47 protein-coding genes and 2 pseudogenes are annotated in these 56048 nt (G+C 44.4%); 33 read left to right on the top strand and 16 right to left on the bottom strand.

The features are described from left to right. The 7 genes from ADU23_RS31650 to catA all read left to right on the top strand — a co-directional run. On the top strand, positions 1–951 hold a 951-nt coding region (locus ADU23_RS31650; RefSeq protein WP_053377940.1), incomplete at its 5' end, for an IS30 family transposase. Positions 952–1169: 218 nt separating this feature from the next. Continuing rightward, entirely contained in the window at positions 1170–1472 is a 303-nt protein-coding gene (locus ADU23_RS31645; RefSeq protein WP_053377393.1) for a Ger(x)C family spore germination C-terminal domain-containing protein, read from the top strand. Positions 1473–1547: 75 nt separating this feature from the next. Then, complete coding sequence (locus tag ADU23_RS31640; RefSeq protein WP_053377392.1) at positions 1548–1919, top strand: iron chaperone; 372 nt, start codon at positions 1548–1550, stop codon at positions 1917–1919. Between the two features lie 222 nt (positions 1920–2141). Next, positions 2142–2606 carry a hypothetical protein gene (locus ADU23_RS31635; protein WP_053377391.1) on the top strand — a complete coding sequence of 155 codons (465 nt, stop codon included), beginning with the start codon at positions 2142–2144 and terminating at the stop codon, positions 2604–2606. A gap of 965 nt (positions 2607–3571) precedes the next feature. Further along, a complete protein-coding gene (locus ADU23_RS31630; protein ID WP_053377390.1) occupies positions 3572–4555 on the top strand; it encodes an SLAC1 anion channel family protein in 984 nt (327 codons plus the stop codon). A gap of 126 nt (positions 4556–4681) precedes the next feature. After that, complete coding sequence (locus ADU23_RS31625) at positions 4682–5230, top strand: GrpB family protein (protein WP_053377389.1); 549 nt, start codon at positions 4682–4684, stop codon at positions 5228–5230. Between the two features lie 140 nt (positions 5231–5370). Continuing rightward, complete coding sequence (catA, locus tag ADU23_RS31620; protein ID WP_053377388.1) at positions 5371–6033, top strand: type A chloramphenicol O-acetyltransferase; 663 nt, start codon at positions 5371–5373, stop codon at positions 6031–6033. 78 nt (positions 6034–6111) lie between these two features. On the opposite strand, the gene ADU23_RS31615 is transcribed toward catA, so the two are convergent. From ADU23_RS31615 to ADU23_RS31605, 3 genes are all read right to left on the bottom strand, one after another. Continuing rightward, entirely contained in the window at positions 6112–7173 is a 1062-nt protein-coding gene (locus ADU23_RS31615; RefSeq protein WP_053377387.1) for an NAD(P)-dependent alcohol dehydrogenase, read from the bottom strand. A gap of 149 nt (positions 7174–7322) precedes the next feature. After that, the gene (locus tag ADU23_RS31610) at positions 7323–7703 is read right to left on the bottom strand and encodes a MerR family transcriptional regulator (protein ID WP_053377386.1); all 381 of its coding nucleotides are present in this window, start codon (positions 7701–7703) and stop codon (positions 7323–7325) included. A 242-nt stretch (positions 7704–7945) separates the two neighbouring features. Continuing rightward, positions 7946–8857: a helix-turn-helix transcriptional regulator gene (locus ADU23_RS31605; RefSeq protein ID WP_053377385.1), complete on the bottom strand. Its 912-nt coding sequence runs from the start codon at positions 8855–8857 to the stop codon at positions 7946–7948. A gap of 173 nt (positions 8858–9030) precedes the next feature. Here ADU23_RS31605 and ADU23_RS31600 point away from each other — a divergent pair, with 173 nt between their 5' ends. Further along, positions 9031–9495 (top strand): VOC family protein, encoded by a 465-nt coding sequence (locus tag ADU23_RS31600; RefSeq protein WP_053377384.1) that lies wholly within the window; start codon positions 9031–9033, stop codon positions 9493–9495. Between the two features lie 163 nt (positions 9496–9658). Further along, positions 9659–9946, top strand: coding sequence for an S-layer homology domain-containing protein (locus ADU23_RS31595; RefSeq protein ID WP_053377383.1), 288 nt, complete (start codon positions 9659–9661; stop codon positions 9944–9946). 400 nt (positions 9947–10346) lie between these two features. On the opposite strand, the gene ADU23_RS31590 is transcribed toward ADU23_RS31595, so the two are convergent. Continuing rightward, complete coding sequence (locus tag ADU23_RS31590) at positions 10347–11765, bottom strand: HAMP domain-containing sensor histidine kinase (RefSeq protein WP_053377382.1); 1419 nt, start codon at positions 11763–11765, stop codon at positions 10347–10349. Next, positions 11762–12478: a response regulator transcription factor gene (locus tag ADU23_RS31585; RefSeq protein ID WP_053377381.1), complete on the bottom strand. Its 717-nt coding sequence runs from the start codon at positions 12476–12478 to the stop codon at positions 11762–11764. The genes ADU23_RS31590 and ADU23_RS31585 overlap by 4 nt, the downstream gene beginning before the upstream one ends. Before the next feature lie 143 nt (positions 12479–12621). On the opposite strand from ADU23_RS31585, the gene ADU23_RS31580 reads away from it, so the two are divergent. The 5 genes from ADU23_RS31580 (at position 12622) to ADU23_RS31555 (ending at position 20397) form a co-directional block, all read left to right on the top strand. Then, positions 12622–14052 (top strand): alpha/beta hydrolase family protein, encoded by a 1431-nt coding sequence (locus ADU23_RS31580; RefSeq protein ID WP_053377380.1) that lies wholly within the window; start codon positions 12622–12624, stop codon positions 14050–14052. Between the two features lie 195 nt (positions 14053–14247). Next, the gene (locus ADU23_RS31575; protein WP_053377379.1) at positions 14248–14853 is read left to right on the top strand and encodes a DUF3267 domain-containing protein; all 606 of its coding nucleotides are present in this window, start codon (positions 14248–14250) and stop codon (positions 14851–14853) included. 518 nt (positions 14854–15371) lie between these two features. Beyond that, positions 15372–16262: a copper amine oxidase N-terminal domain-containing protein gene (locus ADU23_RS31565; RefSeq protein WP_053377377.1), complete on the top strand. Its 891-nt coding sequence runs from the start codon at positions 15372–15374 to the stop codon at positions 16260–16262. A 227-nt stretch (positions 16263–16489) separates the two neighbouring features. After that, positions 16490–16960 (top strand): GNAT family N-acetyltransferase, encoded by a 471-nt coding sequence (locus ADU23_RS31560; RefSeq protein WP_053377376.1) that lies wholly within the window; start codon positions 16490–16492, stop codon positions 16958–16960. 320 nt (positions 16961–17280) lie between these two features. After that, positions 17281–20397, top strand: coding sequence for a hybrid sensor histidine kinase/response regulator (locus ADU23_RS31555; protein WP_053377375.1), 3117 nt, complete (start codon positions 17281–17283; stop codon positions 20395–20397). A 161-nt stretch (positions 20398–20558) separates the two neighbouring features. Here ADU23_RS31555 and ADU23_RS31550 read toward each other — a convergent pair. Further along, positions 20559–21811, bottom strand: a pseudogene (locus tag ADU23_RS31550) (SpoVR family protein). Between the two features lie 167 nt (positions 21812–21978). On the opposite strand from ADU23_RS31550, the gene ADU23_RS31545 reads away from it, so the two are divergent. Together ADU23_RS31545 and ADU23_RS33395 are read left to right on the top strand one after the other, a co-directional pair. Beyond that, positions 21979–22578: a Uma2 family endonuclease gene (locus ADU23_RS31545; protein WP_053377374.1), complete on the top strand. Its 600-nt coding sequence runs from the start codon at positions 21979–21981 to the stop codon at positions 22576–22578. A 188-nt stretch (positions 22579–22766) separates the two neighbouring features. Continuing rightward, positions 22767–23108, top strand: coding sequence for a hypothetical protein (locus ADU23_RS33395; protein ID WP_197286126.1), 342 nt, complete (start codon positions 22767–22769; stop codon positions 23106–23108). A gap of 57 nt (positions 23109–23165) precedes the next feature. Here the strand turns inward: ADU23_RS33395 and ADU23_RS33390 are convergent, their stop codons facing one another. Further along, the gene (locus ADU23_RS33390) at positions 23166–23555 is read right to left on the bottom strand and encodes a GNAT family N-acetyltransferase (protein ID WP_197286125.1); all 390 of its coding nucleotides are present in this window, start codon (positions 23553–23555) and stop codon (positions 23166–23168) included. A gap of 404 nt (positions 23556–23959) precedes the next feature. Here ADU23_RS33390 and ADU23_RS31535 point away from each other — a divergent pair, with 404 nt between their 5' ends. The 3 genes from ADU23_RS31535 (at position 23960) to ADU23_RS31525 (ending at position 25459) form a co-directional block, all read left to right on the top strand. After that, on the top strand, positions 23960–24598 hold the full coding sequence (locus ADU23_RS31535) for a DUF4183 domain-containing protein (protein WP_053377373.1): 639 nt from the start codon (positions 23960–23962) through the stop codon (positions 24596–24598). A gap of 78 nt (positions 24599–24676) precedes the next feature. Next, positions 24677–24961 carry a DUF4183 domain-containing protein gene (locus tag ADU23_RS31530; protein WP_053377372.1) on the top strand — a complete coding sequence of 95 codons (285 nt, stop codon included), beginning with the start codon at positions 24677–24679 and terminating at the stop codon, positions 24959–24961. Positions 24962–24994: 33 nt separating this feature from the next. After that, the gene (locus ADU23_RS31525; RefSeq protein WP_231637568.1) at positions 24995–25459 is read left to right on the top strand and encodes a hypothetical protein; all 465 of its coding nucleotides are present in this window, start codon (positions 24995–24997) and stop codon (positions 25457–25459) included. On the opposite strand, the pseudogene ADU23_RS32575 reads toward ADU23_RS31525, so the two are convergent. The 5 genes and pseudogenes from ADU23_RS32575 to ADU23_RS31505 form a co-directional block, all read right to left on the bottom strand. Then, positions 25436–25746, bottom strand: a pseudogene (locus tag ADU23_RS32575) (manganese catalase family protein); the annotation flags it as partial. The gene ADU23_RS31525 and the pseudogene ADU23_RS32575 sit on opposite strands and share 24 nt — an antisense overlap. Further along, positions 25725–25931 carry a hypothetical protein gene (locus ADU23_RS31520; protein ID WP_053377371.1) on the bottom strand — a complete coding sequence of 69 codons (207 nt, stop codon included), beginning with the start codon at positions 25929–25931 and terminating at the stop codon, positions 25725–25727. The gene ADU23_RS31520 and the pseudogene ADU23_RS32575, both read right to left, overlap by 22 nt. 516 nt (positions 25932–26447) lie before the next feature. Then, positions 26448–28007 carry an IS1182 family transposase gene (locus tag ADU23_RS31515; protein ID WP_053377370.1) on the bottom strand — a complete coding sequence of 520 codons (1560 nt, stop codon included), beginning with the start codon at positions 28005–28007 and terminating at the stop codon, positions 26448–26450. 119 nt (positions 28008–28126) lie between these two features. Beyond that, entirely contained in the window at positions 28127–28645 is a 519-nt protein-coding gene (locus tag ADU23_RS31510) for a DUF3231 family protein (protein WP_053377369.1), read from the bottom strand. A gap of 177 nt (positions 28646–28822) precedes the next feature. Next, positions 28823–29059 carry a WGxxGxxG family protein gene (locus tag ADU23_RS31505; protein ID WP_053377368.1) on the bottom strand — a complete coding sequence of 79 codons (237 nt, stop codon included), beginning with the start codon at positions 29057–29059 and terminating at the stop codon, positions 28823–28825. Positions 29060–29890: 831 nt separating this feature from the next. Here ADU23_RS31505 and ADU23_RS31500 point away from each other — a divergent pair. Continuing rightward, positions 29891–30853: a Gfo/Idh/MocA family protein gene (locus ADU23_RS31500; RefSeq protein ID WP_053377367.1), complete on the top strand. Its 963-nt coding sequence runs from the start codon at positions 29891–29893 to the stop codon at positions 30851–30853. On the opposite strand, the gene ADU23_RS31495 is transcribed toward ADU23_RS31500, so the two are convergent. Further along, complete coding sequence (locus ADU23_RS31495) at positions 30850–31764, bottom strand: AraC family transcriptional regulator (RefSeq protein WP_053377366.1); 915 nt, start codon at positions 31762–31764, stop codon at positions 30850–30852. The genes ADU23_RS31500 and ADU23_RS31495 overlap by 4 nt on opposite strands. A 116-nt stretch (positions 31765–31880) precedes the next feature. Between ADU23_RS31495 and ADU23_RS31490 the strand changes: the two genes are divergently transcribed. The 7 genes from ADU23_RS31490 to ADU23_RS31455 all read left to right on the top strand — a co-directional run bounded on the left by ADU23_RS31490 (position 31881) and on the right by ADU23_RS31455 (position 44203). Then, positions 31881–33173: a neutral/alkaline non-lysosomal ceramidase N-terminal domain-containing protein gene (locus tag ADU23_RS31490; RefSeq protein WP_053377365.1), complete on the top strand. Its 1293-nt coding sequence runs from the start codon at positions 31881–31883 to the stop codon at positions 33171–33173. Between the two features lie 13 nt (positions 33174–33186). Beyond that, a complete protein-coding gene (locus ADU23_RS31485; protein WP_053377364.1) occupies positions 33187–34383 on the top strand; it encodes a DegT/DnrJ/EryC1/StrS family aminotransferase in 1197 nt (398 codons plus the stop codon). 150 nt (positions 34384–34533) lie between these two features. Continuing rightward, positions 34534–36141, top strand: a complete 1608-nt coding sequence (locus ADU23_RS31480) for an extracellular solute-binding protein (protein ID WP_053377363.1) — start codon at positions 34534–34536, stop codon at positions 36139–36141. Positions 36142–36250: 109 nt separating this feature from the next. Continuing rightward, a complete protein-coding gene (locus ADU23_RS31475; protein WP_053377938.1) occupies positions 36251–37150 on the top strand; it encodes an ABC transporter permease in 900 nt (299 codons plus the stop codon). Positions 37151–37166: 16 nt separating this feature from the next. Then, on the top strand, positions 37167–38033 hold the full coding sequence (locus tag ADU23_RS31470; RefSeq protein WP_053377362.1) for a carbohydrate ABC transporter permease: 867 nt from the start codon (positions 37167–37169) through the stop codon (positions 38031–38033). 15 nt (positions 38034–38048) lie between these two features. After that, positions 38049–42344: a family 43 glycosylhydrolase gene (locus ADU23_RS32570; RefSeq protein WP_082311263.1), complete on the top strand. Its 4296-nt coding sequence runs from the start codon at positions 38049–38051 to the stop codon at positions 42342–42344. A gap of 299 nt (positions 42345–42643) precedes the next feature. Then, complete coding sequence (locus ADU23_RS31455; RefSeq protein WP_053377360.1) at positions 42644–44203, top strand: IS1182 family transposase; 1560 nt, start codon at positions 42644–42646, stop codon at positions 44201–44203. A 146-nt stretch (positions 44204–44349) separates the two neighbouring features. Here the strand turns inward: ADU23_RS31455 and ADU23_RS31450 are convergent, their stop codons facing one another. After that, positions 44350–45801: a SpoVR family protein gene (locus tag ADU23_RS31450; RefSeq protein WP_053377359.1), complete on the bottom strand. Its 1452-nt coding sequence runs from the start codon at positions 45799–45801 to the stop codon at positions 44350–44352. Positions 45802–46156: 355 nt separating this feature from the next. On the opposite strand from ADU23_RS31450, the gene ADU23_RS32565 reads away from it, so the two are divergent. Beyond that, positions 46157–46345 (top strand): ATP-binding protein, encoded by a 189-nt coding sequence (locus ADU23_RS32565; protein WP_442950668.1) that lies wholly within the window; start codon positions 46157–46159, stop codon positions 46343–46345. A 92-nt stretch (positions 46346–46437) separates the two neighbouring features. Here ADU23_RS32565 and ADU23_RS31445 read toward each other — a convergent pair whose 3' ends face one another. Further along, the gene (locus tag ADU23_RS31445; protein ID WP_053377358.1) at positions 46438–47346 is read right to left on the bottom strand and encodes a sensor domain-containing diguanylate cyclase; all 909 of its coding nucleotides are present in this window, start codon (positions 47344–47346) and stop codon (positions 46438–46440) included. Between the two features lie 321 nt (positions 47347–47667). Between ADU23_RS31445 and arfA the strand changes: the two genes are divergently transcribed. The 5 genes from arfA (at position 47668) to ADU23_RS31420 (ending at position 54576) form a co-directional block, all read left to right on the top strand. Next, positions 47668–49176 (top strand): arabinosylfuranosidase ArfA, encoded by a 1509-nt coding sequence (gene arfA, locus ADU23_RS31440; protein WP_442950640.1) that lies wholly within the window; start codon positions 47668–47670, stop codon positions 49174–49176. An 88-nt stretch (positions 49177–49264) separates the two neighbouring features. Further along, positions 49265–50185, top strand: coding sequence for an ArsR/SmtB family transcription factor (locus ADU23_RS31435; RefSeq protein WP_053377356.1), 921 nt, complete (start codon positions 49265–49267; stop codon positions 50183–50185). A gap of 163 nt (positions 50186–50348) precedes the next feature. Then, positions 50349–52079 carry an ABC transporter ATP-binding protein gene (locus tag ADU23_RS31430; RefSeq protein WP_053377355.1) on the top strand — a complete coding sequence of 577 codons (1731 nt, stop codon included), beginning with the start codon at positions 50349–50351 and terminating at the stop codon, positions 52077–52079. After that, the gene (locus tag ADU23_RS31425; protein ID WP_053377354.1) at positions 52072–53925 is read left to right on the top strand and encodes an ABC transporter ATP-binding protein; all 1854 of its coding nucleotides are present in this window, start codon (positions 52072–52074) and stop codon (positions 53923–53925) included. The genes ADU23_RS31430 and ADU23_RS31425 overlap by 8 nt, the downstream gene beginning before the upstream one ends. Before the next feature lie 87 nt (positions 53926–54012). Then, positions 54013–54576, top strand: coding sequence for a YkvA family protein (locus ADU23_RS31420; protein WP_231637567.1), 564 nt, complete (start codon positions 54013–54015; stop codon positions 54574–54576). A gap of 64 nt (positions 54577–54640) precedes the next feature. On the opposite strand, the gene glsA is transcribed toward ADU23_RS31420, so the two are convergent. Further along, complete coding sequence (glsA, locus tag ADU23_RS31415; protein WP_053377353.1) at positions 54641–55582, bottom strand: glutaminase A; 942 nt, start codon at positions 55580–55582, stop codon at positions 54641–54643. Between the last annotated feature and the right edge of the window lie 466 nt (positions 55583–56048).

Below are 56048 nucleotides of genomic sequence, written 5' to 3'. Positions count from 1 at the left end.
TCCCATCTTAACATAATTGAACGAGGACAACTAGAAGCGCTGCATCGATTGGGCTGGTCATGCCGCAAGATTGGGCATGAGCTAGGTCGACATCCTTCTACTATCGCACGAGAACTGGCACGTAGCGGCAGTAAGAAGAACGGGACTTATGCGGCTAGCTCTGCCCAAGAAGCGTCATATGAGCGGAGAGCATCTAGCGTGCCTGTCGGTAAATATACCAAGGTACTTGCTGAAGAACTCAAACTGAAGCTGCATGAGACCTGGTCCCCTGAGCAGATCGCCGAGAAGCGTCGTACCGAAGGGAAACCTTTCGTGTGCTTCAAGACGATCTACAGATGGCTATACGGGGGGCGCCTCGCAGCGGGAGCCAACGTACTACGACATAAGGGCAAGCGTCAAAAGCCGATGGAAACACGTGGTCGCTTCCTCGTCGGTACGCCGATCAGCAAGCGACCGAAAGAAGTCCGTAAGCGTACGACGTTCGGTCATTGGGAGCTTGATACCGTGGTTTCCAGCCGTGGCAAAAGCAAGGCCTGCGCCGCTACCTTCATCGAACGAAAGACGCGACTGTACATTGCACTGAAGATGCCTGATCGAACGGCCCACTCGATGGAGGTCGCCTTCGGTGTCGTGCTCAGCCAATACCCACACGGCACTTGCCAGACGGCGACAACTGATCGTGGCAAAGAGTTTGCCTGCTACGCGAGCCTAGAAGCTGTGTATAACGTGAAGGTCTACTTCGCCGATCCCTATTCTTCTTGGCAGAGAGGCTCTAACGAGAACGCAAACGGTYTCCTTCGGGAATTCTTCCCTAAAGGGCATGACTTCGCTTCCGTTACCGATGACCAACTCGCCGATGCAATTCGTTTGATTAACAACCGCCCTCGTAAATGTCTCGGGTGGAGGTCGGCTCACGAAGCCTTCATGGAAGAAGTGTCGCACTTAGCTTGACAATTCATCATGTATAAAATATTAAGCGATGTTAAAAATAGGAGATAAAACAAATGTTGAGGAGTAGTTGAATGGGTGATTCAGTACAGGAAATGAAGTCAGTCAACTTGCCTTAACTGAAATTTCGCTTCAAGCCATCCATTCGTTAAAAAAGAACAGAGTCGTGCTTTATTTAGTCCAGTGTCTGTTAACCCCGAAGCATTAAGCTGGACTTCGCCTTGTTTGTCGCAGAAAGCAGAGAAGGCATTCCTCTATCACCCTTACTTGAAAAGATTACGATGGTTGTATTAGTTGATCTAATCTTAGAAGCGATTGATAGCCAGATACAAAAAGAACTCGAAAAACGTATAGAAAATCGGTTTTACCAAGTGTTTGAGCAATCCCAAAAAAGCCGTACGGATTTTTTGGGATTTGGCCAATATTTTCGCCATCAGATTCCTTATCCAGAACTAAAAGACTGGCGAGAAGTATATTATCCTAAATTAATTGTGGATTTTCAGGTCAATGCAAATATAGAATAGGGGGAGACGTCAGCCCTCAAGATGGTCTGAGGGATTTCTCTAAACGACATCTTTGTTATTCTAGGAGGGAACAAGATGGAAGTTTTTGCGGCTTTTTTAGCACATATTGATAACCCGCAGCATCGGGACCGAACAGAAGAGGTTTTGACTTGGGTAACGAAGAAGTTTCCTGATTTAGTGCCAAAAGTGGCTTGGAATCAGCCTATGTTTACCGATCACGACACATTTATTATTGGCTTTAGCGTATCTAAACAACATTTGGCAGTTGCCCCTGAAAGGGCAGGGATTAATCATTTTTCTGACGACATTGTGAAGGCAGGCTATGATCATACGAAAGAGCTGGTACGTATCAAATGGAATAGTCCGGTTGATTTCACTTTACTTGAGAAAATGATCGAGTTTAATAGGATGGATAAGGTAGATTGTTCGACTTTTTGGCGGAAATAGAAAAGCTAGGATAGGCATCGGGGCACGATTTGTCAGATTGTTTTTGTGAATACCAGTCAATGTGAACACCCTTTAACAAACTCGCTATTCAAAATGTTCTCTTGCATCATTTTTGCGATAATATGGGGTAGGTAAAAGAATGAATTTGAAGTTTGGCTTCGTATTTGGTGAAATGCGGAATTTTGTTGCTCGGAAATAAAAACAGAAAAGGAATGGGTAGAAATGTCGTATATCGTTGATTTTAATAATGTGTCTACGGTTGGTTTAGAGTCTTCCCCTGTAGTAGAAGCGCTTGCTGGTTTACGTGCGAATGAAGCCCGTTACTTTATGAACAAATACAAGCATGAATTTACGGTTGTACCAGCTAGCGAAAGCCAGGAGAGCCTTGATTATGTAATTCGGATTTTGAAAGAAGAACGTGATATTGAGTTTGCGGCCAAACCTTTGGAAACGTCGCGTTTTGAATTGGAAAATATCAAATTTACCTACGTGTTTTATGAGGATGGTCTTGCGGTCAATGTCATGTATACGGTTGATGACCCTAAGAAGCGGGCCGTTGGCTTTAAGCTTTCTGAGGGGATGGAGGTACCAAAGGAGTTGGAACAGAAGTTTAAGTTTGCTAGGCAGAAGTCTAAACTTGCTGGAACGATTCGGGGCTCGTTTTTTGTCATTAAAGGACAATATTAAAGCAAACAAAAGCGCAATTGGAGGCTTATCTGATTGCAGCCATGAGAACAGCGCGGTAATAACGAAACGGAAGTATTTTTAAGCTAGCTTAGTTTAAGAGCTACATACCCGAAGTGGGAATGAAGCTCTTTTTGCAAGTTTAGGTTTCTATTATTTTCCAAATATCGTTTTATCATTCTTGCGTGTTCTAAAACGGCGCGAATCAGTAAGATTGCTGTTGCAATCCATCCGGCCATTACTTTATTTTAATGACTACCTTTCCTTTAACCCTTCCGCTTTCAAGGTAATGAAGGGAAGCAGCTGATTATGGAAGGCCACAAAATCGCCGCACAGCTTGGTTATAAGGGCTCCGTTGTTTTGGGACATTTCAGATTTCCATGGCGTTGTAAAATATGCTAAAGAATTTTTTGGAAAGTAGATTATAAACTTGAAATAATGGTTTTACAAGATGAAGGCTTAAGTATACCCGGATCATGAGGTATTATTTCAAAAGTCAGGCTTGGCGAAAATATGATCATGGATGAGCAGGCGCTGCGGTGCCTGCTCATTTTATTATGCTGACGGACAGCATAACGTAACCAAATAAGAAAATTGCCTCATGAAATTAAAATTAATTATAGTTGAAATTATTGGGCATTATAAGGAAAAAAAACGTGTAAGCCTCTATATTCTCCAGTCGTTGATATTGATTTCATCCATACTGCCGGGTGACAACGAGCGACCCCGCTTGCCTTGAATCATAGAACCCTTCTATCGTTTTTATAGAAAAAATGATATTGATCTATAAATGTGAATCTCATAGAATGAGGCAACAGGAGAGAGTGGAGGTAATCGATAGGAGGACGAGACGTTTACAAGCATGACGAATCAGGCTTAGTTTGGTAAACCGTTTGTCTTCGACAACTTAACTCGATTGCACTTTGCATTAGAAAAACAATAATGGATATAGAAAGTGGTGACGATCCATGCAAACCATGGCTGCCGTACAGAAACAAAAAAGGATCGGTTCTGTTCAATTTTTACCCGTTAATCTATTTGCGTCGGTTATGGGAATTTCAGGTCTCTCATTGGCTTGGAGACAAGCAAGCAAGCTATTCGGCACTTCCCCCGCCATCGCTGATATCATTGGAGTTGTTGCAGTTCTGGTATTTGTTGCGTTAAGCATAGGTTATGTTTCAAAATGGGTTCTTTATCCACAAAAAGTAAAAGAAGAATTTGCGCATCCGATTTTAGGGAATTTTTTCGGTACGATTACGATTTCCATTTTATTGCTTTCCTCCGTGATAGGCACCTATAGTCAAATATCGGGGCAAGTGATTTGGATCATCGGAACTGTCCTTACTTTAGCGCTTAGTTTCGTCATCATTTCACGCTTGTTGAACGGGAATCATGATCCAGGTAACGCGGTTCCAGCCTTGCTGATTCCTGTGGTAGGGACCATTAATATTGCTGTTACCGGCGGGACAATGCCTTTCTCTTGGGCGCATGAAATTAATCTGTTGTCCCTCGCGATCGGAGGATTTATTGCTATTGTTTTCGTTTCCTTGATATTATCGAGAATGATTCATCAAGCACCACTGCCGGAAGGATTAACGCCTTCCATGCTTATCTTGATTGCTCCGTTTGAGGTTGGTTTTCTTGGCTACACGAACTTCGAGCAGCGGATTGATCCCTTCGCTTCCATCTTGTTTTACTTTGGTCTGTTCTTGTTCATTATCTTGTTCTTCAAAGTATTCAAAAAGTCCATCCCGTTTGGAGCTTCCTGGTGGACTGTAGGCTTTCCAATGGCTGCTCTCAGCAATGCGTCTATCAAATACGCGATGTTTGTGCATTCCTGGCTGCTAATCGCCATTTCCGCGGCCATTCTGGCTTTGGTAAGCATCGTTTTGATCGTAATCTTTATTCGAACAATAAAAATGCTTTTTAAAGGAAGTCTGCTTAGTGCATAATCATCTAATAAATAGCCACTTTGAATTCTGTTAAATACACTGCATAGGAATCTAATGAGCAGGATAACTCAACAACAAGGAGAATTTTTAAAAGTAAACTCTTGTTGTAAGGAGATGATTAATTGTATGACTAATGATAACGACCAGAATGACTATCCTGTTTGGGCGGACGAAACAGTAGAAATAAAAAATCCTGATCCTATGTGGATTGAATGCGGTGTGCATGAAAGAAATGAACTTTTTAAGCTGCTTCTACCTTTTGGTGTAGATCAAGTAGAGCATATTGGAAGTACATCAATTCCTAATTTACCAGCTAAACCAATCATCGATTTAATGGCAAGTATTTCTTCATTAAGGGATATAAACGAAATTTCGATTAAATTAGCCACACATGACTGGCATTATGTGCCGCCCGTATTAGATAAACAACCATGGAGAAGATTCTTTGTTAAAGTTAAGAATGATAAGCGGATAGCACATCTTCATCTCATGTTAAAGGGAGAGGAACGTTGGGAAAAACAACTCTTATTTCGTGACCGTTTAAGAATGAACCCGTCACTTGCTTTAGAATACGCAGATCTTAAGTATAAGTTAGCTCATGAATTTACTAATGATCGAGAATCTTATACAGTAGCAAAAACGGGCTTTGTAAATAGCGTAATAAAAGAAAAATAAAAATTTAATTGAAATGTTACAGAGTCAAAGTAGGGGCAGTAGAAAAATAATGCGATGGGATTGTGAATGAGGATATGGTTAAAGCAGTGGATTAAACCTCCTAAAACAAAAAAAGCAATCATTTTAGGAGGTAATAATAAATGAATTTCAAACCGATTGTTATGGATAGCTGGAGTAGAAAACCCTATTATGAGCATTATTTAAATAATGTTAGATGCACCTTCAGCATGACTGCAAATATTGACATTTCCCGGCTGCTAAAAGAACTTAAGAATCGTGGGATAAAACTGTATCCAGCACTAATCCACATGATAACTACAGTGGTAAACCGCCACCATGAATTTCGTACCTGTTTTAATTCTGACGGGACATTAGGTTATTGGGATAGTTTATCTCCTAGCTTTACCGTTTTCCATGACGATGATAAAACTTTTTCAAGCATATGGACTTTGTACGGTGAAGATTTTAATGATTTCTACAGTCGTTATCTTAATGATATGAAAAAGTACGGAAGTGTTAAACAATTTGCTGCTAAAACAAACGAACCACCCAACACCTTCCCTATTTCTAGCATTCCTTGGGTTAGCTTCACTGGCTTTAACCTGAACATCTATAACGAGGGAACCTATTTACTACCCATCTTTACAATGGGGAAATACTTTCAGCGTGATGAAAAAATATTATTGCCATTATCGGCACAATTCCATCATGCCGTTTGCGACGGATACCATGCCGGGATGCTGTACAATGAGCTGCAATTACTTGCAGATGCTTGTACGGAGTGGTTGCCAAACTGTAACTAACGGGAACCGATAATTGAAGAGCTTCATCCCCTCATTGGGAATGAAGCTCTTCAAGAGGGAAGAAAACATCTTTGCGAATTACAAAGTAGAGATATCAATAACGAACCGATACCGCACATCACTTTTGAGGACACGCTCATACGATTCTTCGACTTGGTCTGCACTTATCACTTCAATCATAGGGGAAATGCCGTGCTCAGCTGCGAAATCGAGCATTTCTTGGGTTTCACGAATGCCACCAACGAGTGAGCCTGCAATGCTGCGACGACCCATAATTAATGAAAATACATGATACTTGTCTGGTTCAGCCGGTGCGCCAACATTTACAAGTGTCCCATCAATGCGAAGTAGTGATAAATACGCGTCAACATCCAGATTTGCAGACACGGTGTTTAAGATTAGATCAAAACGACCAGCTAATTCTGCAAAAGCAGCGGAATCACTTGTCGCGAAGTAATGATCTGCGCCAAATTTCAAAGCTTCCTCTTTTTTATTATTAGAGCGACTCAATACGGTAACTTCAGCGCCCATAGCATGAGCAAACTGGATCGCTAGGTGGCCAAGACCTCCCATTCCCACAATGGCAACCTTCTTGCCGGGGCCGGTGTTCCAGTGTTTTAGAGGAGAGTAGGTGGTAATGCCTGCACATAATAGTGGGCTTGCCACATCCATATCCAGACCGTCTGGGATACGGACAACGAACCCTTCCGTCACAACGATTTTTTGGCTATATCCTCCGTATGTTGGATTACCATCGTAGTCTAGACTGTTATAGGTGTTGATAACACCCTTCGTACAGTATTGCTCCTCTCCACTGAGGCAGTATTCGCATTCTCCGCAGGAATCAACAAAGCAGCCAACGCCAACGCGGTCACCAACTACAAACTTGGTTACTTCTGTCCCAACTGCTTCTACGACTCCGGCAATTTCATGACCAGGAACCATTGGAAAGATTCCGCCACTCCATTCACCGAATGCACTGTGAATATCAGAGTGGCAAATGCCACTAAACTTAATATCTATTAAAATATCGTGTGGCCGCAATTCTCTCCGCTCGATCGTGATCTTTTCAAATGGTGCTTTCGCACTTGGGACACTAAGAACACGCGTCGTAGTAATGTTTTTATGATTATTGCACATAATTGATCATACATCCCTTTCTTCTGTAAAATAATAAGTTGATTGAAGAAGTAACTCACATCAATTTATTACTTAATGGATTTAAAACCTACGAGAATAGCTTAATCCTTCATGTTGACTTTAAGGCAAGGGTTTTTTGAAAAATATTTTTATTTATGATCTTTGTTGTACTTATTTTCTAAATCGTTATAGTATTCAATTTTCAAATCAATTTTTATAAAAGCGTTATCCAAGTCTCTTTGTTTTTCCATCATTTTCTCTTTATGCTTTTCAAATATCTGTTTGCGTTGCGAGGCTGTGCTGTCTCCTTCTTTTGTTAATTCCACGATTGCACGTAACTCTGAGAGAGGGATGTCGGTTTTCCGTAAACATACAATAAGCTCTAACCATAATAAGTCTGACTCGTTAAAAATACGATTTCCATTTTCATCTCTGTTTATATAAGGTAGAAGACCCTCTTGTTCATAATATCGGAGTGTATGCGCAGGCAAACCGATCTTATCCGCGGCTTCTTTTATGTGAATTTCCATTGTATCCTCCATCAATCTTCATCATTTTTTTTGTTCTAATTCTTGTGATCAATCGAGCAAGGTTTTATATCCTACTATATGACGCTATTTCCTAATCAAATAAATGTCTTAAAATTGAAGCTAATGCGTAAAACCACGCCTGTTATCATCAAGCAATATCGAGTGACAGGACTGGTGGCTGTCCAAACCTACCGCTTCGGTAACCTTGGCGGAATATCTAACTGATGTTAAAAGGGACCTTTTTAAGAATATTTATTTATCATTTTATTTAAATAATTTCGAAATTGTTCAACATATGTTTTGGGCTCTACTATTTCCAGATTTGTACCGAAACTTGCTAAAAATTGAAATCCAATACTGTTCAGAGGGACATCAAGTGTTGCTAAGAAATATTCAGAACTATAGTTTTCAATACTTTTTCGACCGTACCTTTCAATGAATTGATCTTTTACGCTAGGTGTAATCAACGCCTTAATGGCGACTAGTTGCGGTTGATAACTTGCTTCATGTTCTTGTTCTAGTAAATAATCTCTAGGGTTAAACGTTTTTTCATTCTTAGTAAGATTATCGATCCTAGATAATTTAAGTGTCCTATATCTCTGCCGATGTAAACAGAATCCCTTCAAATACCAACTAGTCTCGCTAAAATGAAGCAGATAGGGCTCGACAATTCTATTCGTTTTAATGCCATTTTTATCAATATAATCAAATGAAATTAACTTTCTCTTTAATATTGCTTCTTGACATGTCTTCAAGGATTGAATAATCTCAGACCGACCCTCCCAATCATAAAATGACAAGTGAATCGAACTTTTCCAGGATGATGAGCTTATCATCGCTTCAATTTTTTTAAGAGTTTGTTCTACTTCATCACTAAATAGAATTTGTCCCAATCCACCCAGTGCTGTTAAAATATTTTCTAAGTCATTACTGCTTAAAAGTCGTTTGTCTAATTTGTACTCATCCATAATCCCGTAGCCGCCGTGAACTCCATTTATAGAATAAATAGGTATATTAGAAAGACTCAAGGTTTCCATGTCACGTAGAATCGTTCTTTTAGACATGTTAAATAATTTTGCGAACTCGGTTGTTGAAACGACGTCCTTCTGCAGCAAGATCATTACGATAGATATTAACCTTTCGATTTTCTCCATATTATCCCTCCGGCCCGAACCGTAATCAATCAACCTATTTATGAAAATTCACAATAATTACTGAGCATCCTCTTTAGGTAAAAAATAAATGTTTACAAAGCTATAATAGGTGACAAGTAAGCTGTCACCTATTATAGCTTATACTTCATGTATTACAAGAAGGAGGTTTTTTCATGTCAGTTATTGCATATTTAAACTTTGATGGGAATACAGAGCAGGTCATTGCGTTTTATTCAGAAGCTCTCAATTCAAGTGAAGTAAAAAAGGTGAAATTTAAGGATCTTCCGCAAGATCCAAACTACCCTTTGCCAGAAAATGAGTTGAATATGATTATGGAGTCATCGTTAGAATTCGCTGGCGGAAAAATAATGTTGTCGGATATTCTACCATCCATGAAGAAGCTAACGGGCGAGTTGGTTATGGGCAATAATATACTAATTAGTATCGTTATCGATGATAAACAGACACTGGAAGATTACTTTTCTAATTTGTCTGTAGGTGGTTATGTTATCATGCCGTTATCAGACATGCCTTGGTCATCCTGCTTTGGAATGTTGGTTGATAAATTTGGTGTTGTTTGGAAGTTTAATAGTGACGCAGAAAAGTTTCTAGATAGAGTTATTTCCAACAAACAGTAACTCAATGAAGTAACGGAGAACGTTAGTGCAATAAAACAGCGGTAGTCTAGAACTGAACTGCACCCCTAAGAAAGGGCAGAAGTTTAAACATTATCCTGGGTCTTTAAAAGTGGAGGCCGTTCGTTTGCATGTTGAGTAGGGATGGAGTTACAGCAAGGTTTGGATGGAAATCGGAGGGACGGCGAGCGGCAATCGGATTACGGCGGAAGTCGATCATTTCACGAAGTTCGCGGTATTCGCCGTAGCAAAGAAAGAGCCTGAAGAGAACACAGATGCAGGCTTTACGTTCAGCGACGTAACAGGCCACTGGGCGGAAGCGGCAGTATCGGCAACGGTTGAGAAAGGCATCGTTCAGGGCATCGGTGCCAACAAATTTGCGCCGAACCAAACGGCAACGAGGGCGCAGGCAGCAGTCATTCTGCTTAGAGCGCTCGAGCTTGCCGGCAATTAAAGCTTCATCTGCTCTTTAAAGCCAGGCCCCCGGTACTTGAGCCGGGGGCCTGGCTTTTATAACAGCACCGGACGGTTTCCTTGAGAGACAGCCACAAAACGAAGAAAGCAGTTGTCGCAGCGTTGCTTATTGCGAGTTAATTACTCGAATTGCAAAGGTCATCGGCCTTTGTAATGAATGGAGCTTGATGATGCTCACATTTTTCTTTATTGATCGTTATGTTATGGTTTGATCGTTTAGAGGAATGTGGATAACCTTGAAAAATTACCATACTTTTTGCGTACGAATTGCGAACCGCAAAATAAGACTGGCGTGCAGCGATCCGGAGTAGGGAGGGAGTGGGAGTAACCCTAGTTGAATGAAATCGCGATGAAAGACTCCCCATTCACAGGTCTGAAAACTAAAAAGTAGAAGGGGTATTATTCTTTTGAAAAATCATGCAGAAAGCGGTTTGCCCGTTGCTTGTATCAAGCTGTAGCTCTCCATTGTGCTTCTCCATTACATGTTTAGCTATAGCCAAGCCCAGTCCTGTACCGCCGTCGCATGTGCGTGCTTGGTCGCCGCGTGTAAAAGGATCAAAAATGATCTTATACAAATTATCTGGGATGCCTGGTCCGTTATCGATGACATTCAGTTGAATATGCGATTCCGTTTCCAGTAGTTGAAGAAGTACTTCGCTCCCCGCAGGGCAATATTTAAGCGTGTTAATTAATAAATTAGATAAGGCGCGGTATAGCATTTTCGCATTAAACCGGATTCGAATTTCATTCGACGGAATTTGGACTTGAATGAGGAGTGGTTTTTCCTCGAATTGATTGTAGAATTGGGCGGCGATTTCCCTGACGAATTCCGCGATGTCTGCGAGCTCGGTTTCTAGGACATAGTCCGGACTGTCCAGCTTGGATAATTCGAATATATCATCGATCAAGGAGGTTAGCAGATTCGATTTATTTAAAATATAGTCTAAGTAATTCTGCCTTTTCCCTTCATCGTCAACGATTCCGAGCTGTAAAGCTTTGGCATACCCCTGAATGGTTGTAATCGGTGTTTTGAGATCATGTGATACCCCAACGAGCAAGCGTTGTTTGCTTTCTTCCAGCATTCGTTTCTCTGTCTCGGATTGTTCTAATTGTTCCGCCATATTATTGAACGAATCTTGAATTTGCGCCAACTCATAGTCAGCCTTAAAAGCTAGTCTTGTCCGGAAACGACCGTTCGCCATATTTTGCATACCGCTTGCAATGGCTTCGAGTGGGTTTGTAATTTTGAGAGCGGTCCATCGACTGTACAGGTAGACATTAAGGCTGTAAAAAACCAAGAAAAGGATAATAATCAAAAGTACCAGTTCAGAGAAGGTCTGCTCTAAGGCGGCGGGCGTTTTATGAAATAGAAATTCCTTTGTAATATAACCTTGCGGTATGTGGACAAGACAACGGTATGACTTTCCTTCAGTCGTTTGAAAAGGTGCCATAGAAACATATTCAGTTGCGCCTTTAGGTTCATTAAAGAGAGAAATGAGCTCATCTTGGGTGTATGAAGTGCGATGATCTGAAGAGGCTCCACGGGTGAAAACGACTTGCAGATTTTCATCGAGGATCTCGATCCATCCTCCAAACGATTCGATAACCTCGACTGGAATTTGTGTATAGTCCATACGAACAATCTCATTTGCTTTTATTTTCGAGACCGTAGGATCTGCCAGACGAGATTGGACCTGGCTATCAAAAAAAGGAAAAATTAAGCATACAAAAATGCCCAATGTAATTGAAAACAACATATATTTTTTTATCAAGGAAGTAAATATTTTGTTTTTCTTCATGTTGGATTAACGCTCTTTGCAAATTTGTATCCCAACCCGCGGATTGTCAGTAAGTAGACGGGTTGCCTAGGATCATCTTCCATCTTTTCTCTCAATCTGCTGATATGCACCATTATAGTATTATCGTCGTTCATATAAGGCTCAGACCAAACATTTTCAAAGATTTGTTTTTTTGTGAAAATTCGACCGGGTGTTCCCATAAATAACTTTAAAAGAGCGTATTCTGTTGAGCTTAAAGGTATGGCTACTCCTCGTTTCTTTAGTTCGCAAGAATGGTGATCGAGAACCAAGTCGCCCAAGTTGGTTAGTAGATTCGATATTGAATCCGAGGCGATAGGAGAAGCGAATTCATAAGACCTTCGCAGCTGGGCTTGAATACGTGCAACGACCTCTAGCGGATTAAATGGCTTGGAGACGAAATCGTCTGCGCCAAGACCTAGCCCTAGAATTTTGTCGGCATCTTGATTTTTGGCGGATAAAATAATAACAGGCAGCTTATATTTCTCGCGTATCTTTTTAAGCAATTGGTAGCCGTTAAGCTGCGGCATCATAATGTCAATGACCGCCAGGTCGATTTTGTTCGTCTCAATTTGCTGCCAAGCTTCAGCCCCGTTAAAGGCCTCGATGATTTCAACCTGTTCACGCTCCAGAAAAATTCTCATCAATTCAACAATTTCCGGTTCATCGTCAACAATTAAGATCGTTTTGGACATACGCAGATGCCTCCCCTTTGATGTCGTATTTAAACTAATGATTCCATTCAGCCTTTGATAATCCTGCTTTTAAGGTTAATTCAAGGAAAATGTAAGATTGGTGAAAGATTGGTGCGGTATGATAAAAGTTAGGAGGAATGTTAATGCGCTTGTTGGAACTATTTGCTTATTTGATGAATGTAGGTTTGTTATTTTGGATTTTTTTCAAGCCTAATTGGCTTGCAAGACGGTACTTCGTTGTAAGCCTGGCTCTGACTACGTTACTTACTCTGTTTCAGCTGCAACTAGAAGGATATCGTTGGCAGATGGTTGCAACGTATTTGTTGACCGTGTTTTTATGGGGGATTGTGATTAAAAGCAAAGTCGAATTCCGCGCCAAAAAGGAGCAGAAAAACCGAAGAAGCGGGCGGAAAAAAACGTTTTTAGGTCTGCTAGTTTTAATTTATGCATTGATTGCAGGTACACTGCCGGTATGTTTACCGGTATTTTCATTTGAATCCCCAACGGGAACCTATGCGGTAGGCACAGTAACCTATCATTGGATTGACCTGAAGCGAGAAGAAGCTTATAGCAAAGATCCAGAGGATCATCGAGAATTAATGGTGCAGGTTTGGTATCCTTCGCCCGAGGGGGAAAAAGGGAAGAAGAATAGTTACGTACCTTACCTTCCCCAATTCAGTCAAGAGATTAGTAAGCAATTCGGGGTACCCGCTTTTCTGCTTCAATATTTGCATTTGGTAAAAACACATGCGACGGTGCAATCGAAGCTATCGGAAGCGGCTCCTAAATATCCGATTGTCTTATTTTCGCCGGGTATGGGAGGAACGCGATTTCAAAATATGTTTCAAGTGGAGGAGCTTGCTAGTCATGGGTACATTGTGGTTGGTATGGAACATACCTACCATTCCGTTGCAACTGTGTTTCCGGATGGAAAGACGACTGGATTTCGTAAGATGAATTTATTAGATCTTTCGTCATCGGATAAAATGACAAGCGAGATCATTGTGAAAGATATTCAGTTTGTACTTGATCAAATCGAAGGCTTGAACCGGGAGGATTCTACGGGTCAGTTCAAAGGGAGGTTGGATCTGGATCGAATCGGAATCTTTGGTCATTCGCTTGGTGGCGCCGCAGCAGCTCAAATGTTGCTTCTTGACCCACGTGTGAAAGCGGGAATCAATATGGACGGCACGTTCTTCGGTGAGCCTATTCCCAAATCGGGACTAAAAAAGCCATTTATGCTTATGAACTCTGAATCATTAGTAACAGAAACGGAAACAGAAAAGCAGCCTCCACAGAAAATGTTAAATAAATACAAATTGACATTAGAGGAATTCAACAAAATGACCAAGGATATTGTGATGCGAAGAGAAAATTCTATGGCCGGTGGTGCGTACCAATTAACGATTCCACATTCCAAGCACTTCAGTTTTTCTGATTTTTATATGTATTCGCCGCTTCTGCAATGGATGGAAGGAACCAGTCCAAAGCACGAGCACCGAACTATTAATGCATATACAGTTGCGTTCTTTGATCGATTTTTACAAAACAAGCCGTCTTCCTTATTTAACTAAACTTCTATACGATATCCGGAGGATATAGGTGGTCGTGGAAAAATGGTTGATCTATGGATAAAAGAAGTAATACATAGACTGAAAACTCGTGTGTTAGACCGAGAATATTTTTTTCAGAAGGTCAGAGGGTGTCGCTAAAACATATACAACCACAACGAAGAAAAAGAATAGATTTTGGGTAAGGAGGTTGTGAAAGTGAAGATCGTATTTCAGATCCCCAAGACTGATCCCGAAAAACAAGCTGAACTACTATTACAGAAATGGTTAAAAGTAAAAGAACCAAATTCTATATTTACTGCGATTCTTTTTTCAATTCCGTTCATGATTCTAGGTTTGACGATTACGATCATGTTAATGAGTATGTTTAAATCGGCTAATTTAGAGAATTATGGTGCTCATGATGGAACAATAAGCTTTAATTTCAATATATTATTCATCACTAATATTGTCCTACTATTGCTTTTACATGAATTAATCCACTTGATTCTGGTTCCAAACTTCTTGAAATCCCCCAATACAGGGTTAGGGATTCAATTTTTTGGCGGGTTTGTATTTACAGAGGAAATAATGTCTCGAAAGCGATTTATTCTAATATCAATAGCCCCTTTTGGGGTGATATCGATCATTCTACCGTTAATCTTAGGGGCAATTGGATGCTTGGGTCCGACTTTAATCTTTCTTATGCTCCTGAATGCTCTGGGTTCATCAGTTGATTTATTAAATGTTTGGCTGATTTTATTTCAAGTGCCTAAAGAGGCGAAGATTATGAATAGTGGTATGAGTACGTTTTGGAAGGTTTGAGTGGAAATCAAACGAAACTTCAATCCGCTGTCATGTGTGGGATTACGACAAGGAAAACGGGGATTGACCATTTCATGGAATTCCCCGATCGAAACTCTTTAGAAGAGCTCTCTGAATTTACTAGCAAGGTGTTGTTTTGTTATATGTGTACAGTCATGGAGTATAAAGTGAAAATTTTACGTGAATATGAAACATACTGTTACCAAGTCATTTATTATTTAGTGCAAAATGAGAACCAAGCAGTGATAGCAACAAGACAAGTCTTACTCTTGATATATGATAACAATTCTTTTTTTTCTATGTCTGACATAATGAAACGTAAAGAGATTCGAGGAATTGCTATAAAGCGGGCAATACAAGTTTTAACTGGCAAAGATAGTTAAGATCACGAAGACTTGCGGCTGCATATTCGGAAATTTAGCAGCAAGTCGGTCATAGTGTTGTAGTGATTAATTCTTGTGGAAGAGCAACTTTATACTAAAAGCAAGCGTCTGTGGGCGCAACGGGAGGCTATAATTATGAGAAAATGGATGAAAGCAGCAGCCGCCGCATTAACGGTAGCAGGAGTATTGTCAGCGGGTACAACCAGCTTGGCTGCGTCAGCGCAGCCGTCAAAAATGTTTATTAACGGCGTTTACCAAGAAGATGTATTGGTTGTAAACGACAGAACGATGGTTCAGCTTCGAGCGTTTAACGACCCTAAATCATTTGTTTACTCCTATGAGACAGCAACAAAGACAATAATCATTCATAACCCGGTTCAGAAAATGACGGTGCATCTAAAAAATGGTTTGAAATCAGCGGAAGTAAACGGCAAGAATGTAAAGTTGGATGCACCTGTTACCGTGAAGGCAGGGCGGACTTACATTCCCGTTCGTTTTGTAACCGAGACGCTCGGCGGTAAAGTTGATTATGACAACGGCGCAAAACATATCATTGTCAGGACCCCAACGGGCGAAGAGCAGTTTAAAACACTGAAAAACGGCGATCTTGCCGAAGCGCGGGCACTTGCGATTAATTTGACTCGCATAAGTAACGGCACAGAGATTGCACCTTATGGCGAAGGTTTCACTACAACGTACAGGTTCCCTAAAGGGGAAGCGCTTCGCTATTTTATTTCGTATAAAGGTTTAGAAACTTATGTGGAAATCAACGCTAAGGGCATTGCTGAGATTAAGTGGCAGAAGGACACTTTGGGCGAAAATGGCGAAGCTGGCAAGGAGCCGAAGCCGTTTGGTGAGTCGGTTACTTTCATAGATAACTTTATGGCAGATATGCTGAATTATGGTTCAGTGGACAGCACAGGTAAATATACGGAGCTAGGCGTCATTAATCGTTATATAGACAAAGAATATGCGAATGTGATCATTATGCCAATTGATGGTGAAACACGGACGGATGCAAGATAGGAAAAAAGGAAATAGCGGTGCGAGAGTGCGTAACTTATTTCCATCTTCGTGGAGCAGATCACATTACGAAAAGCCAATCCGATCATCGTGACAAAGACGATTCCGTTACTTTCATTAGGATACAGCAGAAGTTGCGCATTCAGAGGATTGGGAAACAAACCGAGTGAGATGGAACCAGGTTAAACCCAACTATACTTAAGCGATTTCATGAATCGAGGAGGCTGTTTATGTTTTCATATCGGTCGTTACAACTAGGTGATCTTGAAACGCTCTGCTCTTTTCCGCAGAATGAAGAAGAATTATATTTCATGTTCCCTAAAGCGGTATATCCTTTAACCCCTGACCAAATTGAGGAAGTCGTTAAAAACAGATTGGAGCCTACAGTTATTCTGTGTAATCAAGAAGTTGTGTCTTATGCAAATTTTTATGATCATGACGGCGAATCTTGCTGGCTAGGTAATGTTATTGTGTCTCCTGAATATCGAGGAAAAGGCGTATCTCAGTATCTAATTGGGATAATGGAGAACATTGGAAGAGAAAAGTTGAAGGTACAAAAACTCAAACTTGTATGTCATAACACTAATACAAGGGGGATTTTATTTTATATGAAGCATGGATTTAAACCATATGATATCTCTTTAAGAGTTAAGCCTTCCGGGGAATATATTGCAGGTTTACACATGGAGAAGTACCTATAACGAAAATTAAATTAAGCTAAAGAAAGACGTCAGAGACGTTAGTTAAATAAATCAGCGGTAGTCTTGGGCTTTAGTTTCTCGTCCATGACTTCCGCTGTTTCTTTTATCGGGGTCAGCCTAATGCTTCATTTTACTTGAACCGTTTATTCTGCCTCCTCTTTTTTTTGTCCTTCACAACACTGGCTAATGTGCCTAATCACCCGATTATGGAACAAGGGATTCCCGCAGTTCTTGTCGAAATATGATAGCTACCGGAATGGGCTAAATATTTTCAAGCACTTGGCAGAACTGTACGGTGAAACGTTGGGAGTGTGCGCTGTATGATTTGGATAAAAAACAAAACCACCTTGAAATATGCTGTGATGTTCATCCTGTTTCTCTCTATACTTCTCGGCGTCCGGTGGCTATGGTCCGGGGTTTTCCTTACGCCTGAACATCCTCGTGCGGTTCAAGGCGTGCTTGATCTGCGCGGCTGGGACTTCGCCAACTCCCGTTCCATTACGCTGGACGGCGAGTGGGATTTTTATCCGGAAACATTCGTCACGCATAAAAACAAGGATTGGAAATCCCTGGACAAGCATAATATCATGGTTCCGGGAGATTGGCGAAGTGCTTTACCGGCAGGTTCAAAGTCGTCGTTCGGATACGGTACGTACCGGCTGCGCATTCTGGTCGATCCTTTACCGCAACAGTCCTTCGGATTCTGGATTCAGGAAATTCAAGCCTCTTCCGTTGTTGAATTCAACGGTCAGATAGCAGGAGTCGGACAACCGGCGGAGCAAGCGGATACGTATAAGCCCCGCCGGATTTCTTATACCCCGCTTTATAAGGCAAACGGAGTGAATGAGATCGAACTGCTTGTTCGCGTGGCCAATTTTGATAATCCGCTTAATGGCGGTATTGTCAGAAACATCCGCTTCGGATCGGATACGGCCATCAATACCGAAAGGTGGATCTCCATTGGCTTTCAGATTATGACCTTCGTGGTTCTGATGTTTCTTGGCTTGTACGCCGTGATGTTATATTTGTTCAGTTGGCAAAAAGGATTGCTTGCCTTTTTCATGCTGGTTTTGACCGCCGGGATTACGATTGTGTCTGATAACGACAGCCTGCTGCTGGTAGGTATGCCTTTTATCAACTATGCATGGGCACTGAAAATAAAGATACTCTCGTACTCGTTGGTCCCCTTTTTTTTCCTGCTGATTACGGGAATATTTGCCAAGCTCCGAACTAACACGGTTTTGTTCCGTACGTACGCCATTGTTCTGGTTTTGTATTCAGGATTTGTGTTGGTCATGTCGCCTCCGCACATTTACTATCTTATCGAATTTAAAATATTCAGACTGATTTATTGGTTTCCAATGACCTGGGTTATCTATCTGATTGGCAAACTTATAGCCAAAAATCAGCCCGGTGCCACTTTCTTGCTGCTTGCCACCATGAGCATATTATCCAGCTCCGCATGGGGACTGATTAATGCTCATTTGGATGTAATAAGCGTTTACTTCCCTTTTGACGTGCTTGTGGCTATCATCAGTTTTTCAGCTTACTGGTTTAAGCAGTACTTCCGCAATTCCCAAGAAAACGCCAAACTAAACGAGCAATTAAGAATGGCAGACAAGCAGAAGGACGATTTTCTGGCGAACACCTCCCATGAATTGCGAAATCCCCTGCACGGGATGCTGAATATGGCGCAAACCGTCCTTGACAGCGAAAAAAATTCGTTGAGCGGCGAGAGTGTGCAAAATTTGGAGCTGGTAATGACGGTCGGTCGACGCATGTCTTTTATGTTAAATGACCTGCTTGATTTGACTCGTCTCAAGGAGGGGAACATCCGTCTGCACGTGCAGGCCGTTCAGCTGCAGGCGGTCGTTTCCGGCGTATTCGACATGCTTCGCTTCATAACCGTTAGTAAACCGATCCGGCTGGTCAAAGAGATTCCGAACGAGTTTCCTCCTGTGATGGCCGACGAAAACCGACTCATTCAAATTTTGTATAATCTCGTTCACAATGCAATCAAATTTACCAACGAAGGAACCGTCGCCATCCGGGTGGTCGCACAAGACGGGAAGGCGTACATTAGCGTTGCTGATACGGGCGTCGGCATGGACGAGGAGACGCTTCAAAGAATCTTTAACCCTTACGAGCAAGGCGACTCCGGCATGACGGCGGCGCCCGGGGGCGGCATCGGACTGGGACTCGGCATTTGCAAGCAGTTAGTGGAGCTGCACGGCGGAACGTTGGAAGTGACGTCTGTCTCTGGCCAAGGTTCTGCATTTACCTTTGCTTTGGCTCTGTCCGATTCGCCCGTTCAACGGGAAGCGGATTTTGCAACAAGTCTGCCGCCTGTCTATGCAGCAACCGCCGCCGCTGCCGACTCGAACATCCATTACGGTACGAATGACGATTCTGCCGTTGCGGAGAGAACGGTGCGACCTTCGGTTTTGGCCGTGGACGATGATCCGTTGAACTTGAAAATATTGGAGAATATTCTGGCTGGGGAATTTTTCGACATCATTGCGGTTACGAGCGGCAATGATGCCCTGTCTCATCTGAACACGAGAGTATGGGACCTTGTTATTGCTGACGTCATGATGCCTCACATGTCGGGGTATGAATTAACGAGAGCTATTCGTGAACGCTACTCTAGCTCGGAACTGCCCGTTTTGCTTCTGACCGCGCGCAACAAGCCAGAAGATATCGCCGCTGGTTTTTTGGCTGGGGCTAACGATTACATTTTGAAGCCTGCGGATGCGATGGAGTTAAAGGCTCGGGTGCGGGCATTAACGGATCTGAACCGTTCCGTGCGCGAACGCCTGCGTATGGAAGCGGCATGGCTACAGGCGCAAATACAACCGCACTTTTTATTCAACGCCCTCAATGCGATAGCTGCGCTTAGCGACATCAATCTGGACAGAATGCGCCTACTGCTTGACGAGTTCGGCAATTATCTAAGGGCCAGTTTCAACTTTCAAAATTCCGAGCTGCTTGTTCCGCTGGGACAGGAGCTTGCTCTCGTACGTTCTTATTTATATATCGAGAATGAACGTTTTGAAGGCAGGCTGAATACGGTTTGGGAAGTCGAAGCGAACATGGAGCTAAGGCTTCCCCCGCTATCCATTCAACCGCTTGTCGAAAACGCAGTACGGCACGGCATCATGAGTCGCTCGTCGGGCGGAATGATTCATATTCATATCGCCGAATATGAAGATCGTACAGAAGTAACCGTTGCCGATAACGGCGTGGGAATGGATACAAAAACGCGGCAACAGATATTCGACAAACGTTCGAACCAAAGGCAGGGAGTCGGTTTGTTCAATATTAATCAACGGTTGAAACAATTATATGGGAAGGGGCTGCACATTCAGAGTGATCCGGGTCAAGGGACGATAGTCGTCTTTACCGTGCCGAATAATGCGGCGAACCACTTGATTTAGCGGCTCGCCGATGCGCAATGGCAAAAAATGAAGGCAGTGGAGGCGCCCCCTCGCCCCTCTGGACGGAAAAAAGAAACCCCAATCGAATGAGATTGGGGTTTTGGTATAAGCTTTATGCATGACAGCTCGTCAATGCAGAGTTAAGAAACAATTTCACTAAATCAAACAAACTTCCGACTCGTCTTCTTCCCATCGCAGCTAAACACGATCTTCTTATCCTCAACAAACGTCTCCAAATGCACGTTTTTCCCCCAAAGCTGCACAACATGAGGCAGCGTGCGCTCTACATATTTGAGATCAAGCTCCATACCCTCATACTCATGAATCAGATACAGCTCACCCACACGGTTGAAATCCCCGTCATTAACCATCAAGCTGGGAAACCCGCCGATTACTTTGGAATAAACGAGTTGATCACGAATATTCTCCCAAGATTTATCGGTAATTTTCCACTCCGGCCCTTTTTTCTCGAAAATGTAGAGATCCAGATCATTAACCAAATCCTTCGTCAGGTAGTTTCGCAGGAAGGAGATGTCGGAATCGAGTTCACGTACCTCGAACATTTTTTCTCTGCCTTTGCCAGGCACGCGACCGAAGCGTTCTATTTCCTCAGATATCGGGTTATCCCAACGCCGCTCGATATCCTCAAATATTTCCAGTCCCAGGTAGTATGGGTTCAACGTATGACGCGAAGGCTGCACCACTGAGGAGTTCAGCTTAGCGTATTCAATCGTTTCATCGTCGCTTAGATCGAGTTCTCTTATGATCCGTTGATGGAAAAAAGTCGCCCAGCCTTCATTCATAATCTTCGTTTCCATCTGCGCCCAGAAATAAAGCATTTCATCTCGCAGCATCGTTAAGATGTCACGCTGCCACGGCTCCAGTATCGATGAATACTCTTCAATGAACCATAAAATACCCTTTACCGGCTGTGGAGGGAAGCGTAGGTTGATCTTGATTAACCGGAATATCATTCGAGATATTTAGCGACCAAATATCATCATATGGCGATTGTACCGTTGTTGAAGTGGTGGGATTTTGCTTCTTCAATGAAGAAACATAAGCCTTCTTAGGCATTTGGTAAGGCTTCACAATCGAAGGGTCGACATGCTCCTGAATGGCAAGGACGGCATCTATGAACTGCTCCACAGCTAAGTATCAGCTTATTTTGCACGAGAGAGTTGCTGTCGAGCAGAAAGGCATAGCAGGGATCGGAGTTGATAACGAGCTCATAGATTTTACTATGCCCGAAATCGTATTGCATCTTCATTTTGTTGAACGTCTTCCCGAAGCTCCAATGGTTGAAGCGGGTAGGCATGCCATAAGCACCGAAGGTATAAATGATATCTGATGGGCAAATTTCATATCGCATGGAGTAGAAATCAAGTCCAAATCCAGTAGCGATCTCCGTAATTTAATCAATCGCATATTCCAATGCCTTCATATCAGAGGTTGTCATTGTTGGACCCCCTATGAGAATTTGTGGGTTAGGTGAAACACTTCAATAATCGGGTAATACTGATGATAATGAATGAGTAAAAATAGCAACGATCCACTTGATCATGTTACAATTACATTAATATGATACTTAAAATCAGAAGGAGGTCGAACATCGTGTCAAATCCGGATGAGAAGAAAAGCCACACCTACCAAGATTGGCTCACCTGGGACGGAACGTGGGAGTTAATTAACGGCAAAGCCTATAATATGTCGCCGGCTCCGACCTCGTTGCATCAATTTATTGTTGGTGAGCTTCATTTCGCTCTGAGGACATTCTTTGAGAATCGGAGCTGCTATGTGTTCGTTGCTCCATTTGATGTGTTCTTCAGCGATAGTGATGATTATCTGTCACCTGATCACGTCACGCAGCCCGATCTTTCGGTCGTTTGCTCGAAGGAACAAATATCCAAGAATGGCTGTCATGGTGCACCGACCATAATCATTGAAGTGCTATCGCCATCCACCGCATTGAAGGACTTCAACGAGAAGTTCAACTTATATCAGAAGTATGGTGTGCAGGAATATTGGATTATCGATCCTGGCAATCGAACGGTTCATGTGTATGCGCTGCAGGATGGCAATTACCAGGTACGTCATTTGTATACGGAGCAGGAAACGATTCAATCGATCATATTTAAAGATTTGCAATTGCCAATGAACAGGCTGTTCAGTCTGGAATAACAAAAACAATAAGCCGGTGAGATGCAATCTCGACCGGTTTTTTTGTGCCCTAAATTCAAGCACCTTGGCGATACGAAGCCCAGCCCTCATTCATAATCCCACGCCTTACGGATAAGCTCTTCCGGACGCGCTGGGCTGATGAAACAACCTGGACGAATGGCAAACGCACTTTCTACAGTCGCCCTGGCGTGGAGCTGATTGTACAAGAACAAGTGAAGGATCTTCATGGGGCATGGTCATTTTGGGCGGAGCAGGTTGTAGAAAAGGATGCATCGGTGACACCGCCGATCAATCAGACTAAGCCGGTTATGACGATCACGTATCCAACCGGCACAACAGCATTTCTTTATATCGACTATGCTGGGACTGAAAAAAGCTTTAACTTGATGGAGGGTATGATTAACCCTGGAAGGGTGGTCCGTGTACAAGGGCAAGTGTACGCTAAAGGGGCATGGTCGAATATGAGTAATAGCCGTTACTTAGAGCAGTACCAACGGCTACAAAACGAGGTAATCGTCCATATTCTATGAACCCCAGGGATTTGTACAGTTTGGCGGCGCGTTCGTTGTCACCACGGAAGTTAATGGTCAGCACCTCAATCCCAGCATTGACAGCAGCGGAATCAAATGATTCATGAGACGACGACCTAATCCATGGCCTTGATACCGTGGATCGATTGCCACCTTTTCAATGTCGGCATGAGGACGGTGAGTCGGGCGAATGTAACGCCTCCACCATCCAATACCCGCAAGATCTGAGTCGACCCAAGCTGCGATTAGGCATGCATTTCCTTCATCGCTTGCGATGGTCAACTCTCGAAGCAGGCAGGTTACCTCTTCTATTGAAGGTGGATCTATCCACCCGATTGCTGCACCCTTTGAAACAAGCTCCTGATATAGCTGTGCTGCTCTTTTGACAAACGATAAGTCTTCTGTGTTTCCGATATCTACCACACTTAACACAATAGATTTCTCCATCATGACTCCCCCATCTATGATTCTTATAAGTGGCGATCTTAGAGGCAATCTCTAACATTATAAATTCGCATTTTACTTGGTTTACTCTATAAAAAAGTCAAGGAATGGAATAACCACATTTGATTCTTATCTGGGATGATCGCTTCCAACCCCGTATACAGCAAAATATTTTCAATAATAACACAAGACTTTCCTCTGTCGTTTGGAATAATCAAAAAGAAAGAGACATCACATGACGATCACGTATCCAATCGGCACAACAGCAGCAATTTTTCTCATAATTGAAGTAGTCCGAAATCCATTTTGAATAAATATAGTTTATCGTCTACAAGTGGTTAGTCTATAGTCCATACCTCCAATGGAGCAAAATCATAATATAAGTTGTTAATAGGGAGGTGTTTAGTTTGTGGTGTGATAATAGCAATAAAAAAAATCGAATCACTCAAGTGAAAAATAAACCACTGCTTAAAGAGATATGTACCCTCAAAAAAAAGAGCATTCGTGTAACAGCTAAACTAAAATTGAAGAGCTCTTGTATCTGCCAAAATAAAGTTTGTAAAAAGATAACAAATATTGCTTGTCCTGTGGAAAGAAAAAAACGTAAAAGAGTTATTTCAAAAAGAAAAATATTTATTCGTCTAGAGCCAGTAATTAACGTAACCGCTCCGCAAGGGCCTCAAGGGCTTCAAGGTCCGCAAGGGTTACAAGGCATACAAGGACCCACGGGACCAGTCATCAATCCACTTGTCAGTAGTATGCTAACTGCGAAAAGATATTTTTTTATTGCGAGCACAGATATTCCTCTGCCTACAGAAATTCCTGCGAATCAATTCATAAACGATTCTAGTGAATCAATAACGGAATTTATAGACTTAGATAAAAATAGCTATGCTAATCTCTATATCAACGGAATAATGCAAGATGGCAACTCTTATCGTTTAAGTTCAACCAACTTGACCATCATTCCCAACCATGACATTATTTTTGCAGGTACCCCAATTGTAATAGAAACCGTTCGTTTGTCTGTGCAATTAATCTCTTAAAATGATGCAATGTACAATTAGCCGTTCAATGAATTCTATCAATTGCATAAGCTAGTTGAGAGAAGCGAGGTGATATAAATGCCAATTACAAAACCCTTTATGGCTGCTAGAAGATTTAGTGCTACAGCAGCAGACGGAACTGGTGTCGGTGCTGCATATAATATTCTTGCTACAGCCACCACGAATGATGCCGGTGTTGCTCCCACAGCATTTCCAACTGCTCCTGCGTATTATAATCTTTACATCAATGCACAGATTCAAACAGCGGATACTTCCAGCGTAACCACTACTGCTATTACCATTCCAGACGGTGATACGCTCGACCCTGCAACACCAATTGTAATCGAATTTGTTGTAAACTAATTTTCTAAATTGACGTGATGCCGAAAATCCTTATTGTTTTGGATTTTCGGCATTAAATATAAAATGGCAATCATATATCCAATCTTTCCCCCCATAGTTTCTGGATATGTTTATAATGTAAGTGCTCAAACTGTTCCTGTAGAGAATGATGTTACATTCGATTCAAATGGTATTCTTAGACCTGAAATTACTCTTACCCTCGGAACTGCTCAGATTGCAGTTACCAATTCGGGAAACTACGAGGTTACTTTTTCCGTGTCAGGAGTAGAACCCAACCAATTCGCACTATTTTTAAATGGCGCCCTGGCTACGGGAACCGTTTACGGTTCAGGTGCCGGCACTCAGCAAAATAAAGGTCAGGCTACAATCGCTCTAGCAGCGGGGGATTTTCTTACTTTGCGAAATCATAGTTCAGCAGCAGCGGTTACCCTTCAGACTTTGGCTGGTGGCACACAAACAAACGTAAACGCTTCAGTTGTTAAAAAAAAATTGAGTTAGTTTTTTACATCCCACAGATGACAACCTAATATCGTAATTCGGAACGGAAAATAAATTGCCCCAATCGAAGCCAAGCGTTTCTAGAGCCTTAGCAAATGCGTTCTGATGTGCATTATCACGCACCATAAGAAAGGCTAATGTTTCCCGAAACGTCTTATAGAACTCATTTCAACATGGCTTATTTCCTCTAGAAACACACCACGGATTAAATCACGGTATAGTGTAGCATTACCGCGAAAGTTGCTGCTCTGAAAAAAGTACTGCATCATTGTACGCATTTCGCCAAATAGGCATTTACCTGCGAGTTAGTTGTTTGTGCATGTGAAATTTGATTGCAGATATTGAAGATTTGTTGTAATTGTTGTAGTGCCGTTTGATGTCCTTGTAAGGCTGTTTGAATTATTTGTGCAGCTTGTTGTTCACGTTGAGCGATTTGCTGAGAAATTTTGTTATTTGGTTGAAATTGATTCATAGTATTGTCTCCTTCTTTTTAGTAATTATTTTTTCTTGAATATAGTTCCTTAGAATCAAAAATATATACAAAGAGATTTTTTATTGATTAATAGCTACCAATACATAAAAAAGCTGCATATTCGAATTAAATCGAGATGCAGCATTAGGGAGTGAAACGTTATTTATTTTATCCCACGGAGGAAACTTAATACTTTGACCCAATAAATCATTTCAATTTAATACAGTTTTGTTTAGAACAAAATTGTCGCAGCCCATCCCAATTCCCCCATAAACATCCTTTACAATTATTGGGCTGTTTTGGTTTGAAATATGTATTTTTCATCAATTTATATTTTCCTCCCACATAATTTCAGCTCCTAATTTGAAAATAATATTTCCAACTTTATTTTTTGTATCCAAAATTTATTATAGCGTCTTGATAAAATAAAAAAGAGGCTGTCCCAAAAGTAAGTAAGGAATAGCCTCAAAACACTAAAATGATCAACTAATAAATGAAAACGGGATGGATCAGGTATTATTTCTGCTCCATCCCGTTTCTATTTTGGTCCATTGCTGCTTTCTTCAGCAAGTTGTGGGCAAGCGAAAGCCACCYGACCTCTAGGCTCACTTTTGCCAAGCCACGAAGCAGGAATCGCCGGAATCCCCGGTTGTTCTTCAGTTGTCCAAATACGCTTTCCGGTTCGATCATCCTCCGAACCGCAAGGGCATAGCCTTCGTCACTTTTTAGTTTCTTGCGTACTTGTTGTTTGTATTTCAAGTAGCGCATGCTGACTCGGATTTCCCGATTGCCTTGCGCTTTTGTGCAGGCCGATTTAAGCGGACAACCTTCACAGTCTAAGYTCCGGTAATGACGATGCTCAATCTCAAATCCGCTCTCTGTGGTGTCTTTACTTGTGTAGCGATAAATCAGTTTCCGACCAGCTGCGCAGGTCCAAACGTCTTCCTCTTGGTCATACTGCCAATTGTCGATCTTGCTGATGTCTTGTTGCCAACGCTTCGATTTTTCTTTGTGATACGTCCCATATTTTACGATGGCCTCTACTTGCTCACCTTCCAGATACGTATAATTTTCTTCGCTGCCATAGCCTGCATCCGCGATCACGGTTCCGGGAATCTTGCCGAGTGTCGCTTTCACTTGCTCCAAATGCGGCTTTAGGCATCGCGTATCTGTTGGACGCTGATGAAGGCTGTAACCCAGAATGAACTGATTTTCCGTGCCGATTTGCACATTGTAGCCCGGCTTGAGCTGGCCATTACGCATATGATCCTCTTTCATACGCATGAAAGTAGCGTCCGGGTCGGTTTTGCTGTAGCTGTTGCGTTCGCCTAGAATCGCTTGCTGGCTCTCGTATTTTTGTAGACGAGGAAGCAAATCTTTGCGAAGAATACGAACCGCCTTTTTCAGCGGTTTGTCTTTCGGCTTTTCTTCAAGCTGGATTTCTAACTGCTTCAAGGCCTGCTCCAACTTCTCGCTAGTGATCTGCGAGGCATCGCCGAGTTCCTGCAACTCCTGTCCGCGGTGTTCTAGGTCTTCTTGCTTCTCCGTCTCTTCGATSGTGGTAAACAGCGTCTGTACTTTCTCTTGCAACTTCATCTTATTTTTAACGACGGCCTTCCCCCAAACGAACGTGTAGCGATTAGCGTTCGATTCGATCTTGGTTCCATCAACGAAGTAATGCTCCAGCTTCACATAATTTTCTTCCGCCAAAAATTGGAGRACAGCGGTAAACACCTTTTCAAGCACAGCTTTCATACGTTCAGAACGGAACCGGTTGATGGTACGAAAGTCGGGCCGTTGCCGGCCAGCAATCCACATAAACATTACATTTTCACGGACRGATTTGGCGATCTGACGTGAGGRGTAGATGCGCTGGGTGTAGGCATAGATAATGACTTTCGTTAACATTTTTGGGTGATAACTATCTCGGCCGCCGCCGGGATAAGCGTTGGCAAAGATGTGATCACTCAGACGGTTAACGGCAGTGTTCACGACACGAACGAGGTGATTTTCGGGGATATCTTCCGCCAAATCCATTGGCAGAGTAAGTTGGTCCATGGTATATTGAATGTACATAGAAACCTTCCTTTCGAAGTGGTTGGGTGGTACCTCCATTTTACCAAAGGATGGTTTCTTTGTTTTTTACAGATTTGAAAACATTGAAGAGGGTGCCCCTTTTGGGACACCCTCTTACTTTAGACGTTAACTGTTTCAGGCCTTTTAATTTGTAAAGGAGGAGGAATAAGCCATCCCTTATCTTTACTCATCTCAAGTATTTTTAAGCCTAATGCTGTTTTTGTGATATGGTACTTTGCAAACAATGCGCCAATATCCTCCCTTATGGATTGACCCATAACTTGACTACAAGCAACTAGCCCTATCGAAGTGTCAGCTGCAATCTTAGCTGAAATTTCGGGATCAGTAAATCTTGCACCTACAGGGATATCTTCAAGTTTTACTGACGGTCTTTCAGGCATTACTGGAGTGGCAGCAATCCCGTTATCAGTAAGCAATGCATCTAGTTCCTTAATTTCAAGTTTTGCTTCATCAATGAGTGCGTCCAGCACCTTTTTAAGTTCTTTGTCGCCGGCGTGGTTTAAATAAGCTTGATAGCAAGATACAGCGCCTTTTGCCACAGTAGAAGCTTGCCAAACACTAAATACTTCACCGTAATGCATGGGTTCATCTTTTGGATTGCCGTTTAATATTCCCATTTAGTAATGCTCCTTTTATTCTTAATTTTGACTTGGTTAATATGTCCGCGAGTAGATAAATCATGTTTGGTACTTTATAACATATAGGAACCAGCTTGATTTTTTTAAGTACTAGTAATCGCACACAAACACCCCCAGTGTAATAACTGGGGGTGTTTGTGTGATCTAATTCAACACTTAAGCACGATCGCGATCTCGAGCACGATTTCTAGCTCCTGCTAAACCAATTAAACCTAATAGACCAAGCCAACCCCAATCAAAACCATCATCATCTGTTGTTGCATTTGTTCTGTAGTTATTTGCGTTCATTGTAGTTCCGTTATTCGAACGGTCATAATTCTCTGCAGATACAGGTATAGCCGAAAACATCATGATACAACCGATTAAGCTAATAACTATCATCACTCTTTTCATTTTAATACCCCATTCACTTTTTAGAATTAAAATCAACTTTATTTTTTGTTTCAATGCAAATATTTATACATTAGGACAACACATTTATTGAATAATCCATATCGAGATAATAGGAGGTAATAAAGATAAATAAAAATGTAAAGTGACATAAGAGAGACATAAGAGACAAATGTGTCTGCCTTGGTTAATAGCGATCACTTTAGCTAATATTTGAAGGGGAATGTGTGACAGCACTTCCTTGTTATTTTCCAGGACGATGGCAAGAACATGGTCAAAACGGGATAATTAATTAATTGATGACGCCGTGAATTTGGAAGGAAAAAAATCGCCTTGACCGAACAAAGGCAGGCCAAGGGTTCAAATTGTGAATTAAAATGTTATTCTACGATGATTTGCTCCATTGTTACATAACTGTTTAGCTAACGAGTAGATTGATTCAATGTAATAAGTACATAATCATAAACCGGCTAGTTGCACCTCTTTAACTTTCCCGAAGAAATGACGAAGCTTATACAAAAACGTGTACTCGAAAAAATGGGGTAATATACGAGATTTGGAATCGCATCTGTCTCGATAGCCCTCTAGCATTTGCGGGAAGGAGCTGCCAACGCTAGAGGGCTTGTTCGGAGAGCAGTTCGGTGGTTATTCATAAGGGGAAATGCTGTCGTTCGTTCATAAAACATAAACAGGGAAGCCTTAGGGGCTCTCTTTTTCTATCTTATTATAAGGCAACATTGAATTATCAGAATTGTCTGCTTTTGTAATAATTTTGACCATCCTTTTTTGTGGATTTCACTAAAATGAAGGAGAAAGAGGAGGAGGGTGGTAGGCATGAACATCGGATTAATTGGGTGTGGAACGATGGGGAGAGTATACCTCGATCGTTTGATGAGGATCAAGGGAGTTCGGGTAGCGGCAGTATGCCATCCCGAGCGGGAGAAAGCAGCCGCATTAGCTGAATTGCCGCAGGCAAAAATCTATGAATCTTACAGCGAAATGATCGCACATCCGGATATCGATATCATCTGCGTGACTTTGCCTACTTACTTGCATAAGGAATATGTGCAGATGGCTCTCGAAGCTGGAAAACATGTAATCTGCGAGAAACCGCTTACACTGAACGAGGTGGATTGTTGGGAGTTAATTGAGACTAGCCGAGTAAAGGGTGTTAAATTGTGTGTCGCGCATGTCGTTAGATTTTTACCGGAATATAAGGAGGCCCGCCTGCGGCTGCGCTCAGGGGAAGTTGGAGCGGCCAAGTCCGTGCGTACTACAAGAGCAAGTCTAATGCCGGCAGAGAACAGCTGGTTTCTGGATAAGCGAAAAAGCGGCGGTATTGTGTTCGATCTTATGATTCATGATATCGATTACGTGCTTTGGCTTCTTGGAGATCAAATTACGCATATAAAAGCGGAAATTTCAGCTCGCGAGGGAGTGGAGCAAGCGTTGGCATGGCTCTATTACGCTGACGGAACTAAGGTATGCTTAGAGGCTATTTGGGGGGCTTCTGACTTTCATGCCGGATTTGATATTACTGTAGAACAAGGGGTTCTTAGTTTAGGCGGCGTCAAGGAGAGTAATGAGAGCGATAATAAGGTGGCTCATGGGAATTCATCTAATCGAGGCGTTATTATACCTGAGTCGCCAGAGCTTGAAGACGCCTATTATTTTCAGCTGGCAAGCTTTATCCAGGCAATCGAGATGAATGGTCCGCTTCCGATAACGGCGGAAGAAGCTTGTTCCGCCGTTAGAATTGCGACACGGATAGTAGATTGCATTGATTCCTATTCCTAATCCATTGAATCATCGGACAAAGGGAAGGAGGTTACTGGCTCCCTTGAGTACTTTAGGCGGTATTCGCGGGGTGATATTCCTTCGATTTTCATGAAAACCCTGGAGAAGGTGCGAAAGGATTGAAAGCCAGCTTCCAAGGAGACATCAAGAATAGACATGCTTGTGTTCAACAGCAGACCGGTAGCTCTCCTGATCCGAAGGCTATGCAAATATTGAAGGAATGTTGTTCCCATTACTTCCTTGAACGCCAGACTAATGGCGGAAACGCTAGTATCGAATTGGGTAGAGAGGATTTCAAGGGATAAGTCGTTAATATAGTGGGTATTCACGTATTGAATGACGTTCCATATTAGTTTTTTATTGCGATAATTGGAGCTTGTCGGCGCGAGATTATTTCTACTTTGATGAGCGCGGAAATAGATAATCAGGGCTTCGATTAGCTTGCTGCGAATATACGAGTTTTTAGCCAGCTTGTCTTCTTGGAATTCTAACCGCATTTTTTCAAGGCAAGCTCTCATTTCGGCGTAAGAGTGAGGATCGAGGTCTACATAGGATGTGGATCCGTCATTCGTTCCTAAAATGATCGTGCCGAATTCCGCCTCCATTGTGGATCCAAACAGCAGGCTTATATCGAACATGCAGCAAATCACTTCTACGCCAGTATCATCGCAAAATATTTCATGCATATCATGGGGGCGTAAAAAAGTGACTGTTCTTGGTTGAAGTTTATGCGGACTCCCGTTTATGAATTCGGTTCCGGTTCCGCTAACGACAAGGGATAGTTCGAGCACATCATGGTGGTGCAAAGCATAATGCTTATGGAGCGTATGCGTTGTAACTACGCATGAAAACTTGCGGCTCACGGCTCCAGATAAAGACAGAACATCTTCATATTCAGGAAAAATAACCATGACGATTTACCCCCCGATTTTTTCGCTGTTTTACTTTTATTGACCAGGTAAATAAAAAAAATGACCGAATTCTTAATGAAATGTATTATAACATAGAAATCGAAAGGAGTGATTCTATGGACCTTCAATTAAGTGTCGGTACAGCCAAAGTCGATATCACTCCGCCATTCGCATTGCCGCTAGCTGGTTTTGCCAGCCGGTGCAACCGAAACTTCGAGACTATCGATAGCCGCTTGTACTTGCGAACGTTTTATTTTCAACAGCATTCTACGGACGGTTCAAAGATGCAGTCGCTGCTCTTGTCTGCCGATATTCTGTTCTGGTCAGAAGAATTGGCTGATCAACTGCGCGCGCGAATAGAGCGTCAGTGGGGAATCGCGGAGGACGCCATTATTCTACATGCCACCCATACACACTCCGGTCCGGCCATTTCAACGCGAACAATTGGGCTAGGAGTGCCTGATCCGAATTACCTCGCTTTTTTGGAACAAGCGGTAATGCGGAGTGTGGAAGATGCAGCAGGCGATGCCGAGCCTGTGAGTATACAGATGGGAAAAGGCACATCAAGGATCGGCGTGAGCCGCAGGAAGAAGGATGGGGACCAAATTGTGTTGTCTCCGAACCCGGAAGGATTGACCGATCCTGAGCTAAGGGTATACGTCTTTACCACTTTAGCAGGGAAGAAGAAGGGCGTGTTAACCCACTATGCCTGTCATCCAACGCTAACGGACCGCAATTCGGTATCCTCTGAATTTTGCGGCTACGCGATGGAACGGCTGGAGCAGCGTAACGGCTCCTTAACGGTATGCGCTTATCTTCAAGGCTGCAGCGGCGACATTAATCCCGTTATGCCGAAAGTTTCCGAAAGCAATCAGGATGTCATTTCCATCGTAGGACAAAGGTTTGCAGACGATGTAGATGCGATCTTATCTGGAGAGCTTAAATGGCTTGAACCCAGTGTGCTGACTAGTAGGCGATCGATTGCAGTGCTTCCTTATGCAGAAATACCTACGAAGGAAAAGCTGCAGCGAGTCGTGGATGAATCGGCTTCAGCAGACGTCCGCAATTGGGCTCAAAGCTTCTTGGAGCAACCTGACAAGCTCAGGAAGCAAGCCCGATTTGAAATTACTAAGCTAACTATAGCCGAAGGGTTAACATTTATAGCTATGAATGGCGAAATGGTAGTGGAATACGGTTTGTTCTTGAAGAGCTGCTCCCCGGGCCTTGTCCCTCTGGCTTATAGCAATGGAATGATCGGATATATTACAACCGCAAATCAACTGCAGGAAGGCGGATATGAGCCGATTGAATCCGTTACCTATTTCGGCCTCCCTTGTCCTTTCGACCAGGCTGTTGAGGCGGAAGTAAAGAGGCAACTTATGGCTATTATTGATGAACCAAAAACCTAGGAGGAATAACAGCATGCAGAAGTTAAAATTAGCAGTAGATGGTGGAAGTCCGATAAGAACACACCCATTTCCCAAGTGGCCGATATTCGGAGACCTGGAAGAAAAGCTTATGTTGGAGGCCGTCAGATCGGGGAACTGGGGAGGTGTAGATCCAGATAAAATCAAATTATTCGAGGAAAAATTTGCCCGTCTGCAGGATGCGAAATACGCCATAACAGTCAATAATGGCACAATTGCCATAAGCATTGCTTTACTGGCTGCAGGTGTAGATGCCGGCGATGAGGTTATCATGCCCCCCTATACGTTCATTGCTACCGCTACGGCAGCATTATTGATTGGCGCTATTCCAGTATTTGTGGATGTAGATGAGTCCATGCTGATCGATCCGGACAAAGTAGAAGCAGCGATCACTCCAGCTACCAAGGCGATTATCGCAGTGCATATTGCCGGTGCTCCAGCCAACATGACACGCTTGCAGCAAATTGCGATGACAAATAAACTAGCTTTAATTGAAGATGCCGCGCAGGCAGTAGGCGCCAAATGGGAAGACCAAGGGGTAGGCGCTCTAGGTGATCTGGGTACCTTCAGTCTCCAATCCAGTAAAAATCTCAATAGCGGTGAGGGCGGAGTCATTGTAAGCAACGATGAGGAATTAGCCGATCATGTCTGGTCAATTCATAACTGCGGTCGTGTTCGCAACGGAAGATGGTATCAGCACGAGCGCATTGGCTGGAACTTCAGGTTCAGTGAGGTGCAAGCTGCGCTAGCGCTTGCCCAGTTGAGCAGAGTGGAAGAACAGATGGAAATTCGCCAGCGCAGCGCAAATCATTTGGACGGTCTCTTGCAACAAATGGAAGGAATCCAGCCCGTGAAGTATGATAGCAGGATTACGAAGCATGCGAACCATCTTTATATGTTCAAGCTGGATAGAGACATTACAGACAGAATTGTAAAAGAAGATTTTATCCGTAAGTTGAATGCAGAGGGGATACCGGCTACGGCAGGTTACGTCCCACTTAACAAGAATTCCGCCATTATCGATCGAATCCACAAGCTGGTTGGAGAAGTTAGGACTAACAGCTGTCCGGTGGCAGAAAAAGCTTCCGAACTTGAATTGCTCTGGTTACACCAGAACGTTCTTCTTGGATCCGAGAGAGATATGGAAGATATTGCGAATGGTATCAACAAAGTTATCCAATCCTACTTATAGGGCAGTAGAATTATAAGTGAGTGCTGGCTTCGCAGTATACGGTCTAGTTTCAGAGGATGGCAAAATGCCTTGCAGGATCGCGACCTCAGGCAATTGACCGCCTTGCAAACATAAATGATGAACCACACTAGACGAGAGGGGTATCACTAAATGAAGAAAATTTGGGTTATCGTCATCGCATTCGCACTCATTCTTTCCGCGTGTTCTAGTAAGGGGAACAAAGGAAACGAGCTCAGTCCGAATAGTGAAGGGAAAGAAAGCACTGAAAGCAATAATGAAAGCGGTACCAAAAGCCCGAATTCGGGCAATAAATCCATTAAGGTACTTCTTTCCCATGCAGAAGCGGAGTATGCCAAAACTGTAAAAGCAGACGATCCCTATATCAAAGAGTTAAACAAGTTATCGGGTTATAATCTCAGTTTTGATTTTCTCGGACATTCCGACTACGATCAACAGCTCTCTCTGCGTTTTGTTTCTGGGGAATTGGCTGATCTGGTCCGGACGCCCAGTATCGATTCCACCATTCACAAGGATGCGGTTGAACAGGGTATCTTCAAAGAATTAGGTTCCTTGATTGATCAGTACGGTCCAAACCTCAAAAAACGCATTCCCGAAACCGCATGGAACAGTCCACGTGTTCAAAAGGACGGGAAAATTTACGGCATTCCAGTTCTTGTCGGAACGGCAAACGACAGAATTGGTTTTATCCGCCAGGATTGGCTCGACAAGCTGAACTTGAAGCAGCCGGAAACGATTGACGAGTGGCTTAACTATTTCGAGCAGGTTAAGGTCCAGGATGTGAACGGAAATGGTGATCCAGACGACGAATACGGCTATACGATGTTTGAAGGAGTAGGTTGGAGCTCGATGTTCTTCGGATCGTTCGGCGTTGATCCCGGAACTTGGCACTTGCAGGATGGCAAGCTGATTCCTGATATGATCAGCCCGAAGATGAAGGAAGCAATCGCATTTTATCGGATGCTATATGAGAAAGGGTATGTCAATCGTGATTTGTTCACGAAGAAGGAGGCCGATTTCCGCGCCGATATCTATAACGGCAAGTCGGGAAGCTTTGCTGCCGCTGTCTATCAATACACACCTGACTTCAGTGCAACCAATGCGCCTAAGAAATTCGTCAACGAGCCGGACAAGGTCAAGATCTCGATGGTCGCTCCACCAGCGGGACCTAGAGGGGAAAGAGGTTTGGGACCCGAGTCCGACGGCATTTATTTCGTGTGGGTAATCCCAGAAACGGTAAAAAATCCCGAAGAAATCATTAAATATCTCGATTGGGCATGGAGTGCACCGGAAGCGGATAAGTTCTTCGCCTATGGGATTGAAGGCTCTAATTATTCCGAAGAAAGCGGAGAACTCAAATATGATGTTTCGGCTCCCGTGAATGCGGACAAAAATGCGTTCCAAATGTTCCAATTGTCTATCAATCCCCGTGAGATCGGGTTCAACAACGATCTGGTATTAAAAACACTGCCAGAATCGGAAAAGATCATTGCAGGCTATAAGCTCTCGGCGGATATTGCAATGCCGCATGATAGTCTGTATATGCCGCCGCTTGTCACCTTCCAGAACAACCCGGAAATATCGACTTGGGGAACGATGTTCGTCGAGATGTTCTCCAAGATCATGACGGGAAGTCAACCGATCGATGCCTTTGACAAATTTGTTGCGGACTGGAATAAACGCGGCGGAGATAAAGCAATTGATGAAGCAACGCAATGGTATAATGCGTTCCATAAATAACGACAATCGTGGATTGCGCTGCATGCCTCATGCATGCAGCGTGGTTCGCGAACGATCAGTAAAGCTGAAAAAGCAGGTTGGCCATCCACAAGAATCGGCAGGTGATGTTATGAATAAGCGGTTAGTTTTACGCGACAAATGGATTCTCATCTTGTTCGCTTTGCCTGGATTGCTCTATTTTTTAATATTCAAATACGTTCCACTGCTTGGCAATGTCATTGCCTTTCAGGACTATAACATCTTCAAAGGAATTTTACACAGCCCGTGGGTTGGCTTTGCTCAATTCAAGCGGATGTTCGGTTTCGAAGATTTTTATGAAGTGTTTCGCAACTCGGCGAAGCTCGGCTTCTATTCGCTGTTGTTCGGCTTCCCTGCACCAATCATTTTAGCGTTGCTGCTGAATGAACTGAAATCGATGGCGTTCAAGAGAATCGTACAAACCGTTGTCTACATGCCTCACTTCTTGTCATGGGTTATCGTCGGATCAATCTTCATTAATCTACTATCATTCGAAGGCATTATTAATACAATAGCTAGTCAAATGGGTATAGAAAAGATTGACTATGTAACGCAAGGAAACACTTTTATAGCTGTACTGATATCCACTGGGATCTGGAAAGAGGTTGGATGGGGCACTATTCTCTATCTGGCGGCATTATCCGGAATTAATCCGAATTTCTACGAAGCTGCCATGGTTGACGGCGCCAGCAGATGGAGACAAATGTGGAGTATTACACTGCCCTTATTGATGCCGACGATGGTTGTCGTGCTGCTTCTCTCGGTTGGACATATTCTGGACGCGAATGTAGAGCAGGTGCTGATTTTCCTGAATCCGCTAGTTAGGGATGTGGGAGAGGTGTTCGATACGTATGTATATACTTTCGGTTTGGTAGGCGGCCAGTACAGCTATACGACGGCAATTGCCTTGTTTAAAGCCGTGGTGGGGATTGTACTTGTATTCGGGCTGAATGCGATCAGTCGTAAAACAACCGGAGAGAGCCTTTACTAACATAGGAGGTGGAGTCGTGCGTAAACCTATTGCTTTCCAAGCATTTTTGATCACCATTTTGACAGCTCTAAGCCTAATCATGTTGGCTCCCTTAATTCACATCCTGTCGGTTTCTCTAAGCTCTCCGCTGTATGCGCAGGCTAAGCTAGTCTATTTCTGGCCAAAAGGACTGCAGTTTGCCGTTTACAAAAAAATAATTTCGATGGATGAAATGTGGAGGGCGATGGGAGTCAGTGTCTACATTACCATTGTCGGCACGTTAATTACACTGGCTCTCACGTCCATGATTGCTTTCGCGCTCTCTAGAACGACCATGCCAGGTCGAACGTGGATTATGCGGCTCATTGTACTTACTTTTATTTTACCCGCACCACTTATACCGGGTTTTCTGCTTGTCAAATCTCTCCATATGCTAGATACGCTCTGGTCATTGATGATACCGGGAGCAACAAGCGCCTTTTATGTGATCATTATGCGAACCTTTTTCCGAAATGTTTCCGGAGAGCTGTTCGATGCGGCGAAGATGGACGGCTGCAGCGAGGCGGGCATCTATTTCCGTGTCGTGCTGCCCTTATCTACGGCTGTTATTGCCACCATCGGTCTCTTCCATGCCGTTTATCAATGGAACACTTACTTTTCCGCACTTGTTTTCATTAGGGACAAGACGCTTTATCCTTTGCAGGTGCTGCTGCAAAACCTGGTCGCTAAGAAAGGGCTGAACAACTTCATGGGGGAAGTGCAGTTCGAACTAAATATGCCTGTTACACCGGAAATGATGAGCGCAGGCATTATTATTTTTGCCACGGTGCCGATTCTGGTCGTCTACCCGTTCCTGCAAAGATATTTTGTCAAAGGCGCAATGCTGGGATCGCTAAAAGAATAATAAGGAGGCTATTAAATGAAACGTTATCTAGTGTATCTGTCAAAAATAGTGATGGTTCTAGCTCTTGCGACAACCGGATTTCTCATCGGCCCGTTTGAACGCGCCAGTGCGACGATTGGGGATATCGACAAGATCGTACCAACTCCTCAGCAGGTTAGCTATACGGAAGAGTTTTTGACGCTGCATGACGGTACTTCCTATAAAGCGGCAATCGTAATCGGAAGAGATGCTTCACCGGCGGAGGAGGAGGGCGCAAATTTGCTGCAAAGAGTCATTGCCCGCAAGAACGGGCAGCAAATTCCGATACTCTACGACGATCAATCCAATTCAGCCTATTCGGTGGTCATTGCCATCGGAACGGCGAATACCAATACCGTTAACGGCAGCTACTCCATTGATGTTCCCGATCATAAGGAGGGGTATGCAATCGAGCGGGCGTTGGTCGGCAATCGGCATATTGTGTTAGTAACCGGTTACGAGGCTATCGGAGCCTATTACGGTTCGACCAGCCTTGCCCAAATGGTAGATTCGAGCGGTTCCCTAACCAGGCTGCGGGTCGTATCGGTTCGCGACTATCCGGATATGGATATGCGGATCATCAAGGACATTTACACAAAATATCATGTTAATAATGAAGGAGAATTTTCGTATTCCGACGCTAGAGACTGGATGCATATGCTTCCTCTGCTGAAGATTAACGTGTTCAACTTATGCTACTCCCATCTGTTAGAGACTGGATGGAGAAATCCTTCTTCGGATTACGTGAATGCGGTAAAGGAATTTAGCAATTATGAAAGGGATAAAGGGATCATCCAGTTTATGCAGGGGGTCAATCCCGGTTATTCGGGAGGGTTGCCGACTGATGCGGAGTATAGCAAGCTGATCGATTTGTTTAAATTATCACTTGATGAAGGCGCTTCCAAAATTATGCTGGCCTTTGACGATCAGGCCTATCCGGATCCGGCGAAACATCGGGATTTGGCCAATAAAGTACAAAAAAGTTTGTCAGGTCAGGAAGGGTTCTACTTGCTGACGACACCGGAGAAATATCATCTTGCGGAGTCCGATATCAGCACTTACTTGAATACTTTTACGAACGGACTGATCCCGGAGATCGGGGCTACTTGGACAGGGTATGATGTCTTCTCGACGGAGGTAACGCCTGCCCACGTATCCACTTGGAGAAATTCTACGAACAATCCTTATAAACTGCCGTTCTATTGGCACAATGACTACGAACTGGCGGATACAAGATTGAATTTTAACGATAAGGACGTACCGAAATGGGAGATAGACAACTATTACTTTACAGATTCAAGAGTTCCGTTTAAAACGAAAACACTAGTTCCGCCTGCTCAATCTTTAACATTGCCGGGCGGTTACGTATGGAACGATATGCCGCGAAATACTTCCGAAGGCGTCTTGGAAAATATTTTCCGGCCGACAACTCCGCACAAAATCTATGCCATATCGATGGCAAACTGGATGTGGAATCCCGATGCCTACAAGAACGATGCGACAGAGTTTGAGCGTGCCAAAAAATATTGGGACACGATCGTATCCAATCCGGGATTCAAGAAAACCGCTACTTCGTCATCGCAGTACAGCGCTGACTATGCTGCCAATAAAGCCGTGGACGGTATTAACAGCAATGACACCGTGGAGAATGCTTGGGCTACCGCTAGCGGCGCTACGCTTAATTCCTGGTGGAAGCTGGACCTAGGAAAAAAGCAGAAGATGGAAGGCGTTCGCATCAAGTATCGTGAATTTGAAGAAAAAGCATACATGGTCCCGAACTCGGTAACCATGCAAATAAGCAACGACAACGTCAACTGGACAACGGTCGTGAATCAATCGACGAACGTTCCTCTGGAAAATTCAACCTATGCTTCCGAAGTGTACTTCTATCCTTTCCAAGGAGAGGCTAGATACGTGCAACTGAAGTTTCCTACAGGTGGGCAAAACTCGCTAATCGAGCTTTCGGAGGTTGAAATCGCTCAGGAAAAAGCGGTAGCAGCATCCGTTAATCTAGCGATCGGAAAGACGGCTTCCGCATCTTCTGTAATTGATAGTACCTACGCTGCAGGCAAGGCAAACGACGGTTTGAATAGCCATGGAACCGCTAATCCGAACAATGCGTGGTCAAGCACCTCGGGTACGAACCTGAACAGTTGGTGGAAAGTTGATTTGGGACAGCAGGAAAAATTTAAAACCATCGAGGTAAAATTTAGGGAATTTATCGCAGATACGGCCTATATGGTGCCTAAGACGATTACTATTCAAACAAGCGACGATAATACGAATTGGACGACACTGATCGCAAGATCGGCTAACGTTCCTACGACTGGTCAGCCCTATGGGTCCGCTACGTATTCCTATTCCGTAAACGGCAAAGGAAGATATGTCCGATTGCTGTTTGAGGACGGCGGCCAGGATACGCTAGTGCAATTGTCGGAGGTCGGGATCTTCAACCGCAGTCTTCCTCAGCATCAGCGCCAGACGCTAAATGCCGCCTTTAAGAGAAAAGCGACGGCTTCATCTTCGTATTCGACGATGTATCCGGCCGCTAAGGCAAACGACGGTACGCACTCCCGCAGAACGGCGGAGAATGCATGGGCATCAACCGCCGCAGGAGCGGTAAACTCATGGTGGGAGGTTGATTTGGGGAAAATAACGTCCATACAGGATGTGGCTTTATACTTCCGGGAGTATCCTTATGGCACCGCCTATACCGTGCCGGCCAACATCGCCTTTGAGGTTAGTAATGACAAGAATACCTGGACTAACGCACTGAGCGCGAATAATGTGCCTGTCGAGGGTCTGAACTACGATTCATCGAAGTACTCGTACACCTTGAACGCTTCGGGAAGGTATTTACGGTTAAAATTTCCAGGAGGCGGTCAGAGTGGCCTTGTGGAACTATCCGAGGTAGAGGTGCGTTCGCCGTTGCTTGCCCGATCCGATTTCCATAACGTCATCTCTCAGGATGGCGCTGACGCATGGATGTACAAACATACCGACGGTTACTATTATTACACCCGGACGACGGGAAACAATGTGACGATCTGGAGATCCAAGACCATGTCCGGTATTGAATCCGGCGAGAAGAAGGTCATCTGGACCCCGCCGACCAACAACCCCAATGCGGCTAACTGTCAAGCTATCTGGGCACCGGAGATTCATTTTCTGAACAATGCCTGGTATGCCTATTATTCGGCCACGACCTGCGGTGATACGGATGGTTATAACCATCGCATGTTTGTATTGGAAAATACAAACGCCGATCCGTTCCAAGGAACTTTTACCGATAAAGGGAAAATAACCGACGCGACCGATTTGTGGGCAATCGATGGGACCGTGTTGAATGTTGCAGGACAGTTGTATTGGTTCTGGTCCGGATGGGATTCTCCGTATATCTATCGTCAGAACCTCTATGTGGCATCGATGAGCAATCCGTATACGCTGTCCAGCGCAAAGACGCTAATTTCATCGGCTACTTACGATTGGGAGATTACACCAGATCCTCTTGCACCTGATGTAAATGAAGCGCCGCAGCCTATCGTCAAAGGCAATAAGGTTAATCTGGTATACTCGGCGTATGGCAGTTGGAGTGATAATTATAACTTGGGACTGCTAACGGCAAGCACCACCTCTAATTTATTGTCGGCAGCTTCCTGGACGAAGAAGAACGCATCGATTTTCAGCAGTGGAAGCGGCATCTACGGACCGGGGCACAATAGCTTCACCAAATCGCCTGACGGCACGGAGGATTGGCTAATCTATCATGCTGCTAGATTTTCAGGAGCAGGCTGGACACGGAATGTAAGGGCGCAGCCATTTACGTGGAATGCCGACAACACGCCTAACCTCAGCGTTCCGGTCTCGCCGAACTTTCCGATCCGGGCACCGTCCGGAGAGCCCGAAAGGAAGAGATATGAAGCCGAGGAGGCGAAGCTTGCGAACGGGGCAAAGAGAGTTCAGGACGAGACGGCCTCAGGCCGCAAAAAGGTTGGATACATCGATAATGCGAACAGTTATATCGAATTCGATGTTACCGTCGCTTCGGCAGGTTCCTATATCCTGTTGGCAAGAACGGCTAACGGAACTAGCGATCCTCACGCTACTTCAACGTACAACATGACTGTCAACGGAGGAACGAGTCAAGTGGTCGATATTGCTTATTCTGACTGGGGAAACTGGGGAACGACTGCAATCGAGAAAACCTTAACGGCCGGACATAATAAAATCCGGTTTACCAAAGGCGCTAATTACGCGGAGATTGATTATCTAGATGTTATGCTTAAACCCTGAAATGAGCTTATAGAAGAAGGCCAATTGTCCGACGGTTTGATCGTCGGACAATTGGCCTTTTCCCACAAATGCTATGCAGAAAATATGTTTATTTAAACTAAACCTTCGCAAAGCAATAATCGGTGCAACGACTGATTTAGCATAGACTTGAATGTAATTGGAGGAGGAATTGACGAAAATAGAAAGAGGGTGTCCCAAAAGGGGCACCCTCTTCAATGTTTTCAAATCTGTAAAAAACAAAGAAACCATCCTTTGGTAAAATGGAGGTACCACCCAACCACTTCGAAAGGAAGGTTTCTATGTACATTCAATATACCATGGACCAACTTACTCTGCCAATGGATTTGGCGGAAGATATCCCCGAAAATCACCTCGTTCGTGTCGTGAACACTGCCGTTAACCGTCTGAGTGATCACATCTTTGCCAACGCTTATCCCGGCGGCGGCCGAGATAGTTATCACCCAAAAATGTTAACGAAAGTCATTATCTATGCCTACACCCAGCGCATCTACTCCTCACGTCAGATCGCCAAATCCGTCCGTGAAAATGTAATGTTTATGTGGATTGCTGGCCGGCAACGGCCCGACTTTCGTACCATCAACCGGTTCCGTTCTGAACGTATGAAAGCTGTGCTTGAAAAGGTGTTTACCGCTGTCCTCCAATTTTTGGCGGAAGAAAATTATGTGAAGCTGGAGCATTACTTCGTTGATGGAACCAAGATCGAATCGAACGCTAATCGCTACACGTTCGTTTGGGGGAAGGCCGTCGTTAAAAATAAGATGAAGTTGCAAGAGAAAGTACAGACGCTGTTTACCACGATCGAAGAGACGGAGAAGCAAGAAGACCTAGAACACCGCGGACAGGAGTTGCAGGAACTCGGCGATGCCTCGCAGATCACTAGCGAGAAGTTGGAGCAGGCCTTGAAGCAGTTAGAAATCCAGCTTGAAGAAAAGCCGAAAGACAAACCGCTGAAAAAGGCGGTTCGTATTCTTCGCAAAGATTTGCTTCCTCGTCTACAAAAATACGAGAGCCAGCAAGCGATTCTAGGCGAACGCAACAGCTACAGCAAAACCGACCCGGACGCTACTTTCATGCGTATGAAAGAGGATCATATGCGTAATGGCCAGCTCAAGCCGGGCTACAATGTGCAAATCGGCACGGAAAATCAGTTCATTCTGGGTTACAGCCTTCATCAGCGTCCAACAGATACGCGATGCCTAAAGCCGCATTTGGAGCAAGTGAAAGCGACACTCGGCAAGATTCCCGGAACCGTGATCGCGGATGCAGGCTATGGCAGCGAAGAAAATTATACGTATCTGGAAGGTGAGCAAGTAGAGGCCATCGTAAAATATGGGACGTATCACAAAGAAAAATCGAAGCGTTGGCAACAAGACATCAGCAAGATCGACAATTGGCAGTATGACCAAGAGGAAGACGTTTGGACCTGCGCAGCTGGTCGGAAACTGATTTATCGCTACACAAGTAAAGACACCACAGAGAGCGGATTTGAGATTGAGCATCGTCATTACCGGAGCTTAGACTGTGAAGGTTGTCCGCTTAAATCGGCCTGCACAAAAGCGCAAGGCAATCGGGAAATCCGAGTCAGCATGCGCTACTTGAAATACAAACAACAAGTACGCAAGAAACTAAAAAGTGACGAAGGCTATGCCCTTGCGGTTCGGAGGATGATCGAACCGGAAAGCGTATTTGGACAACTGAAGAACAACCGGGGATTCCGGCGATTCCTGCTTCGTGGCTTGGCAAAAGTGAGCCTAGAGGTCAGGTGGCTTTCGCTTGCCCACAACTTGCTGAAGAAAGCAGCAATGGACCAAAATAGAAACGGGATGGAGCAGAAATAATACCTGATCCATCCCGTTTTCATTTATTAGTTGATCATTTTAGTGTTTTGAGGCTATTCCTTACTTACTTTTGGGACAGCCTCTTTTTGTATTAGCTTTATGCATGACAGCTCTTCAATGAAGAGTTAAGAAGCAATTTCACTAAATCAAACAAACTTCCGACTCGTCTTCTTCCCATCGCAGCTAAACACAATCTTCTTATCCTCAACAAACGTCTCCAAATGTACGTTTTTCCCCCAAAGCTGCACAACATGAGGCAGCGTACGCTCCACGTACTTTAGATCAAGCTCCATACCCTCATACTCATGAATCAAATAAAGCTCGCCAACACGGTTAAAGTCCCCATCCTTAACCATCAGGCTGGGAAACCCGCCGTTTACTTTGGAATAAACGAGCTGGTCACGAATATTCTCCCAAGACTTATCGGTAATCTTCCACTCCGGTCCTTTTTTCTCGAAAATGTACAGATCCAGATCATTAACCAAATCCTTCGTCAGGTAGTTGCGGAGGAAGGAGATGTCGGAATCGAGTTCACGCACCTCGAACATTTTTTCTCTGCCTTTGCCAGGCACACGACCGAAGCGAGCCTGCTCTTCTTTCGTCGGGTTATCGAAGCGCCGCTCGATATCCTCAAATATTTTCAAACCTAAATAATATGGATTCAAGCTATGCCGAGACGGCTGAACGACGGAGGAGTTGAGTTTGGCGAATTCAATCGTTTCATCGCTAGTGAGATCAAGCTCACGAATAATTCTTTGATGCCAATACGAAGCCCAGCCCTCATTCATGATCTTTGTTTCGATTTGCGGCCAGAAGTAGAGCATCTCATCGCGCAGCATAGAAAGGATATCCCGCTGCCAATCCTGCAATGTAGGCGAGTATTCCTCAATGAACCACACGACATCTTTTTCAGGCCGAGGCGGGAAACGTTTGGCATCAGCAGCTTGTGATTGAGCGGCAGATGCAGCGGCAGCCGTCCGATCGGGATCAAGATTCCATAGATCATCATAAGAAGACGCTGGAATATTCCATTCAGAGCGCTCGCTGTCCTTTTGCACCATTTCAATGTAACGCTTCTTATCTAACTGATAAGGCTTAATGAGCGTAGGGTCAACATGCTCTTGAATCGCGAGAATCGCATCGATAAACTTCTCAACGGCTTCGGTACCGTAATCCATCTCATATTGATGGATGCGCTCGGCAGTAGCGGACATGCTCTCGACCATGTTGCGATTGGTCACGCTGAAGCGGGCATTGTTTTTGAAGAAATCGCAGTGGGCGAGAACATGGGCGACGATAAGCTTATTTTGGATCAAGGAATTGCCATCGAGCAGGAAGGCGTAGCAGGGATTGGAGTTGATGACAAGCTCGTAAATTTTGCTTAAGCCAAAGTCGTACTGCATTTTCATCTTGTTAAAGGTTTTGCCAAAGCTCCAATGACTGAAGCGGGTCGGCATACCATAGGCGCCAAACGTATAAATGATATCAGCAGGACAAATCTCGTAGCGCATTTGGTAAAAGTCGAGCCCAAAGCCTTGCGCGATTTCGGTTATTTCATCGATGGACCGCTCCAGCGCGCGAATCTCATCCTGGTTCATTCGTCATCCCTCCGCATTCGAAAAATACGATTCATACCATGTTTATGAAGGAGTGGCCAAGGTTATGTCGGTGAGACGATAATGATTCTAAAAAAGAGAAAAACAGTAAAGGTAAATGCAGAAAAGCGTCGAGTATTTGTAGGATCAAGTCGTTTTGTGCCAAAATAAGACAACGAATGCCGTAAGAAAAGAACGTCGATGTGATCCAATCCCTACTCTTATCCGTGATCCATGGATTACTTTATATTGTTTCGGCTTGTTTGTTATTCATCGTCATTACGCCAAAATTTATGTTTGAAAGCACAACGACAAGAGGTTTTCTGCAATTGATGGGTAAGGATAATCTGAGCAGGGGATCGCGCAAATCCTGATTCGGGATACGGGAGCTGGCATGAGCAGCACGCAGGTGAAAAGGCTGGGAAATCCCTATTTTACAACGAAGGAGAGCGGAACCGGGCTTGGATTAATGGTAGTGATCAGCCTGGTGAAAGCGATGAATGGCAAAATCCATTTCAGAAGCAAGCCGAATGAGGGGACGATATGAGAAATGCATTTTGAACTCGTTGCGGTGCGATAAAAAGAACCCTTGTACTTACCGCCGCTTGGAGCAGCATCTCCTCGTTAGCGCAGGTTAGCTCAAAGGTTTTTTTCATTTTGTTTAATGCCATACATCGCTTGGTCAGCATCGCTGATTAGCTCCTTCAGACTGGAGCCGGTGCCATAGGTGGAGCTGATGCCGATGCTTGCGGAAATCCGAATCGTCTTTCCATTTATAGAGAAGGGCTCTTTAATGGAGTCTTTTATTTTTCCTGCAACAAAATCAATGTCATGGCTATCCATCAAATGGTGAAAGCAAATCACGAACTCATCTCCGCCGTACCTCACGAGGATGTCGGTTTTCCGGACGCCATGCTTTAGCCTGGCAGCAATTTGGAGCAGAAGCAAGTCGCCAAAGTCATGGCCATAAGAATCGTTGACCTCCTTGAAGTCATCAATGTCAATGAACATTACGCTATACTGCTTGTCCGAGCTGCTGCGGCACAAATGGGACAAATAACGGCGATTATATAAACCGGTCAGGCTGTCCGTAACGCTGGCATTTTCTAATTCCAAAATATATCCCAAAAAAGCAGCCAAAGATGTAAGGAAGCCTAGCTGCCTATCATCAAGATGAAGCGGCACGCTATGAAGGATGCAAATAGCGCCAGACGACTGCTGATCAGCTGCATTTACAGGTATGCCAACAAACGAATGTGCCCCAAGCTGCTTGGCAAAGGGTAGAGAAGCAGTACGCGGGTCGTTTAATGTATTTGGAATGTTGAGAATGGGAGCGGTTTGGTTCAGAACGAGGCTGCAAAAGCTTTCAATCCATTTATGTAGGGGGCTGTTCTGAATGTGTTCTTCTTGACGGTTGAATGCCCGAATGATTCTGCTGCTTGTACCATCATTTGTCATTACGAATACGGTATCTACTTGAAGAAAGTGTTTCATGGTGTCAATGATATGGTCGGCCGCATCTTCTATTGAGCGTGTAGGACTGCTCATGATCTCAACTCCTGCCGTATGGTTGAAGCAAGGGAATTACCTTATAGTTCCATAGTAGTCTAAAAAGAGGACTAACTCAAGAAACAATTGAAGAATATTAGGAAAATTGAACTATTTTTTAAATCACATTCACCCCTTTGTGGCTTTAAAATAGTTCTTTCTTCATTCCTTTTAATTGAATTAATAATATTATTATTTCTATTAAGCAAAATTAATGCTTGAATTAATCTATAACATATAGTTAAATGATAACAAGAGCGTTTGTTAATAATTGACTTACTAATTAACGATTACATTAATTTAATGACGAGGTGGATGAGCATGGCAGACAAAGCATCAATGATCGTGGATAAGGATTTTCAAATAGGAGAAGTAGATAAACGCATTTACGGTTCTTTTATCGAGCATCTGGGTCGTGCTGTATACGGCGGCATATATGAAGCGGATCATCCGGAAGCGGACGAGCAGGGCTTTCGTTCTGACGTGCTTGAGCTCGTAAAAGGAATTGACGTGCCGATTGTCAGATATCCGGGTGGCAATTTTGTATCCGGTTACAATTGGGAGGATGGCGTTGGACCTTTAGATAAGCGTCCAAAAAGACTGGAGCTTGCCTGGAGAACGATTGAGCCAAACTGGATCGGCTTCAATGAGTTTATGGACTGGTGCAAAAAGGCGAACACGGAAGCGATGATGGCGGTTAATCTGGGTACGCGCGGGATCGATGATGCACGCAATCTTATCGAATATTCGAACCATAAATCCGGCTCCTATTGGAGCGACCTTCGTATCGAGCATGGCTACAAAGACCCGCATAACATTAAAACATGGTGTCTGGGCAATGAAATGGACGGACCTTGGCAAATTGGGCATAAAACGTCGGTCGAGTACGGACGGCTCGCAAACGAAGCGGGGAAAGCGATGCGCTGGGTTGATCCTACGATAGAGCTGGTAGCTAGCGGAAGCTCCCATATCGGAATGCCGACATTCCCGGAATGGGAATCGACGGTTCTGGATTTGGCGTACGACACCGTTGATTACGTCTCCATCCATCAGTATTATGGAAATCCGCATAACGACACCAAAAACTTCCTAGCACAATCGATGAGCATGGATTCATACATTAATACGGTCATCTCAACCTGTGATTACGTTCAAGCGAAAAAACGCGGCAAGAAAAAAATCAATCTTTCCTTCGATGAGTGGAACGTATGGTTCCATTCGCATGCGCAGGATAAACAGCTTGAGCCTTGGCAAATCGCACCGCCTCAGCTTGAAGACGTGTACACGCATGAGGATGCGCTTGTTGTCGGATGCATGCTGATAAGTATGCTAAAGCGTGCCGATCGTGTGAAAATGGCTTGCATCGCACAGCTGGTCAACGTAATCGCGCCAATTATGACGCAAAACGGCGGTCCTGCTTGGAAGCAGGCGATCTACTATCCATACATGCACGCGAGCATTTTCGGACGTGGAACGGTACTCGTACCGCTCGTTAAATCGCCGAAATACGATTCGAAGGATTTTACGGATGTGCCTTATTTGGAGACGGTTGCCGTTCATAACGAAGAGAAAGAGGAAGTGACGATTTTTGCGGTAAACCGGAATATTGACGAAGCGCTTCCGTTTGAAATCGACCTTCGGAGCTTTGGCACTTTCCAAATAATCGAGCATATCGTGCTTGAGCATGACGATTTGAAAATGACAAATACGGCAGATGCGCCAAATCGTGTCGCACCGCATACGTCAGGCAGCGCCGTTATCTCGGATGGCGGAAAAATTCAAGCGACGCTTGGCAAAGCATCTTGGAACGTAATTCGCATCAAGCTATAAGGGAAACAGTCAGGGTATCCGGAAGCTGCATTTGCGGCTTTTGGGATGCCCTTCTATTATTATAGAATAGAGATAGGAGGAGATACCCATGATACATGCCAATACAGATGAGGCTTGGCTGCCTTTATATGAAGCTTTGGCTAGCCCGGTCAGGCTATCCATCATTAATCAGCTGGCGACAAACATGATGAATGTGAAGGAGCTCGCAGAGGCGGTCGGACTTAGCAGCGCCATTGTGACCATGCATATACGCAAGCTTGAGAAAGCAGGCATCGTTCAGACGAAAATGGTTCGCAAGGACGGCGGTACGCACAAAATTTGCTCGCTCGCGGAGCGCTCCATCGCCATTGAGCTTCCCCATCCGGCACTAGATGTGAAGAAGGTGCATGATGTCAGCGTGCCTGTCGGCCATTTTACACAATTTGAAGTGTTTCCGACCTGCGGCATTGCTACGGTGGACAAGCTGATCGGGCAATTCGATGATCCGCGCTTCTTTTTGGAGCCTGAGCGGATGAATGCAGGCATTTTGTGGTTTGGCAAAGGTTACGTGGAATACAAGGTGCCGAATTATTTGCTTTCGGGACAACGTCCCGTAGCGCTCGAAATCACGCTTGAGCTTGGCTCAGAAGCGCCTGGCGTTAATGAGAACTGGCCGTCCGATATTAATTTCTCGCTGAATGGGATGGATATCGGCATGTGGACGAGCCCTGGCGACTATGGCGAGGTGCGCGGAAGATTCTCGCCGGCTTGGTGGGCTGATCGCGTCAATCAATACGGACTGCTGAAGGTGATACGCATTCAAGAGGAGGGCACGCTCATTGATGGCCAGCTCATGTCCTCCATTGGTATCAGCGAGATTGGGCTTGACCGCAACTTTTGGACGTTTCGCATCGGCGTAAGAGAGGATGCCGAGCATGTCGGCGGATTAACCATTTATGGCAAAGGCTTCGGCAATTACAATCATGACATTATGTTCCGGGTGTTTTACGAGGATGCACGTGGCGTTTAAGGCAGCTCAGCTGTCTTAGACATGTGTGTCGTCCCCCCATATTCCCTCAATCCCAATTTCCTCACCACTAATTGTAACGTTCATTGTATATGCCATTTCCGTTTCAAGAAGATATAATGAGTATAATAGCTAGTTTAAGCCATTTTTACTCGGAGGAACAAAGATGCTGACCATGTTCGCCTTTCTCAAAAAGTACCGATTTACCGCCTATGCCGCTCTGGTGCTTATGCTTATCGAGCTGATGGTAGAGCTGCTGCAGCCGTTTATTATTTCCAAAATCATTGACGATGGAATCGGGAAAGACAATCTATCCGTTGTACTGGAATGGGGAGGCTTCTTAATTGGCTGCTCGATCGTAGCTTTTGCAGCCGGCATCCTCAGCTCCTTTTATGCCTCTCATGTCAGCCAAAGCTTTGGCTTTGATCTGAGAGAGCGCCTTTATGAAAAGGTGCAATCGTTCTCATTTGCCAATTTTAATCGTTTTCCGGAATCTTCTCTCATTACTAGACTTACGAATGACGTAACACAGCTGCAAAATACAGTGTTTATGGGACTGCGAATTATGCTCCGCGCGCCTCTGCTTGTGATAGGGAGCATTGTAATGGCATTTATCGTACAGCCCAGTCTGGCGATTTGGCTTGCTGCCGCGATTCCGTTTCTCGGGATCTTTTTAGTTTGGGTGCTTAAAAAGGGCGAGGCATTATTTCGCTCCGTGCAGCAGCAGCTCGATCATGTGAATAGCGTCATGCAGCAAAATCTGATCGGGATGCGCATCATTCGCGTATTTGTCCGCATGCGGCATGAAACTGGCCGCTTTGCGAGCTCAAGCGAGCAACTTATGGATCGTACCGTTGCAGCGCTTCGTTTGACGGAGGCAACGATGCCAATCGTTCTGCTAGTGATGAATGCGAGCGTTATGGCGGTGCTATGGTTCGGCCGCATTGAGCTTGATACAAACGGGGCAACCGCAGGTGAAGTGATAGCGATCGTCAATTACGCGACCAGAACGACAGGCGCACTGTCCATCATGTCCATGATTGTCGTCAACTTCTCAAGGGCGCGGGCGTCAGCGCAGCGGATCGAAGAGGTTATTTTGACCGATATCGACTTAACGGACACGACAGACAGCGACGAAGAAGCGAAGCTTCGCAACGGCAGCGTTTCCTTCGAAAATGTTTCGTTTCAATATCCCGATTCTGACGAGCACGTATTAAACCAAATATCCTTCTCGGCAAGGCCAGGCGAGACAATTGCAATTATGGGTGCGACCGGCTCAGGAAAGTCTTCGCTTATTCAGCTTATCCCGCGGCTTTACGATGTGCAGTCCGGTGAAATTCGCGTTGATGGGATATATAACCGCATGTTGAAGCTAGGTCAGCTGCGCAAGCAGATCGGCTATGTTCCTCAAGAAATTATGCTGTTTACGGGGACGGTAGAGGAAAATATTCGCTGGGGCAAGGAGGACGCTACGCGCGAAGAAATTATCGAGGCTGCCAAGCTGGCGCAAATTCATGACACGATTATGAAGCTGCCGGAGCAGTACGAGACCATCGTTGGGCAAAAAGGAGTCAATCTGTCGGGCGGACAAAAACAGCGGCTGACCATTGCGAGGGCACTCGTAAGGAAACCGGTCATTTTGCTGCTTGATGACAGCACGAGCGCCTTGGATATACGAACGGAAGAAAATCTGCTTCAGGCGCTTAAACAGATGAAGTGCACGACCTTCCTTGTCACGCAAAAAATAAGCTCCACCGTATCGGCTGACTCGATCCTTTTGCTGGACGATGGGCAATTGCTAGCGCAGGGCAAGCATGAACAGCTGATTAGAGAATCAAGCCTCTACCAAAAAATTTGCGAATCGCAGTTCGGGAAGGAAGGTGTATCCCGTGCTTAGATCATTGATGGAGCCTTTTCAATACCGCAGACCTGAATCTGCTGCCGAGGCGGCAGCAGAAGGACAGACGGCAGGGGGCAAAGGCAAGCGAAAGCCTAGAGCGAGAAACACGTCGCAGACGCTGCGGCAAATGTGGAGTTACTTGATTGCATATAAGGGTAGACTAGCCGCTGTCATAGTCATGGTTATGCTAAGCTCTGGCTTTTCGCTGCTCGGCCCCTATTTGGCTGGAACGGCGATCGATCATTTTTTGATGAACAGGGACAGCGGCTTTGTTGTTTTTCTGATTGGGATGGCGGTCGTATATGCGCTGCATTCCGTCACGATGTGGCTGCAAAGCATTTGGATGATTACGATTTCGCAGAAAACGGTCTACCTTATGCGGGTACAATTGTTTGAGCATTTGCACCGGCTGCCTATTCCCTACTTTAGCAAGCGCCAGCACGGGGAGCTGATGAGCCGGGTAACGAATGATATTGAAAATGTAAGCTCATCTTTAAATAGCTCGGTCATTCAAGTGTTCTCAAGCGTCCTTCTGCTCATCGGTACCGTAAGCGTCATGCTGTCGCTTAGTCCATTTTTAACGTTGCTGACTTTTCTCGTGGTGCCGTTAATGCTGCTTGGAATGAAATGGATTACGAGGCAAACAGGCAGACTATTCAAAGCCCAGCAGCGCAATCTCGGCGACTTGAACGGATATATTGAAGAAACGTTGTCCGGGCAACGGATCGTAAAAGCTTTTTCGCAGGAAGAGACGGTTATTGCAGCTTTTAAGGAGCGCAATGAGCGCATTCGCGTGTCAGGCTTCTGGGCGCAGACCATATCGGGGTTTATTCCGAAGCTGATGAACGCGCTAAACAATTTAAGCTTTGCCGTCATTGCAGGAGTCGGCGCCATCTTTGTGCTTAATGATGCCATTACGGTCGGCATCATCGTCATTTTCGCAGAGTATTCCAGGCAGTTTACACGTCCGCTCAATGATCTGGCTAACCAGTGGAATACGCTGCTATCAGCGGTAGCCGGCGCGGAGCGGGTGTTCGATGTGCTGGGCGAAGATGAGGAGCGCAAGGATGAAGGCGCAGCGCGTGAGCTCGCGGAGGTCAAAGGCACTGTCGTATTTGATCACGTTACGTTCGCTTATGAGGGGCGCAGCGCTACGATTGACGAGGTTAGCTTTAGTGTGACGCCGGGAGAGACCATTGCGCTGGTTGGTCCTACGGGAGCGGGCAAGACAACGCTTATTCAGCTATTATGCCGTTTTTATGATCCAAGCTCAGGGCGCATCTTGATCGATGGGCATGACAGCCGCGAGCTTAAACGTGAAAATTTACGCTCGCATATGGCATTCGTGATGCAGGACCCTTTTCTGTTCGTGGGTACCATTCGCGATAATATTCGTTATGGCAAGCTTGATGCAACGGATGCAGAGGTGGAGCAGGCGGCGAGGCTTGCAAATGCGCATTCTTTTATCAAACGGTTGAAGGATGGCTACAACGCAGTTCTCAAGCCGGATGGCAGCGGCATCAGCCAAGGGCAGAAGCAATTGCTTGCTATAGCTAGAGCGATTCTGGCTAATCCTTCTATACTTGTGCTGGACGAGGCTACCAGCAGCATAGATACCGTCACTGAAATAAAAATTCAAGAGGCGCTGCAGCGGCTTATGCAAGGAAGAACCAGTTTCGTTATCGCGCATCGGCTGAATACCATACAGCAGGCGGACCAGATTGTGGTGCTGCAGGATGGCGCAATCATCGAAAAGGGGTCCCATGAGAAACTGCTGGAGCGGAAGGGATTCTACAGTTCGCTCGTAAGCGGCCAGATGAATAACGGGGTGCTGAGCGAATAATCAGCAATTTTCAGCAAGAGCAGCTAATTATTGCAACTATTTTTAAATAGATGAAGTATAAGTAGGTATAACTAGGAGGTGGGAAGTATGACTATTGCCCAGTGCGCAAGCTGTGGACATCATAACGATATCGATTCGTCAATGCTCATGGCTGCAGAATGCTCCTCTTGCGGCAAAAAGCTGATTGAAGAAGCCGTTCCCTATGAGGTTAACGAAAAGGAGCTAGAGGCATCCTTGCATTTAAATAAAGAGAGAGCGCCTGAGGAAGTCGACGTCAATCAATGGGTCGGAAAAATCGGGGACTACGAGAAGCAGTCCAAATATGTGGAGGAAGGCTTCTGGGCGAAGGTGAAGCGTCATGCGGCAAAGGTACCGTTCGCAAAGGAAGTCGTCACGCTGTATTACTGCTCGGCCGACCCGAAGACGCCGATCGCAACCAAGGTTACGGCAATCGGGGCGTTAGCGTATTGGATATTGCCGATTGATTTGATTCCCGACTTTTTGCCTGTAGCCGGTTTTGTTGACGATGCGACCGCTGTCTGGGTTGCCTACAAAGCGATCAGCGGACAAATTACGGATGAGCATCGCGAGAAGGCGGAGCAGTTTTTCATCTTAAACAAAAACGTTAAGCTGATCAATCCGCAGCCTTAATGAAAGCTAATGAAGAAGGACGCCCTATATAGGACGTCCTTTTTTGTTTTGCCGGGAAGGGGGATCAGAACAAGCTCCAGTCAAACTCATGGGATAACGATTCCAGCAAAGCGACCCCGGCAATGCTGTTTCCTTTGCGATTCAGGGACGGGCCAACTAAGCCGATGCCGTAACGGCCGGGCACTAACGTTAAAATACCGCCGGAAACGCCGCTTTTGGCAGGCAAGCCGACCTGAATGGCAAACTCGCCCGAGGCGTTATACATTCCGCAAGTAATCATAAACGTTTTGGCGATCTGAACGTAGCGGCGGGGAATAAGCTGTTCCCCGGTTAGCGGATTTTTGCCGTTATGAGCAAGCACCAACGCCATTTGAGCCAAGTCCTCGCAGGTTACGCTTACGGAACAATGGCGGAAATAAACGTCAAGCACATCCTCTACTGATCCTTTCAGCACACCGTTGTCTTTTAGAAAATAAGCCATGGAGCGGTTTAGGTTAGCTGTATCGGATTCAGAACGATAGACATCGAGATCATAGTCCAGCGTGTCATTATTAGAAAGAAGACGAAGGAACTGCAGTACACGGCTGGATTTTTCCGTAGAGCTGTCGCCGCCAATAAGGGAAGAGATCGCAATAGCGCCAGCATTGATAAGCGGATTAAAAGGAATGCCAGGCTGCACAAGCTCAAGCTTCAGCATAGAGTTGAAGTTATCTCCGGTCGGCTCCATGCCAACCTTGTCAAAGACAGCGTCCTCGCCATTGTCCATTAACGCTAGAATGAGGGTGAACACTTTGGAAATGCTCTGCATCGTAAAAGAGATCTCTGCATCACCAGCTGTAATGAAATGTCCATGTGCGTCGATAATATGAATGCCTAGTGCGCCTATTGGTGATTTTGACAGCTCGGGAATATAAGAGGCTACCTTGCCATAACTGCATTGCTGCCGGCTTGATTCAACCCAGTGCGGCAGAAGCGCTTGAATACGTTCGATTTCGGTTGTTGACATTGTGATGCTCCTCCGCTGAATGAATTAATAATCTATTTCCTTATTCTATAATAACAATGATGTGCTTTCACAGATGAAAGCCAACGTTTAATAAAAGATAATATTCGCTATTTTACGGTGGAAAATTGATTAAAACATAAATTTAAAACTTTTTTTAAATAAATGCTTGACCAATTAGAGGGGGACATGATATATTCTAATTCCGGCCGAGAGAAACACGCGGACGACGAGCAAAACAAGCGAAACAAAAGAAAGAATAGATTGCTCTTTGAAAACTGAACAACGAGTAATAACTGCCCTTATGATTCTAACGAATCGTAAGAAAAAGCGATAAAAAAGTAATGAGCATTTCAAACACCAATTTGGAGAGTTTGATCCTGGCTCAGGACGAACGCTGGCGGCGTGCCTAATACATGCAAGTCGAGCGGATCTTGTCCTTCGGGATAAGATTAGCGGCGGACGGGTG

The organism is Paenibacillus sp. FJAT-27812, from assembly GCF_001273905.1.
In the GTDB taxonomy this organism is placed as follows: domain Bacteria; phylum Bacillota; class Bacilli; order Paenibacillales; family Paenibacillaceae; genus Pristimantibacillus.
Note: the sequence above shows the minus strand (reverse complement) of the source record. Positions and strands in the feature narration are given on the sequence as shown.

Bases quoted from the DNA above. Each gene is read 5' to 3' on its own strand.
- ADU23_RS31640 (WP_053377392.1), top strand. From the start codon at position 1,548: ATGGAAGTTTTTGCGGCTTTTTTAGCACATATTGATAACCCGCAGCAT.
- ADU23_RS31635 (WP_053377391.1), top strand. From the start codon at position 2,142: ATGTCGTATATCGTTGATTTTAATAATGTGTCTACGGTTGGTTTAGAG.
- ADU23_RS31630 (WP_053377390.1), top strand. From the start codon at position 3,572: ATGCAAACCATGGCTGCCGTACAGAAACAAAAAAGGATCGGTTCTGTT.
- ADU23_RS31625 (WP_053377389.1), top strand. From the start codon at position 4,682: ATGACTAATGATAACGACCAGAATGACTATCCTGTTTGGGCGGACGAA.
- catA (WP_053377388.1), top strand. From the start codon at position 5,371: ATGAATTTCAAACCGATTGTTATGGATAGCTGGAGTAGAAAACCCTAT.
- ADU23_RS31615 (WP_053377387.1), bottom strand. From the start codon at position 7,173: ATGTGCAATAATCATAAAAACATTACTACGACGCGTGTTCTTAGTGTC.
- ADU23_RS31610 (WP_053377386.1), bottom strand. From the start codon at position 7,703: ATGGAAATTCACATAAAAGAAGCCGCGGATAAGATCGGTTTGCCTGCG.
- ADU23_RS31605 (WP_053377385.1), bottom strand. From the start codon at position 8,857: ATGGAGAAAATCGAAAGGTTAATATCTATCGTAATGATCTTGCTGCAG.
- ADU23_RS31600 (WP_053377384.1), top strand. From the start codon at position 9,031: ATGTCAGTTATTGCATATTTAAACTTTGATGGGAATACAGAGCAGGTC.
- ADU23_RS31595 (WP_053377383.1), top strand. From the start codon at position 9,659: ATGGAAATCGGAGGGACGGCGAGCGGCAATCGGATTACGGCGGAAGTC.
- ADU23_RS31590 (WP_053377382.1), bottom strand. From the start codon at position 11,765: ATGAAGAAAAACAAAATATTTACTTCCTTGATAAAAAAATATATGTTG.
- ADU23_RS31585 (WP_053377381.1), bottom strand. From the start codon at position 12,478: ATGTCCAAAACGATCTTAATTGTTGACGATGAACCGGAAATTGTTGAA.
- ADU23_RS31580 (WP_053377380.1), top strand. From the start codon at position 12,622: ATGCGCTTGTTGGAACTATTTGCTTATTTGATGAATGTAGGTTTGTTA.
- ADU23_RS31565 (WP_053377377.1), top strand. From the start codon at position 15,372: ATGAGAAAATGGATGAAAGCAGCAGCCGCCGCATTAACGGTAGCAGGA.
- ADU23_RS31560 (WP_053377376.1), top strand. From the start codon at position 16,490: ATGTTTTCATATCGGTCGTTACAACTAGGTGATCTTGAAACGCTCTGC.
- ADU23_RS31555 (WP_053377375.1), top strand. From the start codon at position 17,281: ATGATTTGGATAAAAAACAAAACCACCTTGAAATATGCTGTGATGTTC.
- ADU23_RS31545 (WP_053377374.1), top strand. From the start codon at position 21,979: ATGATACTTAAAATCAGAAGGAGGTCGAACATCGTGTCAAATCCGGAT.
- ADU23_RS33390 (WP_197286125.1), bottom strand. From the start codon at position 23,555: ATGGAGAAATCTATTGTGTTAAGTGTGGTAGATATCGGAAACACAGAA.
- ADU23_RS31530 (WP_053377372.1), top strand. From the start codon at position 24,677: ATGCCAATTACAAAACCCTTTATGGCTGCTAGAAGATTTAGTGCTACA.
- ADU23_RS31520 (WP_053377371.1), bottom strand. From the start codon at position 25,931: ATGAATCAATTTCAACCAAATAACAAAATTTCTCAGCAAATCGCTCAA.
- ADU23_RS31510 (WP_053377369.1), bottom strand. From the start codon at position 28,645: ATGGGAATATTAAACGGCAATCCAAAAGATGAACCCATGCATTACGGT.
- ADU23_RS31505 (WP_053377368.1), bottom strand. From the start codon at position 29,059: ATGAAAAGAGTGATGATAGTTATTAGCTTAATCGGTTGTATCATGATG.
- ADU23_RS31500 (WP_053377367.1), top strand. From the start codon at position 29,891: ATGAACATCGGATTAATTGGGTGTGGAACGATGGGGAGAGTATACCTC.
- ADU23_RS31495 (WP_053377366.1), bottom strand. From the start codon at position 31,764: ATGGTTATTTTTCCTGAATATGAAGATGTTCTGTCTTTATCTGGAGCC.
- ADU23_RS31490 (WP_053377365.1), top strand. From the start codon at position 31,881: ATGGACCTTCAATTAAGTGTCGGTACAGCCAAAGTCGATATCACTCCG.
- ADU23_RS31485 (WP_053377364.1), top strand. From the start codon at position 33,187: ATGCAGAAGTTAAAATTAGCAGTAGATGGTGGAAGTCCGATAAGAACA.
- ADU23_RS31480 (WP_053377363.1), top strand. From the start codon at position 34,534: ATGAAGAAAATTTGGGTTATCGTCATCGCATTCGCACTCATTCTTTCC.
- ADU23_RS31475 (WP_053377938.1), top strand. From the start codon at position 36,251: ATGAATAAGCGGTTAGTTTTACGCGACAAATGGATTCTCATCTTGTTC.
- ADU23_RS32570 (WP_082311263.1), top strand. From the start codon at position 38,049: ATGAAACGTTATCTAGTGTATCTGTCAAAAATAGTGATGGTTCTAGCT.
- ADU23_RS31455 (WP_053377360.1), top strand. From the start codon at position 42,644: ATGTACATTCAATATACCATGGACCAACTTACTCTGCCAATGGATTTG.
- ADU23_RS31450 (WP_053377359.1), bottom strand. From the start codon at position 45,801: ATGAACCAGGATGAGATTCGCGCGCTGGAGCGGTCCATCGATGAAATA.
- ADU23_RS31445 (WP_053377358.1), bottom strand. From the start codon at position 47,346: ATGAGCAGTCCTACACGCTCAATAGAAGATGCGGCCGACCATATCATT.
- arfA (WP_442950640.1), top strand. From the start codon at position 47,668: ATGGCAGACAAAGCATCAATGATCGTGGATAAGGATTTTCAAATAGGA.
- ADU23_RS31435 (WP_053377356.1), top strand. From the start codon at position 49,265: ATGATACATGCCAATACAGATGAGGCTTGGCTGCCTTTATATGAAGCT.
- ADU23_RS31430 (WP_053377355.1), top strand. From the start codon at position 50,349: ATGCTGACCATGTTCGCCTTTCTCAAAAAGTACCGATTTACCGCCTAT.
- ADU23_RS31420 (WP_231637567.1), top strand. From the start codon at position 54,013: ATGACTATTGCCCAGTGCGCAAGCTGTGGACATCATAACGATATCGAT.
- glsA (WP_053377353.1), bottom strand. From the start codon at position 55,582: ATGTCAACAACCGAAATCGAACGTATTCAAGCGCTTCTGCCGCACTGG.